This is a genomic window from Aeromicrobium sp. Leaf245 (assembly GCF_942548115.1).
Classification (GTDB): Bacteria; Actinomycetota; Actinomycetes; order Propionibacteriales; family Nocardioidaceae; genus Aeromicrobium.
Genome location: NZ_OW824151.1, coordinates 336364 through 392571, shown reverse-complemented (window position 1 = coordinate 392571; position 56208 = coordinate 336364). Strand labels below are relative to the sequence as shown.

At 71.8% G+C, this 56208-nt stretch carries 55 protein-coding genes and 2 pseudogenes (2 of these 57 cut by a window edge); 36 read left to right on the top strand and 21 right to left on the bottom strand.

Annotated features, from left to right (window positions below):
• The 6 genes in view from NBW76_RS01905 to NBW76_RS01880 are tightly spaced (at most 17 nt apart) and all read left to right on the top strand, a layout consistent with a single transcriptional unit that may run on beyond the window.
• A protein-coding gene (locus NBW76_RS01905; protein ID WP_235493082.1) for an ABC transporter substrate-binding protein crosses the window boundary here: on the top strand, positions 1-230 show its 3' portion. Its footprint begins 1033 nt before the window's first position; 230 of the gene's 1263 nt are visible here — the last part of the coding sequence; the start codon falls outside the window, past its left edge; its stop codon occupies positions 228-230.
• Complete coding sequence (locus tag NBW76_RS01900; RefSeq protein WP_200914473.1) at positions 227-1183, top strand: carbohydrate ABC transporter permease; 957 nt, start codon at positions 227-229, stop codon at positions 1181-1183. Before NBW76_RS01905 ends, NBW76_RS01900 begins: the two co-directional genes overlap by 4 nt.
• Positions 1180-2004 (top strand): carbohydrate ABC transporter permease, encoded by an 825-nt coding sequence (locus tag NBW76_RS01895; protein ID WP_082480638.1) that lies wholly within the window; start codon positions 1180-1182, stop codon positions 2002-2004. Before NBW76_RS01900 ends, NBW76_RS01895 begins: the two co-directional genes overlap by 4 nt.
• Positions 2001-3431: a GH1 family beta-glucosidase gene (locus tag NBW76_RS01890; protein ID WP_056556993.1), complete on the top strand. Its 1431-nt coding sequence runs from the start codon at positions 2001-2003 to the stop codon at positions 3429-3431. The genes NBW76_RS01895 and NBW76_RS01890 overlap by 4 nt, the downstream gene beginning before the upstream one ends.
• A 10-nt stretch (positions 3432-3441) precedes the next feature.
• On the top strand, positions 3442-4470 hold the full coding sequence (locus tag NBW76_RS01885; protein ID WP_235493084.1) for a LacI family DNA-binding transcriptional regulator: 1029 nt from the start codon (positions 3442-3444) through the stop codon (positions 4468-4470).
• A gap of 17 nt (positions 4471-4487) precedes the next feature.
• Positions 4488-5471 (top strand): adenylate/guanylate cyclase domain-containing protein, encoded by a 984-nt coding sequence (locus tag NBW76_RS01880; protein ID WP_235493086.1) that lies wholly within the window; start codon positions 4488-4490, stop codon positions 5469-5471.
• Here NBW76_RS01880 and NBW76_RS01875 read toward each other — a convergent pair.
• Together NBW76_RS01875 and NBW76_RS01870 are read right to left on the bottom strand one after the other, a co-directional pair.
• Complete coding sequence (locus tag NBW76_RS01875; protein ID WP_056556996.1) at positions 5449-6549, bottom strand: FAD-dependent oxidoreductase; 1101 nt, start codon at positions 6547-6549, stop codon at positions 5449-5451. The genes NBW76_RS01880 and NBW76_RS01875 overlap by 23 nt on opposite strands.
• A gap of 37 nt (positions 6550-6586) precedes the next feature.
• The gene (locus NBW76_RS01870; RefSeq protein WP_055962221.1) at positions 6587-7003 is read right to left on the bottom strand and encodes a DUF2000 family protein; all 417 of its coding nucleotides are present in this window, start codon (positions 7001-7003) and stop codon (positions 6587-6589) included.
• 50 nt (positions 7004-7053) lie between these two features.
• Here NBW76_RS01870 and NBW76_RS01865 point away from each other — a divergent pair, with 50 nt between their 5' ends.
• Entirely contained in the window at positions 7054-7836 is a 783-nt protein-coding gene (locus NBW76_RS01865; RefSeq protein WP_055962218.1) for an AraC family transcriptional regulator, read from the top strand.
• Here the strand turns inward: NBW76_RS01865 and NBW76_RS01860 are convergent.
• Complete coding sequence (locus NBW76_RS01860; protein ID WP_200914472.1) at positions 7833-8621, bottom strand: alpha/beta fold hydrolase; 789 nt, start codon at positions 8619-8621, stop codon at positions 7833-7835. The genes NBW76_RS01865 and NBW76_RS01860 overlap by 4 nt on opposite strands.
• Positions 8622-8698: 77 nt before the next feature.
• Here NBW76_RS01860 and NBW76_RS01855 point away from each other — a divergent pair, with 77 nt between their 5' ends.
• Positions 8699-9850, top strand: a complete 1152-nt coding sequence (locus NBW76_RS01855; RefSeq protein ID WP_055962212.1) for a CaiB/BaiF CoA-transferase family protein — start codon at positions 8699-8701, stop codon at positions 9848-9850.
• 33 nt (positions 9851-9883) lie between these two features.
• The gene (locus tag NBW76_RS01850) at positions 9884-11026 is read left to right on the top strand and encodes an acyl-CoA dehydrogenase family protein (protein WP_056556999.1); all 1143 of its coding nucleotides are present in this window, start codon (positions 9884-9886) and stop codon (positions 11024-11026) included.
• Between the two features lie 60 nt (positions 11027-11086).
• On the opposite strand, the gene NBW76_RS01845 is transcribed toward NBW76_RS01850, so the two are convergent.
• Both NBW76_RS01845 and NBW76_RS01840 read right to left on the bottom strand, forming a co-directional pair.
• Positions 11087-12031 (bottom strand): TerC/Alx family metal homeostasis membrane protein, encoded by a 945-nt coding sequence (locus NBW76_RS01845; protein WP_055962206.1) that lies wholly within the window; start codon positions 12029-12031, stop codon positions 11087-11089.
• A gap of 192 nt (positions 12032-12223) precedes the next feature.
• The gene (locus NBW76_RS01840; protein WP_164468786.1) at positions 12224-12952 is read right to left on the bottom strand and encodes a MerR family transcriptional regulator; all 729 of its coding nucleotides are present in this window, start codon (positions 12950-12952) and stop codon (positions 12224-12226) included.
• A 74-nt stretch (positions 12953-13026) separates the two neighbouring features.
• Here NBW76_RS01840 and NBW76_RS01835 point away from each other — a divergent pair, with 74 nt between their 5' ends.
• The 11 genes from NBW76_RS01835 to NBW76_RS01785 all read left to right on the top strand — a co-directional run bounded on the left by NBW76_RS01835 (position 13027) and on the right by NBW76_RS01785 (position 23407).
• On the top strand, positions 13027-13623 hold the full coding sequence (locus NBW76_RS01835; RefSeq protein ID WP_056557003.1) for a thermonuclease family protein: 597 nt from the start codon (positions 13027-13029) through the stop codon (positions 13621-13623).
• The gene (locus NBW76_RS01830; RefSeq protein ID WP_156364907.1) at positions 13611-14237 is read left to right on the top strand and encodes a hypothetical protein; all 627 of its coding nucleotides are present in this window, start codon (positions 13611-13613) and stop codon (positions 14235-14237) included. The genes NBW76_RS01835 and NBW76_RS01830 overlap by 13 nt, the downstream gene beginning before the upstream one ends.
• A gap of 108 nt (positions 14238-14345) precedes the next feature.
• Complete coding sequence (locus tag NBW76_RS01825) at positions 14346-15560, top strand: acetyl-CoA C-acetyltransferase (RefSeq protein WP_056557009.1); 1215 nt, start codon at positions 14346-14348, stop codon at positions 15558-15560.
• 19 nt (positions 15561-15579) lie between these two features.
• Positions 15580-17766, top strand: a complete 2187-nt coding sequence (locus tag NBW76_RS01820; RefSeq protein WP_055962188.1) for a 3-hydroxyacyl-CoA dehydrogenase NAD-binding domain-containing protein — start codon at positions 15580-15582, stop codon at positions 17764-17766.
• Between the two features lie 74 nt (positions 17767-17840).
• Positions 17841-18077: an alanine:cation symporter family protein gene (locus NBW76_RS01815; RefSeq protein WP_235493088.1), complete on the top strand. Its 237-nt coding sequence runs from the start codon at positions 17841-17843 to the stop codon at positions 18075-18077.
• 112 nt (positions 18078-18189) lie between these two features.
• Positions 18190-19182 carry an ABC transporter substrate-binding protein gene (locus tag NBW76_RS01810; RefSeq protein ID WP_056557015.1) on the top strand — a complete coding sequence of 331 codons (993 nt, stop codon included), beginning with the start codon at positions 18190-18192 and terminating at the stop codon, positions 19180-19182.
• Positions 19179-20234: an iron ABC transporter permease gene (locus NBW76_RS01805; protein ID WP_056557018.1), complete on the top strand. Its 1056-nt coding sequence runs from the start codon at positions 19179-19181 to the stop codon at positions 20232-20234. The genes NBW76_RS01810 and NBW76_RS01805 overlap by 4 nt, the downstream gene beginning before the upstream one ends.
• On the top strand, positions 20231-21274 hold the full coding sequence (locus tag NBW76_RS01800) for an iron chelate uptake ABC transporter family permease subunit (RefSeq protein WP_235493091.1): 1044 nt from the start codon (positions 20231-20233) through the stop codon (positions 21272-21274). The genes NBW76_RS01805 and NBW76_RS01800 overlap by 4 nt, the downstream gene beginning before the upstream one ends.
• Positions 21271-22137, top strand: coding sequence for an ABC transporter ATP-binding protein (locus NBW76_RS01795; protein WP_056557021.1), 867 nt, complete (start codon positions 21271-21273; stop codon positions 22135-22137). The genes NBW76_RS01800 and NBW76_RS01795 overlap by 4 nt, the downstream gene beginning before the upstream one ends.
• A gap of 61 nt (positions 22138-22198) precedes the next feature.
• Positions 22199-22888, top strand: a complete 690-nt coding sequence (locus tag NBW76_RS01790; protein WP_055962173.1) for a class I SAM-dependent methyltransferase — start codon at positions 22199-22201, stop codon at positions 22886-22888.
• A 63-nt stretch (positions 22889-22951) separates the two neighbouring features.
• Complete coding sequence (locus tag NBW76_RS01785; RefSeq protein WP_056557025.1) at positions 22952-23407, top strand: VOC family protein; 456 nt, start codon at positions 22952-22954, stop codon at positions 23405-23407.
• Positions 23408-23450: 43 nt separating this feature from the next.
• On the opposite strand, the gene NBW76_RS01780 is transcribed toward NBW76_RS01785, so the two are convergent.
• The 4 genes from NBW76_RS01780 to NBW76_RS01765 form a co-directional block, all read right to left on the bottom strand.
• Positions 23451-24917, bottom strand: coding sequence for an amino acid permease (locus tag NBW76_RS01780; protein ID WP_082482077.1), 1467 nt, complete (start codon positions 24915-24917; stop codon positions 23451-23453).
• A 49-nt stretch (positions 24918-24966) separates the two neighbouring features.
• Complete coding sequence (locus NBW76_RS01775; protein ID WP_056557028.1) at positions 24967-26445, bottom strand: SDR family oxidoreductase; 1479 nt, start codon at positions 26443-26445, stop codon at positions 24967-24969.
• 76 nt (positions 26446-26521) lie between these two features.
• Complete coding sequence (locus NBW76_RS01770) at positions 26522-26845, bottom strand: 4-fold beta flower protein (RefSeq protein WP_055962160.1); 324 nt, start codon at positions 26843-26845, stop codon at positions 26522-26524.
• 100 nt (positions 26846-26945) lie between these two features.
• Positions 26946-27644, bottom strand: a complete 699-nt coding sequence (locus tag NBW76_RS01765) for an aspartate/glutamate racemase family protein (protein WP_056557031.1) — start codon at positions 27642-27644, stop codon at positions 26946-26948.
• Between the two features lie 46 nt (positions 27645-27690).
• On the opposite strand from NBW76_RS01765, the gene NBW76_RS01760 reads away from it, so the two are divergent.
• Positions 27691-28119 carry an OsmC family protein gene (locus tag NBW76_RS01760; protein ID WP_056557034.1) on the top strand — a complete coding sequence of 143 codons (429 nt, stop codon included), beginning with the start codon at positions 27691-27693 and terminating at the stop codon, positions 28117-28119.
• A 1-nt stretch (position 28120) separates the two neighbouring features.
• Here NBW76_RS01760 and NBW76_RS01755 read toward each other — a convergent pair whose 3' ends face one another.
• Complete coding sequence (locus tag NBW76_RS01755; protein ID WP_055962150.1) at positions 28121-29044, bottom strand: serine/threonine-protein kinase; 924 nt, start codon at positions 29042-29044, stop codon at positions 28121-28123.
• An 89-nt stretch (positions 29045-29133) separates the two neighbouring features.
• Between NBW76_RS01755 and NBW76_RS01750 the strand changes: the two genes are divergently transcribed.
• Together NBW76_RS01750 and NBW76_RS01745 are read left to right on the top strand one after the other, a co-directional pair.
• Complete coding sequence (locus NBW76_RS01750; RefSeq protein WP_056557036.1) at positions 29134-29718, top strand: RNA polymerase sigma factor; 585 nt, start codon at positions 29134-29136, stop codon at positions 29716-29718.
• Positions 29719-29752: 34 nt separating this feature from the next.
• Positions 29753-30469, top strand: a complete 717-nt coding sequence (locus NBW76_RS01745) for a hypothetical protein (RefSeq protein ID WP_056557038.1) — start codon at positions 29753-29755, stop codon at positions 30467-30469.
• Between the two features lie 21 nt (positions 30470-30490).
• On the opposite strand, the gene NBW76_RS01740 is transcribed toward NBW76_RS01745, so the two are convergent.
• Positions 30491-31345: an NAD(P)-dependent oxidoreductase gene (locus tag NBW76_RS01740; RefSeq protein ID WP_056557041.1), complete on the bottom strand. Its 855-nt coding sequence runs from the start codon at positions 31343-31345 to the stop codon at positions 30491-30493.
• A 96-nt stretch (positions 31346-31441) separates the two neighbouring features.
• On the opposite strand from NBW76_RS01740, the gene NBW76_RS01735 reads away from it, so the two are divergent.
• The 3 genes from NBW76_RS01735 to NBW76_RS01725 are packed head-to-tail and all read left to right on the top strand — an operon-like array spanning position 31442 to position 33740.
• Entirely contained in the window at positions 31442-32320 is an 879-nt protein-coding gene (locus NBW76_RS01735; RefSeq protein ID WP_056557293.1) for an alpha/beta fold hydrolase, read from the top strand.
• Complete coding sequence (locus NBW76_RS01730) at positions 32305-33075, top strand: enoyl-CoA hydratase-related protein (RefSeq protein WP_082480635.1); 771 nt, start codon at positions 32305-32307, stop codon at positions 33073-33075. The genes NBW76_RS01735 and NBW76_RS01730 overlap by 16 nt, the downstream gene beginning before the upstream one ends.
• Entirely contained in the window at positions 33072-33740 is a 669-nt protein-coding gene (locus NBW76_RS01725; protein ID WP_056557044.1) for a nitroreductase, read from the top strand. Before NBW76_RS01730 ends, NBW76_RS01725 begins: the two co-directional genes overlap by 4 nt.
• Positions 33741-34550: 810 nt before the next feature.
• Here the strand turns inward: NBW76_RS01725 and NBW76_RS01720 are convergent.
• Positions 34551-35990 (bottom strand): hypothetical protein, encoded by a 1440-nt coding sequence (locus NBW76_RS01720; RefSeq protein ID WP_055962133.1) that lies wholly within the window; start codon positions 35988-35990, stop codon positions 34551-34553.
• Between the two features lie 149 nt (positions 35991-36139).
• On the opposite strand from NBW76_RS01720, the gene NBW76_RS01715 reads away from it, so the two are divergent.
• The 7 genes and pseudogenes from NBW76_RS01715 to NBW76_RS16915 all read left to right on the top strand — a co-directional run.
• Complete coding sequence (locus NBW76_RS01715) at positions 36140-37708, top strand: molybdopterin-dependent oxidoreductase (protein WP_055962130.1); 1569 nt, start codon at positions 36140-36142, stop codon at positions 37706-37708.
• 29 nt (positions 37709-37737) lie between these two features.
• A complete protein-coding gene (locus tag NBW76_RS01710; protein WP_055962128.1) occupies positions 37738-38394 on the top strand; it encodes a fasciclin domain-containing protein in 657 nt (218 codons plus the stop codon).
• 194 nt (positions 38395-38588) lie between these two features.
• On the top strand, positions 38589-39560 hold the full coding sequence (locus NBW76_RS01705; RefSeq protein WP_056557047.1) for an ATP-binding cassette domain-containing protein: 972 nt from the start codon (positions 38589-38591) through the stop codon (positions 39558-39560).
• Complete coding sequence (locus tag NBW76_RS01700) at positions 39557-40375, top strand: ABC transporter permease (protein WP_055962123.1); 819 nt, start codon at positions 39557-39559, stop codon at positions 40373-40375. Before NBW76_RS01705 ends, NBW76_RS01700 begins: the two co-directional genes overlap by 4 nt.
• 26 nt (positions 40376-40401) lie before the next feature.
• Positions 40402-41139, top strand: coding sequence for a methyltransferase domain-containing protein (locus NBW76_RS01695; protein WP_056557050.1), 738 nt, complete (start codon positions 40402-40404; stop codon positions 41137-41139).
• Positions 41140-41149: 10 nt separating this feature from the next.
• Positions 41150-42748 (top strand): FAD-dependent oxidoreductase, encoded by a 1599-nt coding sequence (locus NBW76_RS01690; RefSeq protein ID WP_056557053.1) that lies wholly within the window; start codon positions 41150-41152, stop codon positions 42746-42748.
• Positions 42745-43872 (top strand): annotated as a pseudogene (locus NBW76_RS16915) (cytochrome P450); the annotation flags it as partial. The gene NBW76_RS01690 and the pseudogene NBW76_RS16915, both read left to right, overlap by 4 nt.
• 71 nt (positions 43873-43943) lie before the next feature.
• On the opposite strand, the gene NBW76_RS01680 reads toward NBW76_RS16915, so the two are convergent.
• Complete coding sequence (locus tag NBW76_RS01680; RefSeq protein ID WP_082482078.1) at positions 43944-44888, bottom strand: phytoene/squalene synthase family protein; 945 nt, start codon at positions 44886-44888, stop codon at positions 43944-43946.
• A 40-nt stretch (positions 44889-44928) separates the two neighbouring features.
• Here NBW76_RS01680 and NBW76_RS01675 point away from each other — a divergent pair, with 40 nt between their 5' ends.
• The gene (locus tag NBW76_RS01675) at positions 44929-46059 is read left to right on the top strand and encodes a lycopene cyclase family protein (protein ID WP_056557061.1); all 1131 of its coding nucleotides are present in this window, start codon (positions 44929-44931) and stop codon (positions 46057-46059) included.
• 124 nt (positions 46060-46183) lie between these two features.
• Here NBW76_RS01675 and crtI read toward each other — a convergent pair whose 3' ends face one another.
• From crtI to idi, 3 genes and pseudogenes are all read right to left on the bottom strand, one after another.
• Positions 46184-47668, bottom strand: a complete 1485-nt coding sequence (crtI, locus tag NBW76_RS01670) for a phytoene desaturase family protein (RefSeq protein WP_056557063.1) — start codon at positions 47666-47668, stop codon at positions 46184-46186.
• The gene (locus NBW76_RS01665; RefSeq protein WP_369815042.1) at positions 47665-48819 is read right to left on the bottom strand and encodes a polyprenyl synthetase family protein; all 1155 of its coding nucleotides are present in this window, start codon (positions 48817-48819) and stop codon (positions 47665-47667) included. Before NBW76_RS01665 ends, crtI begins: the two co-directional genes overlap by 4 nt.
• Positions 48799-49461 (bottom strand): annotated as a pseudogene (idi, locus tag NBW76_RS16910) (isopentenyl-diphosphate Delta-isomerase); the annotation flags it as partial. The gene NBW76_RS01665 and the pseudogene idi, both read right to left, overlap by 21 nt.
• Between idi and NBW76_RS01660 the strand changes: the two are divergent.
• A complete protein-coding gene (locus NBW76_RS01660) occupies positions 49447-50079 on the top strand; it encodes a histidine phosphatase family protein (RefSeq protein ID WP_055962107.1) in 633 nt (210 codons plus the stop codon). The pseudogene idi and the gene NBW76_RS01660 sit on opposite strands and share 15 nt — an antisense overlap.
• A 15-nt stretch (positions 50080-50094) precedes the next feature.
• Here NBW76_RS01660 and NBW76_RS01655 read toward each other — a convergent pair whose 3' ends face one another.
• A complete protein-coding gene (locus NBW76_RS01655; RefSeq protein ID WP_082480632.1) occupies positions 50095-50580 on the bottom strand; it encodes a cell division protein CrgA in 486 nt (161 codons plus the stop codon).
• A gap of 56 nt (positions 50581-50636) precedes the next feature.
• On the opposite strand from NBW76_RS01655, the gene NBW76_RS01650 reads away from it, so the two are divergent.
• Positions 50637-51380 (top strand): DUF881 domain-containing protein, encoded by a 744-nt coding sequence (locus tag NBW76_RS01650; RefSeq protein WP_056557064.1) that lies wholly within the window; start codon positions 50637-50639, stop codon positions 51378-51380.
• 7 nt (positions 51381-51387) lie between these two features.
• Here NBW76_RS01650 and pknB read toward each other — a convergent pair whose 3' ends face one another.
• The 4 genes in view from pknB to NBW76_RS01630 are tightly spaced (at most 27 nt apart) and all read right to left on the bottom strand, a layout consistent with a single transcriptional unit that may run on beyond the window.
• Complete coding sequence (gene pknB / locus NBW76_RS01645; protein WP_056557067.1) at positions 51388-53160, bottom strand: Stk1 family PASTA domain-containing Ser/Thr kinase; 1773 nt, start codon at positions 53158-53160, stop codon at positions 51388-51390.
• A 27-nt stretch (positions 53161-53187) separates the two neighbouring features.
• Positions 53188-54657 carry a penicillin-binding protein 2 gene (locus tag NBW76_RS01640; RefSeq protein ID WP_055962097.1) on the bottom strand — a complete coding sequence of 490 codons (1470 nt, stop codon included), beginning with the start codon at positions 54655-54657 and terminating at the stop codon, positions 53188-53190.
• A complete protein-coding gene (locus NBW76_RS01635) occupies positions 54654-56033 on the bottom strand; it encodes an FtsW/RodA/SpoVE family cell cycle protein (RefSeq protein WP_055962094.1) in 1380 nt (459 codons plus the stop codon). Before NBW76_RS01635 ends, NBW76_RS01640 begins: the two co-directional genes overlap by 4 nt.
• A 3-nt stretch (positions 56034-56036) precedes the next feature.
• Positions 56037-56208: the end of a PP2C family serine/threonine-protein phosphatase gene (locus NBW76_RS01630; protein WP_082482080.1), read on the bottom strand. 1130 nt of this gene lie beyond the right edge of the window; only the last 172 of its 1302 coding nucleotides appear in the window; the start codon falls outside the window, past its right edge; its stop codon occupies positions 56037-56039.

Sequence of the window (56208 nt, the reverse complement as noted above, 5' to 3'; positions counted from 1 at the left end):
CGCTCGAGAGCCCCGACCTGCTGTCGGTGACCGACGAGTACTTCAACGACGCGCCGGTCGGTGAGATCTTCTCCTCGCGCGCCGACGCGATCGACGTGCAGCCGTTCCACGGACCGCTCTACTCCGACATCCTGACCAAGTTCCAGGACGCCATCAACCGGGTCGACCAGGGCACCGACCCCGACGAGTCGTGGGCCTCGTTCGTCTCGGAGGTGAAGGCGCTCCAGTGACCACGACCCTCGAGCGCCCGGTGGAGGAGCGACGTCTCCTCCGCCGGGCGCGGCGGTCCCAGTGGGACGTGCGCCTGGCGCCGTACCTCTACGTCTCGCCCTTCTTCGTCCTGTTCGGCCTCGTCGGCCTCTTCCCCCTCGTCTACACCGGCTTCCTCGCCGTGCACGACTGGGACCGGCTCGCGTACTCGCGCGGTGAGTTCGTCGGCCTCGACAACTTCCGGTTCGTCCTCGCCGACCCGGTGTTCCGCAAGTCCATGGTCAACACCTTCAGCATCTTCGTGCTGTCGACGATCCCGCAGGTCGTCATCGCGGTGCTGGTGGCCGCCCTGCTGAGCACCCGGCTGCGGGCGAGCGGGCTGTGGCGCATGAGCGTGCTGCTGCCCTTCGTGGTGGCCCCGACCGCGGCGGTCCTGATCTTCGGCAGCCTGTTCGCCGACCGCTACGGCCTCGTGAACGCCGCCCTCACCGAGCTGGGCCTCGAGCCGATCCGCTGGCACGTCGAGCGGCTGTGGAGCCACGTGGCCATCGCCGGCATGGTCAACTGGCGCTGGACCGGGTACAACGCGCTCATCTTCCTGGCCGCCATGCAGGCCATCCCGCGCGACCTCTACGAGGCGGCCGCTCTCGACGGCGCCGGTCGGGTCCGCCAGTTCTTCTCCGTCACGCTTCCGCTGCTGCGCCCGACGATGATCTTCGTCATCGTCACCAGCACGATCGGCGGGCTGCAGATCTTCACCGAGCCGCGGCTCTTCGACGACACCCCGGCACGCGAGGGCGGCCCGAGCCAGCAGTACATGACGACGACGCTCTACGTGTACGCCCGCGGGATCGAGGACCAGTTCTACGGACGTGCCTCCGCGGCCGCCTGGGTGCTGTTCCTCGTGATCGTCGCGATCGCGCTGGTCAACTTCCTCGTCGTCCGAGCAGCCACCCGAAGGAGCGAGCGATGAGCAGGCGTCCGGGCTTCGTCACCTACGGCCTGCTGGCCGCGTTCGTCATCGGCTCCGCCCTGCCGCTCTACTGGTCCGTCGTCATCGGCTCCCACACGCGGGAGCGCGCCACCTCGTTCCCGCCGCCCCTGCTGCCCGGCGGGCACTTCCTCGAGAACGCCGCACGCGTGCTCGACACCGTCGAGTTCTGGCAGGCCATGGTGAACAGCCTCGTCGTGTCCACGGCGTGCGCGACGTCCGTGGTGTTCTTCTCCACGCTCGCCGGCTACGCCTTCGCCAAGCTGCGGTTCCGCGGCAGCAACGCGCTCATGGGCTTCGTGGTGCTGACGATGGCCGTGCCGACGCAGCTGGCCATGGTCCCGCTGTTCATCCTGATGCGCGACTACGCGCTGCTCGACACGCTCGTCGCGGTGGCGCTGCCCACCTTGGTGACGGCCTTCGGCGTGTTCTTCATGCGTCAGTACCTGGTGGACGCCGTGCCCGACGAGCTGCTCGAGGCCGCCCGCATGGACGGCTGCTCGATGCTGCGCACCTTCTGGACGGTGGCGGTCCCGGCGGGGCGGCCCGCGATGGCGATCCTGTTCGTCTTCACGTTCATGACGGTCTGGACCGACTACCTGTGGCCGCTCGTCGCGCTGCAGCGCACCGAGACCCTGCAGCTGGCGCTCGACCGGCTGGCCCTGACCGGGCAGGGGCAGTCGACCGACTACGCCCTGGTGCTCGCGGGGTCGGCCATGTCGACGGTGCCCCTCCTGATCCTGTTCGTCCTCGCCGGCCGACAGCTCGTCGCCGGCATCATGCAAGGAGCCGTCAAGGGATGACCGAGACATCTTTCCCCTCCAGCTTCCTCTGGGGCGCGGCCACCGCCGCCTTCCAGATCGAGGGAGCCCACGACCAGGACGGCCGGACGCCGTCGATCTGGGACACCTTCGCGCGGGTCCCGGGAGCCGTGCTCGACGGCGACACCGGTGACGCCGCGTGCGACCACTACCACCGGGTCGAGGAGGACGTCGACATCATGGCGTCGCTCAACCTCGACGCCTACCGCTTCTCCACGTCGTGGGCACGCGTCCGGCCCGACGGCAGGGAGCCGAACCAGCGCGGTGTCGAATTCTACGCCCGGCTCGTGGACACGCTGCTCGACCGGGGCATCACCCCGTGGGTGACGCTCTACCACTGGGACCTGCCGCAGGTGCTCGAGGACGCCGGCGGCTGGACGAACCGCGACACCGCGCACCGGTTCGCCGAGTACGCCCTCACGCTGCACGACGCCCTCGGCGACCGCGTGCCCTACTGGACCACGCTGAACGAGCCGTGGTGCTCGGCCTTCCTCGGCTACACCGGCGGCCAGCACGCGCCCGGACGACAGGAGGGCGTGGCGGGCCTCGTGGCCGCGCACCACCTGATGCTCGGCCACGGCCTGGTCGTCGACGAGCTGCGCCGCCGCGGGGTCGACGGGCGCGAGGGCGGGCAGGTGGGCATCACGCTCAACCTCACCGTGCCGGAGCCCTTCGACCCGACCGAGCCGGCCGACGTGGCCGCGTCGCACCGGGTCGAGCACCTGTTCAACCGGGTGTTCCTCGACCCGATCCTGCGCGGGTCCTACGCCGAGGAGATCCACCAGCTCACCGACGGGCTGTGCTGGCGCGGTCACCCGTGGCAGTCGGCGATCCGTGACGGCGACCTCGCGCTCATCGGTGCACCGATCGACGTGCTCGGCGTGAACTACTACCACGGCGACGCGGCGTCCGGCCGTCCTCACCGCGAGGCCGACCTCCTCGGCTCCCGCATCCGCCACCCCTCCCGGGAGACCACGTCGCCCTACCCCGGTGGCGAGGCGATCACCTTCCCGCGGCGGGGACTGCCCGTGACCGGTCTGGACTGGGAGGTCCAGCCCGAGGGACTCACCGACCTCCTCGTCGCGCTGAACGACGACTACGACCTGCCGGCCGTGTACGTGACCGAGAACGGCGCCGCCTACCCCGACGTTGTGGCCGACGACGGCACGGTCGACGACCCCGAGCGCCTGGCGTTCGTGGCCGGACACCTGCGGGCGGTCCACGCGGCGATCGAGAAGGGGGTCGACGTGCGCGGCTACTTCGTGTGGTCGCTGCTCGACAACTTCGAGTGGGCCTACGGCTACGACCAGCGGTTCGGCATCGTCCACGTCGACTACGAGACCCAGCAGCGCACGCCCAAGTCGAGCGCTCTCTGGTACTCCCGCGTGGCGGCGCAGGGGATCCTCTAACGTGCGACGGGTGAGCGAGGACCTGACGGCACCCGGTGGTGCCCCGACGCTCGACGAGGTCGCCCGGCTCGCGGGCGTCTCTCGCGCCACCGCGTCGCGCGCCATCAACGGCGGTCATCGGGTGTCGCCACGGGCGCTGACCGCCGTCGAGGAGGCGGTCCGCACCCTGGGCTACCGGCCCAACCCGGCCGCGCGCAGCCTCGTGACGCGTCGCACGGACTCGGTCGCGCTCGTGGTGCCGGAGCCCGACGAGCGCGTGTTCGCGGACCCGTTCTTCGGCCACACGCTGCGCAGCGTGAACCGCGTGCTCGACGAGCGCGACCTGCAGCTCGTGCTGCTGCTCGCCCGCCCCGGTGAGGAGGGCCGCCTCCTGCGGTACCTGAGCCGACGCAACATCGACGGCGCCCTCGTCGTCTCGCACCACCGGCACGACCGGCTGGCCGAGCACCTCAGCGGCCTCGGCCTCCCGGCGGTCTTCGTGGGCCGGCCCTGGGCCGCGGTGCAGACCCTGTCGTGGGTCGACACCGACAACGTCGCGGGTGGACGGCTCGCGGCGCAGCGACTGCTCGACGGCGGTCGGCGCCGGCTCGCGACGATCGCCGGACCGGCGGACATGGCCGCGGGCGCCGACCGGCTTGCCGGGTGGTGCGAGGTCGTGGAGGGCGCCGGTCTGTCGGCCTCGGCCGTGCGGCGCGGCGACTTCACCGAGTCCGGGGGTCTTGCCGCGGGTCGCGCGCTGCTCGCCGAGCACCCCGACCTCGACGGCCTGTTCGCCGCCTCGGACCTGATGGCGGCGGGCGCCCTGCGCGCCCTCGCCGAGGCGGGTCGCAGCGTCCCCGGCGACGTCGCCGTGGTCGGCTACGACGACCTCGAGGTGGCCGAGCGGACCTCGCCGACCCTCACCACGGTGCGCAACCCGGTCGGCGAGATGGTGGAACGGGCCACCCGGCTGCTGCTCGACCAGCTCGCCGACGTCGGGGAGCGCGAGGCCGAGCAGGTCGTCTTCCCTCCCGCGTTGGTCTCCCGCGACAGCGCCTGAGCCCCTACGATGCGGGCGTGAGCACGTCCGACCAGCCAGCGTTCGACCCGAGCCTGCTCATCGACGTCGCGGCCGACTTCCTGTTCGACGGCGGACCGACCCTCACGCAGCGCGAGGTGGCGGAGCGTTCCGGCATGGACCTCGACCTCGCGAACGACCTGTGGCGCTACCTCGGCTTCCCGGAGGTCGAGGACGACAAGGTCGCGTTCACCGAGGCCGACGTCGCGGCGCTGAAGGTCACGAAGCGGCTGATCGACCTCGGGGTGCTCGAGGAGGACCGGCTGCCGCAGTTCGTCCGGTCGCTCGGGCGGACCTTCGCCCGGCTCGCCGACTGGCAGACGCGCCTCCTGCTCGGGGTCCTGCAGACCGAGGACGGGGGCCAGCCGCCGCTCGACGTGCTCGCCGAGGTGATCCCGATGGTCGAGGAGGTGCAGGGCTACGTGTGGCGGCGGCACCTGCTGGCCACTGCCTCGCGGATCGCGCTGCGCGACGTGCGGTCGGAGTCCGAGCGCCATCTCGTCGTCGGGTTCGTCGACATCGTCGGGTACACCTCGCGCAGCCGGCAGATGAGTCCGCGCGCGCTCGGTGCGATGGTCGAGTGGTTCGAGCGCGTCGTCACCGAGCTGGTCGTTCAGCACGGCGGACAGGTGATCAAGACCATCGGTGACGAGGCCCTGTTCACGGTCGACGACCCGACCGAGGCCGCGCTGCTCGCGCTCGAGCTGGTCGAGCGTGCCGAGGCCGACGAGCAGTTCCCCGACGTCCGCGTCGGGCTCGCCCACGGTCCCGTGCTCGCCCGCCTGGGCGACGTGTTCGGCTCGACGGTCAACATCGCTGCGCGGCTCACCTCGGTGGCGCGCCCGGCGCGCGTCCTCGTCGACCACGACCTCGCCGAGCTGCTCGACCACGACGACTTCCGGCTGCGCCGCACACGGCGGGTCTCGGTGAAGGGCTACGAGCACCTCGAGCCGTGGGCGCTCAAGCGTCCACGCGAGAGCTGAGCGTCCGCGCCACCGCGTTGGCGGCAGCGCGCCCGGCCCGGTTCGCCCCGATCGTCGAGGCCGACGGTCCGTAGCCGACGAGCTGCACCCGCGGGTCGGCGGTGGCCGTCGTGGACGTGGCGAGCGTGGCGCCCAGCTGGATGCCACCCCTCGGTGAGCGCAGGTGCAGCGGCGCCAGGTGGTCGACGTCGGGGCGGAAGCCGGTGGCCCAGAGGATCACGTCGACCTGTTCCGTCCGCCGCCCACGGCCCGGCACCCCCGCCGGGTCGTCGCCCCACACGGCGCCGTCCGGCTCGAGCCGGTCGAACACCGGCAGCCGCTCGTAGGCGCCGAGCCGCTCGGCCTCGGCCTCCTGCTCGCGCAGCATCAGCCCGGTCACGCTCACGACGCTGCGCGGCGGGAGCCCGGCCCGGACCCGCTCCTCGACCATCGCCACGGCCTCGCGGCCCGCCTCGGGGTCGAAGGGCTCGGTGCGCCACACGGGCTCGCGGCGGGTCACCCACAGGGTGTCCGTGACCGGCCGCAGCGCGCCGAGGAACTGGACGGCCGAGGCGCCGCCGCCGACCACCATGACGCGCCGGCCGCGGAAGTGCTCCGGGCCGGGGTAGTCGACGGTGTGCAGCTGCTCGCCTGCGAAGACCTCCTGGCCGGGGTAGCGCGGCACGAACGGCCGCCGCCAGGTCCCGGTGGCGTTCACCAGGGTCCGGGTGCGCCAGGTGCGGTCACCGGCGTGGACGACGAGGAGGTCGTCCCCCGTTCCTGGCACCGACTCGACCCGGTCGACCGCCACCGGTCGTTCGACCGGCAGGTCGTGCGCCCGCTCGTACGCGGCGAAGTAGGCGGGCACGAAGACGTTGGCCCGCTCGTGACCCTCGGCCGGGGGCACGGGCGCGTCGGGCAGGTCGGCCACGCCGTGCACGTCGGACATGGTGAGCGCGTCCCAGCGGTGCTGCCACGCACCGCCCGGCGCGTCGTCGGCGTCGAGCACGACGTGCCGCACCCCACGTCGGGCCAGGTGGTACGACGCGGAGAGGCCGGCCTGGCCTGCACCGATCACCACGCTCTCGAGGACCTCCACGTCCACGGGAACGCCTGGAGGCCCGGGTCTATGCCCGTCAGCCGTGCAGCCGGGAACCCTTGAGCGACTTGTCGACCGCGTTCTTCGGCCCGTGCACCGCGATCCCCACGAGGTCGAGCGCGTCGGTCGGCACCGCCGCGACGGCCGCGCGGTTGGCGGCGTCGTGGCCGGTCGAGAACATCTCGTGGGTGTAGACCGCGAGGGGCAGCGCTCGGGACACGACCTTCGCGTGGGCTCGAGAGAGGGTCGCGGCATCAGCGGTCAGGACGACGACGGGCTGGCGCAGCAGTGGCAGGTAGCGCTGCCCGTCGGCGTCCTCGTACGGCTCGCCGAGGAGCTCGGGGTTCGCGGCGACCCCGCTCACGAGGAAGGCGGTCACGTTGAGCTCCTGCCAGGGGAGCAGGTCGTCGCGCAGGACGACGGCGATCTTGGTGTCGAAGCGGATGTCCTCCATGGCCACCACGATCCGCCCCCGGCCCGGGCGCGGTCTTGTACGTTCCTGACATGGCCGAGCAGGTGCGGGCCTGGGCGCCGCAGGCACCCCTGGTCCGCGAGGTGTTCCACGCGACGATGACCTCGCACGCGTACCCGGCGCACACCCATGACACCTGGACGGTGCTGCTGATCGACGAGGGGTGCGTGGCGTACGACCTCGACCGGCACGCGCGCACGGCGCCCGAGCGGCACGTCAGCCTGCTGCCGCCGCACGTCACCCACGACGGTCGGTCGGCCTCGCAGGACCACGGCTTCCGCAAGCGCGTCCTCTACCTCGACGCCACCTGGTTGCCGGCGTCGGTGACCGGCCACGCCGTCGACCGTCCGGTGCTGCCCGGTGCTGCGGCCCGGGCACTCACCGAGGAGCTCCACGAGGTGCTCGCCCGACCCGAGGACACCTGGCAGGCGGAGTCGCTGCTGCTGGGCCTGCGCGACGTCGTGCTCGGCTCGGGCCGGCAGGTGATCCCCCCTGCTGCCGACGTCCCGGCCGCGCGGGCGCTGCGCGACGTGCTCGACGACCACGTCGTCGACGGGATCACGCTCGAGGAGGCCGCCGGTCTGCTCGGCCGCTCACCGGCGCACCTGGCGCGGTCGTTCCAGCGGGCCTACGGGCTGCCGCCGCACCGCTACGTCGTGGGTCGACGGGTCGACCGGGCTCGCGCGCTGCTGTTGCACGGCGTCCCCGCCGCGGACGCCGCCACCGCAGCCGGGTTCTGGGACCAGGCGCACCTCACCCGGCACTTCCGTCGGACCGTCGGCACCACGCCCGCCCGCTTCGCCAGGTCGGTCTAGACCGCGGTCTGGCGGATCAGCCTCAGGACGAGCTCGGGGTCGTCGGCCATCGGCACGTGACCGCAGCCGGGCAGGGGCTCGTGGCGGGCCTGCGGCAGGCGGGACTTCGCGACGGCTGCCTGGGCGTAGGGCAGGAGGCGGTCCTTCGTGCCCCATGCGACGGTGGTGGGGACCGGCACCTGGCTCGCGAAGCGGTACGTGACGCCTTCCCGAGCGGTGCGCTCGAAGGCCGTCGCGTGCTTGAGGGCCAGCGAGTCGCCGTAGGTGTGGTCGGCGTCGTGGCGCTCGGGTCGGGCGTAGAGGATCGCGCCGATGGCCCGCCGTCCGCGCAGGTCGGCGGCCAGGCGCTGGAGCAGTCGCGCCGGGGTGAGCAGCGCCGACAGCCGCATGAGCAGCAGCGGCACGAGCGCCTGGAACCGGTTGACGGGTCCGAAGAACCCGGCGGGGCTGAGCGCCGTCACCGACGAGACGAGGCCGCGGGAGCCGAGCTCGAGCGCGATGGCGCCGCCGAGGGAGTTGCCCACGACGTGCGGCTTCGCGACGCCCCAGCGCTCGAACTGGTCGAGCATGTGCTCGCACGCGTTCTCCATCGAGTACCGGACGCCGCCGGCGAAGGCGGGGGACTCGCCGAACCCGGACAGGTCGGGGGCGATCACGTCGTAGTCGCGGGCGAGGTCGTCCAGGAGCGGGTCCCAGGCCTGGCGACGGTGGCCGATGCCGTGCAGGAGGACGAGCGGGGGAGCGCCGGGCGTGCCGCGTCGGGTGTAGGCGAGATCAGGATGCACGGCAGCATGGTGCCACATACCGACGGTATCTCGACACCCTCTCGACATCGTGACAGTAGGACTGTCACAATGGTGCTGTGACGATCAACTCCGGTTCAGGGCCCCTGCAGGGCGTGCGCGTCGTCGAGATCGTGGGCATCGGCCCCGGTCCCTTCGCGGCCATGATGCTCGCCGACCTCGGCGCCGACGTCGTCCGGGTGCACCGCCCCGGCGGCGGTGGCCTCCAGCTCACGACCCCCGAGCAGGACCTGCTCGGCCGCGGTCGCCCCTCCGTCGCGCTGGACCTCAAGGACCCCCGTGGCGTCGAGACCGTGCTGCGGCTCGTCGAGTCCGCCGACGTGCTGCTCGAGGGCTTCCGTCCCGGCGTCACCGAGCGCCTCGGCATCGGCCCCGACGCCTGCCTGGCCCGCAACCCCGCGCTCGTCTACGGCCGCATGACCGGGTGGGGCCAGGACGGACCGCTCAGCCAGACCGCGGGCCACGACATGAACTACATCGCCGTCGCCGGTGCGCTCGACCCGATCGGCCGCCGACCCGGCGACGCCCCCACGTTCCCGATGAACCTGCTCGGCGACTTCGGCGGCGGGTCCCTCTACCTGGTCGCCGGCGTGCTGGCCGCGGTGCTGCACGCGCGCAGCACGGGCGAGGGCCAGGTCGTCGACGCCGCCATCACCGACGGCACCGCCCACCTCATGACCATGGCCGTCACGATGCAGCAGTCGGGCAGCTGGGACGGGCGTCGCGGCACCAACCTGCTCGGTGGGGCCGCGCCCTTCTACGACGTCTTCGAGACCTCCGACGGGCGCTGGATGTCCGTCGGCCCCCTGGAGCCGCAGTTCTTCGCCGCGTTCACCGACCTCCTGGGAGGCGACCTGCCCGGCCAGTACGAGCTCGAGCGCTGGCCCGAGCTGCGCGACCGGATCGAGGATCGGTTCGCCGCCCGCAGCCAGGCCGAGTGGGTGGAGGTCTTCGAGGGCAGCGACGCCTGCGTGCACCCGGTGCTCCCGCTGGCCGAGGCCTACGAGCACCCGCACAACGTCGCGCGGGGCACCTACGTGGAGCACCACGGCACCACCCAGCCCGCGCCGGCCCCACGCTTCTCGCGCACCGAGGCCCGCCTCGGCTCCGCGCCCGAGGCGCCCGGCGCCAGCACACGTGACGCACTGACCGCCTGGGGCATCGACGACGTCGAGTCCCTCATCGCCGACGGCGTCGCCGTCCAGGCCTGACCGACCATCTCGCAAGCACCGAAAGAGGACCCCATGAAGCGCACCATCTTCGACGCCGACCACGAATCCTTCCGCGACACCGTCCGCACGTTCTGCGAGAAGGAGATCGCGCCGCACCACGACCAGTGGGAGAAGGACGGCATCGTCCCCCGCGAGGTCTGGGAGAAGGCCGGCGAGCTGGGCCTGCTCGGCTTCATGATGCCGGAGGAGCACGGCGGAGGCGGCATCGACGACTTCCGCTACAACGCGATCCTGTCCGAGGAGATCACCCGGGTCGGGGCGAGCGGCATCGGCTTCGTCATCCAGACCGACCTCGTGTCCGGCTACCTGCTCTCCTACGCCACCGACGAGCAGAAGGCGCGCTGGTTCCCGAAGTTCTGCAGCGGCGAGATGATCACGGCCATCGCCATGACCGAGCCGGGCACCGGCTCGGACCTGCAGGGCATCAAGACCCGCGCGGTGCTGGAGGGCGACGAGTACGTCATCAACGGCTCCAAGACCTTCATCACCAACGGCATCAACGCCGACCTCGTGCTGGTCGTCTGCCAGACCGACCCCGAGGCCGGCGCGATGGGCTTCTCGCTCATCGCGGTGGAGCGGGGCACGCCCGGCTTCGAGCGTGGTCGCAACCTCGACAAGATCGGCCTGAAGGCCCAGGACACCGCCGAGCTCTACTTCGAGAACGTGCGCGTGCCCAAGGAGAACCTCATCGGCGAGCCCGGCCAGGGCTTCATCTACCTGATGGAGAAGCTGCCCCAGGAGCGTCTCTCGATCTCCGTGGTCGCAGCCGCCGCGTGCCGCGCCGCGATCGACATGACGCTCGACTACGTCAAGGAGCGCAAGGCGTTCGGCAAGCCCGTCGGCTCCTTCCAGAACAGCCGCTTCGTGCTGGCCGAGCTGGAGACCGAGGCGAGGATCGCGCAGGTGTTCGTCGACGAGTCGATCACGCAGCACAACCGCGGCGACCTCACCGTCTCCGACGCCGCCATGGGCAAGTGGTGGACCACCGAGCTGCAGAAGAAGACCGTCGACAAGTGCCTCCAGCTGCACGGCGGCTACGGGTACATGAGCGAGTACCCGATCTCCAAGGCGTACCTCGACACCCGCATCCAGACGATCTACGGCGGCACCACCGAGATCATGAAGGAGATCATCGGGCGTTCCATGGGCCTGTGACCCTCGGCGTGCCGACGGGCACCACGCGGCCTCGGCCGCGTGGTGCCCGTCCGTCCTAGGTCACGCCTGGCGCTCGGACTCCTGCTCCTTCGCCTTCTCCCGACGGTAGGAGGGGAGGGAGGCCAGCACGCCGGCGCCGAGGATCAGCACCACGCCGCCGAGCGACCACTCGGGCCCGACCTTGCCGAAGATCTCCCCGTAGGTCATCTTCGCGGCGATGAACACGAGCAGCGCGGCGAGTGCGGCCTTGAGGTGGCGCAGTCGCGCCACGAGCTCGGCCACGAGGAAGAACAGCGGCCGCAGGCCCAGCAGCGCGAACGCGTTGGCGGCGAACACGACGTAGGTGTCGGTGGTGATGCCGAGGATCGCGGGAACCGAGTCGACGGCGAAGATGATGTCGACGACGGCGATGGCCACCAGCGCGGCGCCCGCCGTGGTCAGCATGCGCTTGCCGTCGACCTTCGCGAGGAGCTTGTCGCCGTGGTCGCCCTCGGCGATCGTCATGCGGTTCTTGACGCCCTCGATCAGCTTCTCGTCACCGTCGTGGTCGTTGCGGTGACGCCACAGCCGCAGGCCCGTCCAGGCGAGCAGCGCGGCGAACGGGTACGTCAGCCAGGAGGCGGCGTCGAGCGCGGCGGCACCGACCAGGATGAAGATCAGCCGCAGCACCAGGGCGAGCACGATGCCGTACGTCAGCAGGCGCACCCGCTTCGGTGTCGGGATGGCGAAGGCGCCGAAGACGACGAGGAAGACGAACACGTTGTCCAGCGACAACGACTTCTCCACGAGGTAGCCGGCGAGGTAGGTCGTGGACTGCTCGGTGGTGCCGAACAGGTAGAGAACGCCGCCGAAGGCCAGGGCGATCGCGATCCAGACGATGCTCCAGATAGCGGCGACGCGCGGCGGCATGTCGTCGCGGGCCCGCACCAGGATCAGGTCGACGACGAGCAGGATCGCCAGGGCGGCGAACAGCAGGGTCCAGTCCAGAGGAGTGCCGAGAGGCATGAGGGAACGTCCTTCGCGGTGCAGTGTCAGGTCTGACAGGGATCGCGAAGGTTTCTCCACCCGGGAGGGCCACCTGGTGCGGATCCGGATGGCCGGACCGTGCTGACGCACCCAGGTCGACGGGATACTTCCCTTCGATGTGCACGAGTTTACCGAGTGCCGCGAAACGTCGCAGCACGAGCGGACGTGACGTCAGTCGCGGTCGTTGGCCTTGCGCCGCACGGTCCGCCGCTTCTCGTCGTCGACGGCCTCCTCGTACGCGGTGACGAGGGCCTGCACCGTCAGGGGCTTGAACCGCTCGATCATCGCGGTCATCAGCTCGGGCGGCTGGCCCGACGCCACCAGCTGCGGCCACACGGACGTGCGGAACAGCTCGGTCAGCTCGATCGCGAGCGCGCGCCCGTGCTCGGTGACCATGCGCCGCGCGGCGAGCGCGGCGTCGACGGGAAGGCCTGCGTCGAGGAACCCCATGCCGACGGCCAGGTGGGCCGGCGCGAGGCGGAACACGTCCTCGGTCGGGGTGGGCTCGACCACGCCGATGGCCACCAGGACCTCGAGGTCGTCGTCGCTCAGCTGGCGTCCGGCGCGCTTCTCGAGCATCGTCCGGTCGAGCGTCTCGGGCATCTCGGGCGTCCAGGGCGCGAGCAGCGTGCGGTGCAGCGCCACCTGCTCGGGCGTCGCGTCGGCCGGGATCTGCTCGAGGTAGCCCTCGATCGCCGCGAGCGTGAAGCCGTGCGCCTGCAGCTCCTTCACGAGCTCGAGGCGGGCCAGGTGGTCGGGGCCGTAGTAGCCGTTGCGACCCTCCCGGCGCGGCGGCGGGATCAGCCCGCGCCCGGCGTAGAACCGGACCGTGCGGACCGTCATGTCGACGCGCGTGGCAAGCTGCTCCACGCTCATCGTCTCCGTTGCCTGAGGACTCACCCGGCAGAGCGTAGTACCCGGTGTGCGAGATCGACGGATGCGAATGAGGCGTTCGTTCCACTACGGTCCCTGACATGGACAAGCTCTCGGGGAAGAACTCGGCACTGCTCATGGTGGTCGTCCTGGTGCTGGGAGGTGTGCTCTGGGCAACCGGGCTCACCGACAAGATCACCGGGGCGACGAAGGGATCGTCGTCCGAGTCGTCCTCGGGCGCGGACCGTCCGTACGACGCGATCGAGATGCGCGTCCGGAACGTGGCCGACAGCGGCACGTTCACCGCCACGGTCGTCACCACGTCCCGCTACGCGGACAAGGGGCTCGCCGCGTACGGCGACGGCCGCGTCACGGTGCGGCTCTACGGGGTCGACACGCCGGGCGCCAGCTACCGCCAGGAGTGCTACGCCGAGGAGGCCAAGGAGTCCCTCGAGAAGCGACTCTCCGAGTCCTCGCAGCGCATCTGGGTCAAGCCCGGTCGTGACGACCGCCGAGGCCGCGCCCTGGCCTGGGTGTGGACGAAGGACGGCGAGCTCCTGCAGGAGAGCCAGCTGGCCGACGGTGCCGCGACCCTGCGCGACGACGCCACCTTCGCCCCGTACGAGAAGCAGGTCACCGCAGCGGAGGCCAAGGCCGAGAAGGCGAAGACGGGACTGTGGGGCGCGTGCGGGTCCTGAGCGCGGTCCTCGCGCTGCTCCTCCTCGCGGGGTGCAGCGACCCGGCGCCGACCCCGCCGACGCCCGAGCAGCGCGCCGACGCCGAGGCCGAGGTCGAGGAGCTGGCGCCGGACGCCTGGGGCCTCGGCGCGCCGATCGCCGAGGCACGTCAGGACATCTGCCAGGAGGGGCAGCAGAGCTCCAAGGTGAGTGAGGTCGACTCGGCCTGCACGCTGGGCCGGTCCTGGATCGTGCCTGCTGCCGCGTCCCGCTCCGACGTCGCCGGGGCGATCGACGACCTGAGCGACCGCCTCGCCGACGCCGGCTGCGAGAGCGCCATGCGCGGCGGTCTCGGCGTGGCCGCGCGCTACTGGCGGGAGGGCGTGCAGTCGGAGCCGGGATCGCTCCCGGGGTCGAGCTTCCGCTGCGGGTCGCGCGGCGTCGACGTCGCGACCGTGAGCCCCGAGCAGTCGAGGCCGAGATCGATCGTCTCGGTGGGCGACCTGACCGGCGGCACCGTGGGGGAGAAGGACACGGACGACTTCGGGTCCGACGTGCGCCGCGAGGTCGAGGCCAGTGGGCAGGCGCTCCTGTGGCAGATCACGGTCACGCAGACCTACGCCGTGCGACGCTGAGCACAGCGTGACCCGCGTCACGATCCGGCAGGCCCCTAGCAACTCTGACAGTTGTGGTGTCACAATCGGCACCGAAGGTTCTACACGAAGGACACTGAGGACACTGACATGACCGAGGCATTCATCTACGACGCGATCCGCACCCCGCGCGGACGCGGCAAGAAGACCGGCTCCCTGCACGAGGTCAAGCCGATCTCGCTGCTCAACGGGCTGCTCGACGAGATCAAGACCCGCAACCCCGCCCTCGACGCCAACCAGGTCGACGACGTCGTCCTGGGCGTCGTCTCGCCCGTGGGCGACCAGGGCGCCGACATCTCCCGCACCGCGGTCCTGGCGGCCGGCTTCGGCGAGCAGGTCGCCGGCGTCCAGCTGAACCGCTTCTGCGGCTCCGGCCTCGAGTCGGTCAACCAGGCCTCGGCCCGGGTCAAGTCCGGCTGGGAGGACCTCATCGTCGCCGGCGGCGTCGAGTCCATGAGCCGCGTGCCCATGGCCTCCGACGGTGGCGCCTGGGCGATGGACCCCCGGACCGCGCTCGACACCGACTTCGTGCCCCAGGGCATCGGCGCCGACCTCATCGCGACCCTCGAGGGCTTCAGCCGCGACGACGTGGACCAGTTCGCCGCCGAGTCGCAGGCGCGCGCCGCCAAGGCGATCGCCAACGGCTACTTCGCGAACTCCGTCATCCCCGTCAAGGACGTCAACGGCATGACGATCCTCGACCACGACGAGTTCGTGCGCGAGGGAACGACGGCCGAGTCCCTCTCGGGCCTCAAGCCGTCGTTCAAGGACCTCGGCGACTTCGCCGGGTTCGACGCGGTCGCGCTCGAGAAGTACACGACGGTCGAGAAGATCAACCACGTCCACCACGCCGGCAACAGCTCCGGCATCGTCGACGGCGCCTCGCTCGTGCTCATCGGCAACGAGAACGCCGGCGAGCGTCACGGGCTCACGCCCCGCGCCCGCATCGTCTCGACCGCCGTCATCGGCTCGGAGCCGACGATCATGCTGACGGGCCCCGGCCCCGCCTGCCGCAAGGCGCTCGACAAGGCCGGCCTGTCCATCGAGGACATCGACCTGATCGAGATCAACGAGGCCTTCGCCGCGGTCGCGATGAAGCTCATGCGCGACCTCGGCGACTACCCCCACGAGCAGACCAACGTCAACGGCGGCGCGATCGCCATGGGCCACCCCCTCGGCGCCACCGGCGCGATGATCCTCGGCACGCTCGTCGACGAGCTGCACCGCCGCGAGAAGCGCTACGGCATGGCCACGCTGTGCATCGGCGGCGGCATGGGCATCGCCACCATCGTCGAGCGCGTCTGACCCCCAGGAGAGACAGATCATGACTGAAGCAGTGCGTTACGAGGTCGAGGGCGGCATCGTCAACCTCGTCATCGACGACCCCGACCAGAGCGCCAACACGATGAACGACGCCTACGCGTCGTCCATGGCCAAGGCCGTCGACCGTCTGGTCGACGACATCGCCAAGGACGCCGACGCCGTCAAGGGCGTCATCATCTCCTCGGCGAAGAAGACCTTCTTCGCCGGTGGCGACCTCAAGCTGATGACGCAGGCCACCCCGGCCGACGCGCAGAAGCTGTTCGACAACGTGGAGGGCATCAAGGCCACGCTCCGCAAGCTCGAGACCTCCGGCAAGCCCGTCGTCGCCGCCATCAACGGCGCCGCGCTCGGCGGTGGCCTGGAGATCGCGCTCGCGGCCCACCACCGCATCGCGGCCGACGTCCGGCTCGAGGTCGGCCTGCCCGAGGTGACCCTCGGCCTGCTGCCCGGCGGCGGAGGCGTGACCCGCACCGTGCGCATGTTCGGCCTGCAGGACGCGCTCATGAACATCCTGCTCCAGGGTCCGCGCATGCAGCCGGCCAAGGCCAAGGAGATCGGCCTCATCGACGAGATCGTCCCCGCCGACGAGCTGCTCTCCGCAGCGAAGGCGTGGATCGAGTCGGTCCAGGGCGACGCCGACGCGGCCACGCAGCCGTGGGACCGCCAGGGCTACCGCATGCCCGGTGGGACCCCGTCGAACCCGAAGCTGGCCGCCAACCTGCCCGCGTTCCCGGCCATGCTGCGCAAGCAGACCAAGGGCGCGCCCTACAAGGCGCCGCGCAACATCCTCGCGGCTGCCGTCGAGGGTGCGCAGGTCGACTTCGAGACCGCGAGCCGCATCGAGTCCCGCTACCTGGTGGAGCTCCTCGTCGGCCAGCAGTTCAAGAACATGACGCAGGCGTTCTTCTTCGACCTCGGCTCGATCAACGCCGGTGGCTCGCGTCCGGCGGGCGTGGAGCCCAAGAAGTTCACCAAGGTCGCCGTCATCGGCGCCGGCATGATGGGCGCGGGCATCGCCTACGTCTCGGCGCAGGCGGGCATGGAGGTCGTGCTCAAGGACGTCTCGCGCGAGGCGGCCGAGAAGGGCAAGGCCTACAGCGAGAAGCTGCTGGCCAAGAAGCTCGAGCGCGGTCGCACCACGCAGGAGAAGGTCGACGCCTTCCTCGCGCGCATCACGCCCACCGACGACTACGCCGACCTGGAGGGCTGCGACCTCGTCGTCGAGGCCGTCTTCGAGTCGGTCAAGCTCAAGCACGAGGTCTTCGGCGAGATCCAGAAGGTCGTCAAGCCCGACGCCCTGCTCGGCTCGAACACGTCGACGCTGCCCATCACCGGCCTGGCCGAGGGGGTGGAGCGTCCGCAGGACTTCATCGGCATCCACTTCTTCTCCCCGGTCGACAAGATGCCGCTCGTGGAGATCATCGCCGGTGAGCAGACCGACGACGCCGCGATCGCCGGCGCGCTGGACTACGTGCAGCAGATCCGCAAGACGCCGATCGTCGTCAACGACAGCCGCGGCTTCTTCACCAGCCGCGTCATCGGCACCTTCGTCAACGAGGGCATCGGCATGCTGTCCGAGGGCGTCGACCCGGTCTCCATCGAGCGGGCCACCACCATCGCGGGCTTCCCCGCGCCGGTGCTCCAGCTCAGCGACGAGCTCAACCTCGAGCTGATGACGAAGATCCGCAACGAGTCCAAGGCGGCCGTCGAGGCCGAGGGCGGCACGTGGGTCTCCGACCCGGGCGAGCAGATCATCGACACGATGATCGAGCTGGGCCGGCCGGGCCGCCTGAAGGGTGCGGGCTTCTACGACTACGAGGACGGCAAGCGCGTCGGCCTCTGGTCGGGCCTGCGGGAGCAGTTCCCGACGGCCGAGACGCAGCCCGACTTCGAGGACCTCAAGGAGCGTCTGACGTTCCGCATGAGCCTCGAGACGATCAAGTGCCTCGAGGAGGGCGTGCTGCGCACGGTGCCCGACGCGAACATCGGCTCCATCTTCGGCATCGGCTTCCCGGCCCTGCAGGGTGGCGCGATCCAGTACGTCAACGGCTACGAGGCTGCCGACGGATCGATCGGCGTCGAGGCGTTCACGCGTCGCGCGCAGGAGCTGGCCGCCACCTACGGCGACCGCTTCGAGCCCCCGGCGCTGCTGCTGGAGAAGGCGAAGAACGGCGAGAAGTTCGCCTGACCACACCTCGACGAGGCCCCCACGACCCTGCGGTCGTGGGGGCCTCGTCATGAGGTGACGATCCGATGTGGGACGTGCGTCACCGAGCCCAGCTCACCGAGCGCCTCCTCCAGATGATCTCCTGCGTGGTCACCGTGCTCGGCTCCGTCGTCACGCTCAGGGACGTGATCACGCTCGCGGACTCGATGCTGTTCCTCTGTGCACTCGTCAACATCTTCGGCCTCTACCTGCTCCTGCCGGTGGTGCGCCGGGAGGTGCGCGAGTACTGGGCGGACAAGAAGGCCGACCGGCTGGTGCGCGCCGACTCCTGAGTCGACGCGTTCCGGGACGGGGCCCGGGACGTGACGGCTCTCACGTCGCTTGCAGAGATGAGGCTTGCCTAAGTTAGTGTGTCCTTCGGAATCGTCCCCGAAAGGACTCCCGATGACCCTGCGCCCCCCCATCGTCCTGGCCGCCGCGGCCGCCCTCGTGCTCGCCGGCTGCGGCATGACCACCGAGAGCGGGGAGGCGTCGGGCGAGAACGCCTGGACCTACACCTCCGGCGACGGCAAGACCTACACCGCGGAGAAGATGCCCGAGCGGATCATCGCGCAGGGTGAGGCCGCCGCCGCGCTCATCGCACACGGCATCGAGCCGGTCGGCATCTTCATCAACCAGCCGCTCGAGGACACGAAGGCGCTCGAGGGCGTCGACGTGTCGGGCATCCCGATCCTCGGCGAGACCTGGGGCACGATCGACGCCGAGAAGGCCGCGGCGCTGAAGCCCGACCTCATCGTCACCACCTACTGGAGCACCGAGAAGGCATACGGCGGCTTCGAGGACGGGGTCAAGGAGAGCAGCAAGAAGGTCGGCAAGCTCGCCCAGGTCGTCGGGCCCACCGCCGACCAGTCGGTCGAGGAGATGCTCGACGGCTTCGAGGAGCTCTCCGAGTCCCTCGGCGCCGACCTGGAGTCCGAGCAGATCGCCGCCGACAAGGCGGCGTTCGAGACGGCGCGCGACCGGTTCAAGGACACGGTGGCGAAGGCCGAGGGGCTGTCCGTCCTCGGGGTCTCGCCCGCCGACGACCTGCTGTACGTCGCGGTGCCGAAGCACTCCGCCGAGCTGGCCGACTTCAGCCGCTACGGGCTCGACATCACCGTGCCGGACTCCCCGGACCCGGACTTCCCGTACTGGGAGAACCTGTCGTGGGAGAACGCCGACAAGTACCAGCCCGACCTCATCCTCATGGACGACCGCACCTACGACCAGGCCATGAAGATCGTCGCGAAGCAGCCCACGTGGACGAAGGTCAAGGCTGCCGAGGCCGGCGCGGTCACCCCGTGGCCCGCCTTCTGGATCAGCACGTACCGCGCCTACGCCGAGCAGCTCGACATCCTCAGCGACGTGGTCGAGAAGGCCGACCCGGACCTCACGTGAGCACCACGCTCCAGCGCTCGACGTCGACCGAGGCGCCCGCGCCCCGGCACCGGTCGGCGGCGGGCCTCGGCGTGGGCGTGCTCGTGCTGCTCGGGGTGCTCGCGGTCGTCACGTTCGTCAGCATCACCATCGGGGCACGCGGCGTGGGTCTGGGCACGATCTGGACGGCCTTCACCGACTACGACCGGGCGTCGGCCGAGCAGACGGTCATCCGGGAGCTGCGGGTTCCGCGCACCCTGCTCGGCCTGCTCGTCGGGGCGGCCCTCGGCCTCGCGGGTGCGCTGCTGCAGGGCGTCACGCGCAACCCCCTCGCCGACCCCGGGATCATGGGCATCAACATGGGTGCGGCCACCGGCATCGTCGTGGCCGTCATGGTCCTCGACGGCATCAGCCAGTCCGCGTCGGTGTGGGTGGGCTTCGCGGGGGCCGGCATCGCCACCGTGGTGGTCTACGGCGTCGCGTCGTTCGGCCGCGAGGGAGCCACGCCGGTGAAGCTCGCGCTCTCCGGCGCCGCCGTGAGTGCCGCGCTCTACTCCGTCACCACCGGCATCACCATGACCGACGTCGGCGCGCTCAACGAGCTGCGCTTCTGGCAGGTCGGCTCGCTCAGCGGCCGGTACCTTCCGGTGCTCGAGCAGACCTACCCGTTCCTGGTGGCCGGCATCGTCGTGGCGATGCTGCTGGGTCGCGCCCTCAACGGACTGGCGCTCGGCGACGACCTGGCCGTGGCCCTCGGCCAGCGGGTGCGCCTGACCCGGGTGGTCATCTTCGTCACGGTCGCCCTGCTGGGCGGCGCCGCCACCGCCGCGTGCGGACCGATCGTGTTCGTCGGGCTGATCGTCCCGCACGTGGCCCGCGCGATCTGCGGACCCGACTACCGCTGGATCCTGCCCTACACCCTGCTGCTGAGCCCGGTGATCCTGCTGTCGGCCGACGTGCTCGGACGGGTGCTGGTGAGCCCCAGCGAGCTCCAGGTCGGCGTGGTGCTCGGGGTGCTCGGTGCGCCTGCGTTCATCGCGCTCGTCCGCTACAAGAACCTGGCCCAGCTGTGAGCGCCGCGACCACGCCCCTGCGCGACGCGGTCCGCGCGCAGCGCCGCGGCCACCGAGCCCGGACGACGGCCATCACCGCAGGTCTCGCGGCGCTGGCGTTCGCGCTGTTCGTGGCGACCATGATGATCGGCACCTTCCGGCTCACCGCCTGGGAGGTGGTCGGGAGCGTCTTCCGGCTCACGGACGACCCGAGCGTCGACTTCATCGTGCTCGACCTGCGCCTGCCCACGGCCGCCACGGCGGTGGGCGTGGGCCTCGCGCTCGGTGTCGCGGGCCTCGTCTTCCAGCGGCTGCTCGCCAACCCGCTGGCCTCGCCCGACTTCGTGGGCATCTCCGGTGGCGCCAGCCTGTTCGCCGTCTCGACGATCCTGTTCTCCACGTGGGGTGCGGTCGCGACGTCGGGCATGGCACTGCTCGGGGCCGTGCTCGCCGCCGTCGCGGTGTACCTGCTGGCCTGGCGCGACGGCATCACCGGCTACCGGTTCATCCTCATCGGCATCGGCCTGTCCGAGCTGTTCGTGGCGCTCACCGGCTACGTGATCGCGAAGGCCGAGCTGAGCGACGCGCGCGAGGCGATGACCTGGCTCGTGGGCTCGGTCGGCTCGGCCGGCCCGTTCGAGCTGCGCGCGCTGCTGATCGGCGTCGCGGTGCTGCTGCCGGTCGTGCTCGTGCTGTCGCGGCGGCTCGGCGCGCTCGAGCTCGGCGACGACGCGGCGTCCGCGCTCGGCGTGAGCGTGGAGCGATCGAGGCTCGTCCTCCTCGCGCTGTCGGTCGTGCTCGTGGCGCTCGCCACCGCCGCGGCCGGCCCCGTCGCCTTCGTGGCGCTCATCTCCGGACCGATCGCGATCCGGCTCGTCGGCAACGCCGCCAGCCTGCCGGCGGCCGCCTTCGTCGGTGCCGTCATCGTGCTCCTGGCCGACCTCGTCGCGCAGCACGCCCTGCCCGTCGCCCTGCCCACCGGGGTGATCACCGGCGCCGTCGGCGCCCCCTACCTCATCTGGCTGCTCGCCACCGTCAACCGGGAAGGACGCGGAGGATGACCACCACCAGCACCGGCCGCACCCATGACCCCCGCACCCATGAGCTGAGAGCGCAGGACCTCACGCTCGGGTACGCCGAGACCGACGTCGTGTCCCGCCTGGACGTGGAGATCCCGCCCGGCCGGATCACCGTCATCGTCGGCGCCAACGCGTGCGGCAAGTCGACGCTGCTGCGGGGCCTCGCCCGGCTGCTCAAGCCGCGCCACGGCACCGTCCTGCTCGACGGGACGTCGGTGCACGAGCAGCGCTCCGCCGACGTCGCCCGCATCGTCGGCCTGCTGCCGCAGACGCCCGTCGCTCCCGACGGCATCACGGTGGCCGACCTGGTGGGTCGTGGCCGCTACCCGCACCAGGGATGGTTCCGCCGCTGGAGCCCGGAGGACGACAAAGCCGTCGCCGAGGCGCTGGAGGCCACCGGCACCGCCGACCTCGCCGACCGCCCGATCACGGGGCTGTCGGGCGGACAGCGCCAGCGCGTCTGGGTGGCCATGGCACTCGCGCAGGACACCGACCTGCTGCTCCTCGACGAGCCCACCACCTACCTCGACATCAACCACCAGGTGGAGCTGCTCGACCTGCTCACCGACCTCAACCGCGAGCACGGCAAGACCATCGCGATGGTGCTGCACGACCTCAACCTCGCGTTCCGCTACGCCGACCACATCATCGCCATGAAGCACGGCGAGATCGTCGTGGAGGGCAGCCCGTCCGACGTCATCGACGCGGCCGTGGTGGAGGACGTGTTCGGGCTCGCCTGCCAGGTGGTGCCCGACCCCGTGAGCGGCACGCCGCTCGTCGTGCCGCGCAGCCGTCACCACGTCGGCGGGCTCACGTCCGAGGCGGAGTCACCGGCCGCCGTCTGAGTCGGTCGACGTTCGTCCAGGGCTCATGGCACGTTCACGACCGCGCCCTAGCGTGCGAGCCATGGCCGGACTACGCGAACGCCTCGCCCGTCGGATCTGGACGCCACCGCCCCCACCGAAGCCGCCGCGCGACCCCGAGCTGGTCGCGCTCGACCGGCTGCGCGACGCGTGGAAGGACGGGCCCGTCCGTGACGACCGGATCAACGAGCACCTCGCGCTCGTGCTCGACAAGTCCGGCGTCCCCGGCGGGCGCGTGCTCGAGATCGGCGGCCGAGGGCACCCGCGTCACCGGGTGTTCGACGCCGACCGCTTCGAGTACCTCAACCTCGACCTCGCCGAGACCGGCCCGGGCGTCATCATCGGCGACATCACGCACTGCCCCGAGATCCCCGACGCCACCTTCGACGTGGTGCTCAGCGTCGACGTCTTCGAGCACATCGACCGGCCGTGGCTCGCGGGCGAGGAGATCGTGCGGATCCTCCGGCCCGGGGGCCTCGTGTACACCTCGACGCTGTTCAGCTGGCGCTACCACCCGTGCCCGATCGACTACTGGCGCTACACGCCCGAGGCGCTCGCGTTCCTGATGCGCGGCACCGACACGATCGACCAGGGCTTCGACGCGACCGAGCGACGTCGCGACGTGCGCAAGAAGGCCGCGGAGGACCCGATGCCCTTCGACGCGCTCGGCGGCTGGCGCGAGAACGTGCGCGTCTTCCACGCCGGGGTGAAGCCGAGGCCCCGGCCGGCCTAGTGGTCACCGGTCAGCACGTTGACCACTGCCGGCGCCTCGAGCCCTGACGAGGACACTTGCACCATGACCACCGTGGTGAGTGTCGCCCACACCGGAATCACTGTTCGCTCGCTCGAGACGGCTGCGGCGTTCTGGGTGGGGGCCCTGGGCGCCGAGGTGGAGCGCCGGTTCGTCCTGGACGGTGCCTTCGCCGCCGACGTGACCGGTGTGGCTGGAGCTCGAATCAGCGCAGCGGTGCTCGTGCTGGGCGGTCACCGGATCGAGCTGCTGGAGTACCTCGAGCCGGCGGGCCGACAGCACCTGGAGCCGAGGCCCAACGATCTCGGTTCCTGGCACCTCGCGCTCGATGTCACTGATCTCGACCGCACCGTCGCGCGGTGTGGTGAGCACGGGTGGCGACTGGCGGGAGCCATCGGGACGATGACGACGGGTCCTCGAGCCGGAACACGGTTCGCCTACCTGCACGACCGCGACGGCGCGACATTGGAGCTGATCCAGGGGCTCGCACGCACGCCCTGAGCGTGGTTCGACCCGCTGCCTCCAGACGTGTCGACCGGTGAGACTAGTCGGCCTTGCCGGCTGCCTCGTCACGACCCAGGCGTGAGTGCGTGCGGCCGTACACGAAGTAGAGGACGACGCCCAGCACCATCCACACGAGGAACCGCAGCCAGGTCTCGACCGACAGGTTCACCATGAGCCAGACGCACGCGGCGATCGCGAGGATCGGCACGAGCGGGACGCCCGGGACGCGGAAGGAGCGGTCGAGGTCGGGCCGGGTGCGGCGCAGCACGATGACGCCCGCCGAGACCACCACGAACGCGAACAGCGTGCCGATGCTCACCAGCTTGCTCAGCTCCGACAGCGGGACGAAGCCGGCCAGCACGGCCACGAACGCGCCGGTGATGATCGTGATCTTGTAGGGGGTGCCGAAGCGCGGGTGCACCTTCGCGAGGCCCTGGGGCAGGAGACCGTCGCGCGACATGGCGAACAGCACGCGGGCCTGGCCGAGCATGAGCACCAGCACCACGGTCGTGAGCCCGGCCACCGCGCCGACGGAGATGATCTTGCTCGCCCACTCCAGGCCGTTGGCCGAGAACGCCTCGGCCAGCGGTGCGGCGGTGTTCATCCGGTCGTCGCTGTACTTGAGCATGCCGGTGACGACGAACGCGACGGCCGCGTAGAGCACGGTGACGATCGCGAGCGAGCCCAGGATGCCGCGCGGCATGTCGCGCTGCGGGTTGCGGGTCTCCTCGGCCGACGTCGCGACGATGTCGAAGCCGATGAACGCGAAGAACACCACGGAGGCGGCGGCGATGATGCCGTAGATGCCGAACACGGTCGGCTCGACGCCGAAGATCGTCTGCAGGAGCGTGGAGTCCAGCCCCGACTCGCCCGAGCTGGGCTTCGACGGCGGCACGAACGGCGTGAGGTTGGAGGCCTTGATGAAGAACAGGCCGGCGACGACCACGAACAGCACCACGGCGACCTTCACCACGACGAGCACGCTCGTGAACCGACCGGAGAGCTTGGTGCCGAGCACGCCCAGCGCGGTGAGGGCGACGACGATGGCGATGGCACCGAAGTCGGGACGGGCCGCGTCACCGGCGAGCCACGTCGGCAGGTCGAGGAGCGACTGGAGGTAGGCCGACCAGCCGCGGGCCACGACCGCCGCGCCCAGCGCCAGCTCGAGCACGAGGTCCCACCCGATGATCCAGGCGATCAGCTCGCCCAGCGTCGCGTAGGAGAACGTGTACGCGCTGCCCGCGACGGGCACGGTCGACGCGAACTCGGCGTAGCAGACCGCCGCGAGAGCGCAGGCGATGCCGGCGAGGACGAAGGAGATGACGATCGCGGGACCGGCACTCCGGTAGGCCTCCTGGCCGGTCAGCACGAAGATGCCGGTGCCGATCATGACCCCGACGCCGAAGACCGTGAGGTCCCAGGCGGAGAGGTCCTTCCTCAGCCGATGGTCGGGCTCGTCGGTCTCGGCGATGGACCGCTCGACGGACTTGGTGCGGAAGAGGCTCACCGGGTGATCCTGCACCCGACGATTGCGGCGCGCAACCGTGCCGGTGGGGTCAGGCGGTCCTCGCCGCGTCGAGCTGCTCCGCGGCCTTCGCGATGTTGCGCTGCATGGAGCCGAAGATGATGCCGTGGAAGGGCAGGATCGCCCACCAGTAGGCGTGCCCGAGCAGACCACGGGGGTGGAAGAGCGCGCGGTGGTGGAACGTCGTGCTCCCACCCTCGGTCGAGCCCACCTGCAGCTCCAGCCAGGCCAGCCCCGGCACCCTCATCTCCGCCCGTAGGCGCAGGAAGGCGTGGTCGTCGGTGGCCTCGACGCGCCAGAAGTCGAGGGCGTCGCCGACCACGAGGTCCTTGTCGTTGCGCCGGCCGCGACGCAGCCCGGGCCCGCCGACGAGACGGTCCAGGATGCCGCGCACCCACCAGGCGAGCGCCCAGGAGTACCAGCCGTTGCGTCCGCCGATGCCCTCGATGATCGTCCAGAGCGACTGGGGGGAGGCGTCGACCTCGCGCGTGCGCTCGTCCTTGTACAGGGAGCCGCCCGCCCAGTCCGGGTCGGACGGCAACGGCTCCGACGGCGCACCGGCGGTCGCCGCCGATGACCAGCGGGTGGGGACGTCGAGGTTCTGGATCTTGGTGAGCGCGAGCTCGACGGCACGGTCGAAGCCGATGAGACCCTCGGGCGGGTCGGGCACGTACTGCTCGATGTCCTTCTCGCTCGCGACGACGGTGTTCTTGAGCGACTCGACGAGCGGACGGGCGATGCTCGCGGGCACGGGGGTGATGATGCCGACCCAGTGGCTCGACAGGCCGGGCGACAGGATCGGGACGGGGAGCACCCGCCGCTTCGGCAGCCCCGCGACGGCGGCGTAGCGCTGCATCATCTCGAAGTAGGTGAGGACGTCGGGTCCACCGATGTCGAAGGCGCGGTTCACGTCGGCGGGCATGTCGGCGCTGCCGACGAGGTAGCGGAGCACGTCGCGGATGGCGATGGGCTGGATGCGGGTGTGCACCCACTTCGGCGTCACCATCACGGGCAGCCGCTCGGTGAGGTAGCGGAGCATCTCGAACGACGCCGAGCCCGAGCCGATGACGATGCCGGCCTGCAGCACGGTCGTCGGCACGCCCGACGCGAGCAGCACCTCGCCCACCTTCTTGCGCGACGCCAGGTGCTCGGACAGCTGCTCGTCCTCGGGGTCCATGCCGCCCAGGTAGACGATGCGGCTCACGCCCGCGGCGGCGGCCTCGTCGGCGAAGCTCTGGGCGATGCGGCGCTCGGTCTCGGCGAAGTCGTCGCCCGAGCCGATGGAGTGCAGCAGGTAGTAGAGGACGTCCACGCCGTCGAGGGCGCGGCGCACGTCCTCGGGCTCCGTGGCGTCGCCCTGGGCGACGTCGACCCGCTCGGACCACGCGTGGGCGCGCGCCTTGGTCTCGTCGCGGACGAGGACGCGCACGTCGTGCCCGGCGTCGAGGAGCTGGGGGACGAGGCGGCCGCCGACGTAGCCGGTGGCACCGGTGACCAGGGAGAGCGTCATGTCCCCATCGTCGGGGACCCCGAGCGCCGGGGCATCCCGAGCGGGTCGAGGTCACACACCGGTCTATCCGGTGGTGTCAGCCGGCCCGGTGCAGCTGCTCCACGTCGTCGTAGGCGAACCGGTTGGGGAACTCCAGCGGCGTGGTGGGCCGCCCGGAGGGCTCGGCACGCTCGGGGTGCTCGACGTCGGCGCTGCACACCCGGTTGCCGCAGTCGTTGCGGCGCACGAGCCGGTCGCCCACGACCGACCCGAGGTAGTGACCGCGCGCGTCGACGACGTCGGTGCCCTCCCAGGGCATCCAGCCGATCCAGCGTCCGGCCGTGTCGAACACGTGCTCGTCGTCCCAGGCGCGTCGGAACGCGATGACGTCTCCGTCGAGGTCGTACAGGTACACGCTCATGTGGTCAGGCTCCCGAGATGGTGCTGGTCTTCTCCCCTCCTTGACGGTATGACGACACGATGATGACGCGGTGAGAACGCACCAAGATGATCCCGATGGACTAGTCAGTCCTGGCCAGCGCACGCTCGACGGCCGTCTCGACGTGGATCCGGGTGGTCGCGAAGACCGGCACCGGACTGTCGTCGGCCGAGACGAGCAGCTCGATCTCGGTGCAGCCGAGGACGATCCCCTCCGCGCCGTCGGCCACCAGTCGGCCGATCACGTCGGCGTACGCGGCACGTGAGGTCTCGCTGACGATCCCGCGCACGAGCTCGTCGTAGATCACCCGGTGCACGGTCGCGCGGTCGTCGGCGCCGGGCACCAGGACCTCGATGCCGTGCCGGGCGAGGCGCTCGCGGTAGAAGTCCTGCTCCATCGTGAAGGCGGTGCCGAGCAGGCCGACCCGGCCCAGTCCGGCGTGCCGCACCCGTTCGGCGGCCGCGTCGGCGATGTGCAGCACGGGCACCGTCACGGCGGCCTCGACGACGTCGACGACCTTGTGCATCGTGTTGGTGCAGAGCAGCAGCAGCTCTGCACCCGCCTGCTCCAGCCGCTGCGCTCGGTCGGCGAGGAGCGCGCCGGCCTCCTCCCAGCGGTCCGTGGACTGGAGGGTCTCGACGTCGGCGAAGTCGAGCGAGTCGAGCAGGACGCGAGCGGAGTGCACGCCCCCGAGCCGCTCGCGGACGAGCACGTTGGCGAGCCGGTAGTACTCCGCCGTCGACTCCCAGCTCATCCCGCCGAGCATCCCGATCGTGCGCATCACGTCCTCGTTCCCGGGGCTCCCACCCCTGTTGCAGGATGGTCCCATGAGTGATGCGTCCGCGACCGAACAGCACCGTCAGGTGGGCCTGGAACGACTCGACCGCGGCCGCTACCGCGTCACCAACGCCCGGGGCGGGCAGATGGTGATCGGCGACGGCTCCGGCGACGACTTCACGCCCGTCGAGCTGCTGCTGGCCGCGATCGCGGGCTGCACGGCCATCGACGTCGACCTCATCACCACCAAGCGGACCGAGCCGGAGCGGTTCGCGGTGACGGCCTCGGGCGAGAAGGTCCGCGACGACGACGGCAACCGGATGGACGATCTACAGGTGCGCTTCGACGTGGCGTTCGGCGAGGACGAGGAGGGCGCGAAGGCGGCCGGCCGGCTCTCCGACGCGATCGCCAAGTCCCACGACCGGCTCTGCACGGTGAGCCGCACGGTCGAGCTGGGCACGCCCGTCGACACGCAGTAGGTCAGCGCAGGCCGTACCAGGTGGCGGTGGCAGCAGCGGCGAACAGCAGCAGCGCGGCCGGCACCACCACCCACGTCGGCCAGCCCGGCCGACGACGCGGGCGGTGCCCCGACGTCACCCGCTCCAGCTCGACGGCGAGCGCCTCGGCCGACGCGTGCCGGTGGTCCGGGTCGCGTGACAGGGCGCGGTCCAGCACGGCGTCGAGCCGCGACAGCAAGGGGGAGGCGGCCGCGCCGCGGGTCCGGGCGAGACCACGGGGCCGTTCGCCCTCGGAGCGTCGCAGGACGGCGGCGGCGTCGGGCACGTCGAAGGGGAGCGCACCCGTGACGAGGACGAAGGTCACGACCGCGAGCGCGTACACGTCGGTGCGGGCGTCGATGCGTCCGCCCGACGCCTGCTCCGGCGCCATGTACGCCGGCGTCCCGGTGGTCACGGTGAACCCGGTGGCCTCCGCCAGCCGCTTCACGCTGCCGAGGTCGGCCACCAGCACGCGGCCGTCGTCGGCGACCAGGAGGTTGCCCGGCTTCACGTCCCGATGCACCACACCCGCCGCGTGCAGCACGTGCACCGCCCGGCAACCCTCGACGGCCAGGCGCACCGCTTCAGCCGGCGCGAGCGACCCGTCGGCCACCGCGTCGAGCGAGCCGCCCCCGGCGAAGTCCATGACGAAGTAGGGCCGGTCGGTCCCGTCGAACGTCTCGGTGCCGATGTCGTGCACCCGCACGACGCGGGAGCTCTCGAGCCGTCGCAGCAGACGCGCCTCGGCCAGGAAGCGTTCGCGCACGTCGGCGTGGTGGGCCCAGTTCTCCGCCAGCACCTTCACCGCCACCGGCACCTCGAGCTCGGTGTCGTAGCCCCGCCACACCGTGGCGAACGCGCCCGACCCCTGGACCGCGTCGAGCCGGTACCTCCCGATCTGCCTCATCACGGGACAGTATGGTCGCTGGCGTGGCCCCCGGCGGTGAGCCCGGCGGGGGTGCCGGGCCGTGGACGGCAGACGAGCAAGGGGGATCCATGGAGGACGACCAGCTGCTCGAGCTCGTGGCGCGGGCCCAGGCCGGCGACGCCGACGCCATGGAGGACCTGCTCGCGCACCTGCGTCCGCTCGTGCTCCGGCGCTGCTCGAAGTTCCTGCCGTACTCCGGCGACGCCGAGGAGGCCGCGCAGGAGGCGCTCCTCGTGGTGGCGCAGAAGCTCCACACCTTCGCCGGCCGCGGCTCGTTCGTCGGGTGGGTCACCGTCGTCGCGTCCAACACGGCGCGCCAGGCCTACCGCTCCATGCGGCGTCGCTTCGACGAGGGCTCCACCGACCTCGTGCCCGACGCGCCCGACCCTCGCACGACGAGCGTCATCGCAGGCACGCGGCTCGACCTGCTCGACGCCCTGGAGCACCTCGAGCGCGAGCACCCGTCCGCCGTCGATGCGTTCGTGCTGCGCGACCTCGGGACGCTCCCCTACGACGAGGTCGCCGCCCTCACCGACGCGCCGCTCGGCACGGTCAAGGCACGCATCCACACCGCCCGCCGCTACCTGCGCGAGCGGCTCGGCCAGGACCCACCGCCCGGTCCGGACAACCTTTCGGGTCCGGACGGCATCTGATGGTGCAGATCCCCTCACCGAAGGACGCACGCTCATGATGCAGACCAAGCTCGCTCTCTCGCTGCTCGCCGGAGCCGTGGTGCTGGGTGTCGCCACCGGGGCGGTCGCCGCGGCCGTCGGTGGCGACGACACCGCCGGCCGCGACACGCCACGCGCGTCGGCCTCCCCGACTCCGTTGCCGACGGCGGAGGAGAAGAAGGAGGAGACCGAGCCTGCCGCGGCAGCGCCGACCGTCGAGTCAGGCGGGGGCGATCAGGGGGTGCCCGAGGCAGGTGCGGGTCTGCTGCCGCCGTCGGACCTCCTCATCACCCCCGGTGCGGTCGGTCCGGTGAGGGCGGGCATGACGAAGGCGCAGGCGCTCGCCACCGGCTACTTCGTGGCCGACGTCCCCGCGCCCGTCGACGGCTGTCCCGTGCGCCCCCTCACGTGGCGCGACGAGTACGTGAACACCGTCGACCTGCAGACCGCCGAGAACGGCGACGTCCTGTCGGTCGGCGTCCGCCAGCCCGGCCCCCACACGCGGTCCGGCTTCGGTGTCGGCACCACGTGGGCCCAGCTGAGGTCCGTCGCGAGCGACCCGCAGGATGCCGGCTACGGCCAGACCGGGGTGTTCGTGCGCGAGAGCAACGACGCGAGCTGGATCGGCTTCCTGTTCGACACGACGCCCGACCAGCTGGCCGACGACGACCGCGTGACGTTCGTCGAGGTCACCAAGGGCGGGCAGCCCGGCCTCGTGCGCGACGGCTGCTGAACCGGATCGTCCGCCGACGGGCTACAGACGCTTGGCGGGGTCGTGCGGGCCCTTCGGCTCCACCCAGAAGTCGAGCGCCAGGTCCTCCTCGCGACCGCCGTTCAGGTAGATCGACAGGTCGGTGACGCCCTCGGCCTCGAGGACCTCGTCGTCGATGAAGAAGTTCCCCGTGCACTCCCGGCTGGGTCGCGTGAGGATCGCGTGGGCGGCGTCGGCCATGATCGCCGGCGTGCGGGAGCTGGTCTCCAGCCCGGCGCCCACCACGTTGCGCACCGCGGCGGTGTCGATCGCCGTGCGTGGCCACAGCGAGTTGCACGCGACGCCGTCCTCGCGCAGCTCCTCGGCCAGGCCCAGGGTCACGAGGCTCATGGCGTACTTGGCGATCGCGTAGGCGGTGAACGTGCCGAACCACTTCGGGTCGAGGCTGATCGGCGGGCTGAGCGTGAGCACGTGGGGGTTCGCCGACGCACGCAGGTGGGGGATGCACAGCTTGGACAGCAGGAACGAGCCGCGTGCGTTGATCTGCGTCATGAGGTCGTACTTCTTCATCGAGATGTCCTCGGTGCGGGACAGGTCGATCGCGCTGGCGTTGTTGACGACCAGGTCGATGCCGCCGAACGTCTCCACGGCCCGGGCCACGGCTTCCTCGACGAAGGCGTCGTCGCGGATGTCACCCACGAGCGGCAGCGCACGGCCGCCGGCCTCCTCGATGGCGGCGGCAGCGGTGTGGATCGTCCCGGGCAGCTTGGGGTGCGGCTCGGACGTCTTCGCGAGCAGCACCACGTTCGCGCCGTCGCGGGCGGCGCGCACCGCGATGGCCTCCCCGATGCCTCGGCTGCCTCCGGACATGATCATCGTCGTTCCGGCCAGGCTCATCGGGGGTCCTCTCGTCGTGGACGTGCGTCCTCGCTATCGTGCTGGGGACGACAAGAACAGTCAAGGTTGATTGTTTCTCTGGAGGTGGCGGCACCGATGGCGCAGGACGTACCGGCCTGGTTCACGGCCGCCCTGGCGGAGCAGCCCGAGCACGCCACGGTCGACGTCGACGGCGTGCGCATCACCTACCGGGCGTGGGGCCCGGTCGACGAGCCCGTCACGGTGCTCGTGCACGGCGGCGCCGCGCACGCGGGCTGGTGGGACCACGTCGGGCCGCTGCTCGACGGACGCGTCGTCGCCCTGGACCTGAGCGGGCACGGGGACAGCGACCACCGCGACGTCTACGCGCTCGAGACCTGGGCGGCCGAGGTCATGGCCGTCGCGCGGGCGCAGGGCAGCACCCGTCCCCCTGCCGTCGTCGGCCACAGCATGGGCGGGTTCGTGGCCCTCACCACCGCCCGGGACCACGGCGCCGCACTGGCCGGGGCCGTCGCGATCGACTCGCCGGTCCGCGAGATGTCGAGCGAGGCGCGAGCGTGGATCGCCTCGCACGGCGTCATCCCCGCCCCCAAGCTGCACCCCGATCGTGAGGCGATCCTCGCCCGGTTCCGCACGCTCCCGGCCGACGACGCCACGCTCGACTTCGTGCACCGCCACATCGCCGAGGGATCCGTGCGCGAGGTCCCGGCGTCCGACGGGGAGCCCGGGGGGTGGCGCTGGAAGTTCGACCCACGCATCTTCCTGCGGTCGCGCATGGAGCCCGAGGAGCTCGCCGAGGCGGCCTGCCCGGTGGCGCTCCTGCGCGGAGACCGCGGGATGGCCACGTCGGACATCACCGACGCCGTCGCCGAACGGCTCGGCGGGCACGTGCCGGTGACGGTCGTGCGAGACTCCGGGCACCACGTGATGCTCGACCAGCCGCTGGCGCTCACCGCCGCCGTGCAGGCCATCATCGGAGAATGGAGACGCCCGTGACGAGCGACCCGACCAGCACCGAGCTGCTGCTCGACACCACCGAGGGCATCCTCTCGATCACCTTCAACCGTCCCGACGTCATGAACGCGCTCGACGGGGCCATGCTCGAGAGGGCCGCCGAGGCCGTCGAGACCACCGACGCCCGCGTCGTCGTGGTGACCGGCGCGGGCCGTGCCTTCAGCGCCGGCGCGGACCTGCGTCGGCTCGAGCGGGGCGGCACGCACGAGAACGGCAACCGGCTCGTGCGCGCACTGGTCTCGACGGACCGCCCGGTCGTGGCCGCGGTGAACGGCCCCGCCGCCGGCATCGCGATGTCAGTGGCGCTGGCCGCCGACGTGACCGTCGCCCACGAGTCGGCCTACTTCCTGCAGGCGTTCGTCAACATCGGCCTCATGCCCGACGGCGGGGCGACCGAGCTGCTCGCCGCGTCGGTGGGTCGGGCCCGGGCCAACCGCCTCTCGCTGCTGGGCGAGCGGCTCCCGGCCGCCGAGGCGGCGCAGATGGGACTCATCGACCGGTGCTGCGGCGACGACTACGCCGAGCAGGTGGCCGAGCTGGTCGCGAAGCTGGCCAACGGCCCCACGGCCGCGTACGCCGCCACCAAGCAGGCCATCGCCGCCAACACGCTGCGCCACCTCGACGAGACGTTGGACCGCGAGCTGCGCCTGCAGCGGGAGCTCGCCGACACGGCGGACTCGAAGGAAGGCATCCAGGCGTTCCTGGACAAGCGCGCCGCCGGGTTCGTGGGCCGATGAGCGAGAGCCGGATCGAGGCCCTCGAGGCGCTCCTGGAGGAGCGCTGGAGCTGCCGCGGATACACCGACGAACCGGTCGAGGCGGCCACCATCGAGCGGCTGCTGACCGCCGCGCAGCGCACCCCGTCGTGGTGCAACACGCAGCCGTGGCACGTGGTGGTGACCGCCGGAGGCGAGACCGAGCGGCTCAAGCAGGCCATGGCCGACGACGAGCGCTTCGGCCCCGACCTGACCTTCCCGGAGTCCTACGAGGGCGTGTACGCCGAGCGTCGGCGCGAGTCGGGCTGGCAGCTGTACGAGGCGGTCGGCGTGGTGAAGGGCGACCGGGCCGGGTCCGCCGCCCAGACGATGCGCAACTTCGAGTTCTTCGGCGCCCCGCACGTCGCGATCGTCACCACGACCCGCTCGCTCGGCGTGTACGGCGCGATCGACTGCGGTCTGTACGTGCAGTCCTTCCTGCTCGCGGCCCAGGCCCTCGGTCTCGGCGCCTGCGCGCAGGCGGCCCTGGCCATGCGCTCGGAGCTGCTGCGGGAGTGGTTCGACCTCGACGACGACCGTCAGGTGGTGTGCGGCATCTCCTTCGGCCACCCCGACCTCGACCACCCCACCGCCTCCTACCGCACCTCCCGCGCGTCGCTGGACGAGGCGGCCGAGCTGCGGCTCTGACTCCGCCCTGCGGCTGCGCCTCGGCGGGTGGGTCTGGTCCTGCGGCGCCACTGCTCGGGTGGGTCTCGTCGTGCGGCTGCGCTGCTCGGGCGGGTCTCGTCGTGCGGCTGCGACTGCTCGGCTGGGTCGTGTCCTGCGGCTGCGCTGCCTCGGCTCCTCGTCGACCTGCGCTCCGAAAGGGGCCTCGACCGGCGGTGGGGTGCGTGCTCGGCCTGGGTTCTCGGGGCGCGGGGACGTCGATGGTGCGTTCGGGGCGTCCTGACCGTCTCGTTGCCTCGTCGTGTGTCGGTTGGGGCCGTCAGAGGTAGGTGGCGCGCGTTATCCGCCGGGCGCGGGCCGTGAGAGGTAGGTGGCACGCGTTATCCGCCGGGCGGAGGTGGGTGGCGCGCGGATACAGACCTCCATACCGCGGGCCCTCTACCTCTGACGCTCCGATTCCGCGCGCTACCTACCTCTCACCCGTCTTGGGCAGTGGGAGGTAGGAGACGCACCGCATGCGGGCGGTTTGAGGTGCGAGACCTACCTCTGACGGCCCGATGAGGTGCGAGACCTATCTCTGACGGCCTGGTTCGGTGCGAGACCTACCTCCGACGGCCCAGGACCGGCCCGCGGCACCGGGGCTCGGCCGAGCGGGAGCCCGTCCGCCGGTCAAGGCCCCTTTCGGAGACCGAGCCGAGACCCGGGCGGAGCAGCGCGGCCGCAAGTCCAGACCCAGCCGAGGAGGCGCAGCCGCAGGACGAGACCCAGCCGAGCCAGCGCACCCCAGGTCGAGCCCCACCCAGCGAGCCCAGCCGCAGGTCGACCCCAGGCTCACCCCCGCAGCGCCCCCACGCCCAGCACCGCGGCGAGGCCGAGGGCGGAGCGGGGGTGGTAGGCCGCCGTCCAGAGTCCGCCGTGGGCGGCGCCGCGAGCCTCGTCCTGCCACGGCTCGGCCTCGGCGGGCAGGCCGGCGCGGAGGTCGTGGACCAGGAGCGCGGCCATCAGGGTGTTCGACGTGGCGGGGTCGAAGATCTCGACGCCGAAGCGGTGCGCGCCGGCGTAGGCCGCCGCCAGGGCCTTGTTCTTCACGACCGACCGCGTGCGGGTGGCCGGTGCCACGTTGAGCGACACCGTGGTGCCGGCGGCGCGAGCGGTCGTGGCACGCCAGCGCTGCAGCCGCTTGGCGAACGCGTAGTTGGGACCCTGCTGCGGGACGAGGGCGTCGCAGATGCCCGGGTCGGCGCCGGGCGGGTAGTTCCGCTGCAGGAGCCGTCCGCCGCTCGCCACGCGTGTGGCGTGGCGAGCCATCCGACCGAACCGGCCGGCGCGGTACGCCGCCTCCGACCTCGCCACGTCGTCGGCACCGACGGCGAACACGTCGGTGGGTGTGGCCAGGAAGGCCAGCGCGGTGTCGGGGCGCTCTCGCACCAGGTGGTCCGCGAGCGCGTCCGCGGCCATCGAGACCCGGACGTGCTGCCCGCCGTCGGCGTAGCAGTAGTTGCCCAGCACGACGCGGGACTCGAAGGAGCCCAGCCAGTGGGCGAGGGCCGGCAGCTCGCGCACCAGGTCCGCGCCGACGTCGCTCCCACCGTCGGGTCGACCGTGGGTCACGATCCGACTGGGCACGTGCACGCGGCCCGCCCCGCCCGTCGCGACCTCGGCGATGCGGCCCTGCACGTCGGCGCGGGGCAGGTCGACGGCGGCCACCTCGGCACCCCACCGCTGCAGCGCGCGGTACGGACCCATCTCGGCCCCCGCCCCGAGCACGACGACGAGGTCGCCCTCGAGCCGCAGCCAGTCGGGGTTCGCCTGCACGGTGCGCACCGCGTCCGCGCACGACGGCGTGACCACACCACGGTCCAGCCAGTCGTCCAGCTGGCGAAGGAGGGCGTCGCCCCCCAGCCTCTCGCCGCGGTAGGGCACGGTCAGCTCGGTCTCCGGCTCCGCCTCGCCCTGGACGGTGGTCGTGCTGAGCACCTGGTCCAGCGGCGTCACCGCCAGGGCCTCGTCGAGGGCGACGTCGTCGAACCGCATGGCCGCATGCGCGCTGCGCAGCCCCTCGGCCGCGATCGATCGCGCAGCCGCCGCATCCCCGACGCCGGCCTCCACGGCCCGGCGGAAGTGCTGGAGGTACTGCCGCCGCCAGGCCGTCTCGTGCTCGACGGCGCGCGCACCGACCGGATCGGCGGGCCGCAGCGCATCGGCCAGGACCTCCCTCGCCGTGGCGGACGTGCTCTCGGACCGGAACTGCACTCCCTCGCGCGTGGTCATGACGACAGCCTAGGAACCCTGGGAGCGCAGGGGAAACCGGCGGCCGAAGGTAACTGCGAGTGACACGCGATCTTGTTCACGACACGCCGACGTGAACACTTTCTTGTATCTGGACCCATCCAGGCCCGTCACGGTCCCGAATCACGTGCATGAGCCACTCGATCGCCACCCAGACCACGCGGGCCACCGCTCCGTGGTGGACCGGTGCCGTGTCGGGCCTGCTCGCTGCGGTCGCAGGCGTCGCAGCCGGATCGGGCGTCGCCACTCTGCTGGGCGTCCCGACGCCGATCGAGTCGGTCGGCAACCGGGTGATCGACCTGGTGCCCCGTCCGCTCAAGGAATTCGCCATCGAGCAGTTCGGGACGAACGACAAGCCCGTGCTCATCGGCGGCGTCGCCGTGACCCTCCTGGTCGCCGCGGCCGTCGCCGGCTGGTTGGGCCTGCGTCGGCCGCGGCTCGCCCTCGGCATCACGGCGCTGCTGGGGATCGTCGCTCTCCTGACCGCGGTCCTCGACCGCACCTCGACGGCCAACGTCGTCGTCACCGCCATCCCCTCCGCCGTCACCCTCGTCGTGAGCGTGTTCCTCCTGATGCGCTTCCTCAGCGCACTCGAGCTCGCGCCGAAGGTCGGTGACGAGACGCCCGCCGGCTTCGACCGCCGCGCCTTCCTGCAGGTCGTCCTGGCCGCCAGCGCCGTCATGGCGATCGGCGGCGGCGTCACCCGCTTCCTCGGCTCCAGTGCCGGTCGTGAGTCCCGTGCCTCGGTCAAGCTCCCGAAGGCTGCCGTACCGGCCAGCGCGGTGCCGGCCGGCGCCCAGGTGGAGCTGAAGGGGATCAGCCCCTACGTGACGCCGAACAAGGACTTCTACCGCATCGACACCGCCCTGCGCGTGCCGCAGGTCGACGCGAGCACGTTCAACCTCCGCATCCACGGCATGGTCGACCAGGAGCTCAACCTCTCCTTCGAGGACCTGCTCAAGGAGCGCCTCGTGGAGCGCCGCATCACCCTGACCTGCGTCTCCAACGAGGTCGGCGGCCCCTACGTGGGCAACGCGGCCTGGCTGGGCATCCCCGTGGCCGAGCTCCTGGCCCGCGCCGGGGTCAAGGACGGCGCCGACGCCGTCAAGACCACCAGCGCCGACGACATGACCATCGGCACCCCGCTCGAGGCGCTCACCGACACCGACCGTGGTGCGCTGATCGCGGTCGGCATGAACGGCGAGCCGCTGCCGCTCGAGCACGGCTTCCCCGTCCGCATGGTCGTCCCCGGCCTCTACGGCTACGTCTCCGCCACGAAGTGGCTCGTCGACATCGAGGTCACGAAGTTCTCGGACTTCAAGGCCTACTGGTCGACGCGCGGCTACTCCGAGGAGGCGCCGATCAAGCTGTCGTCCCGCATCGACGTCCCCAAGGCCTTCCAGGCGCTGCCCCGCGACAACGTCCGCATCGGCGGCGTGGCCTGGGCGCAGACCGTGGGCATCGAGCGCGTCGAGGTCAAGATCGACGACGGCGACTGGCAGGACGTCGAGCTCGCGGACCGCGACGGCGTCGACACGTGGCGACAGTGGTCCTGGACGTGGGAGGACGCCACCGAGGGGACCCACCAGGTGACCGTGCGTGCGACCGACGCCGACGGCACCACACAGACTTCCGACCGGGTGCCCATCGCACCGGACGGATCGACCGGCTGGCACAACGTCAGGTTCCGCGTCGAGTAGCAGGAAACACCCAACCAAGGAGAAGAAACATGCGCACGACGACCAAGAGCAAGACCCTCGCGATCACCGCCGTGGCCTCGCTGTCCCTGTTCACTGCGGCCTGCGGCTCGAGCGATGACGACGCCGCTTCCTCGTCCGACAACGAGACCTCGGCGCCCGCGTCCGAGGACGCGTCCGACGCCGGTTCCGACCTCGTCGGCCCGGGCTGCGCCGACTACGCCGCGCAGGTGCCGGACGGCGCCGGCTCGGTCGAGGGCATGGCCCAGGACCCGGTGGCCACCGCCGCCAGCAACAACCCGCTGCTGAAGACGCTCGTCGCGGCCGTCTCCGGTGAGCTCAACCCCGACGTGAACCTGGTCGACACCCTCAACGGTGGCGAGTTCACCGTGTTCGCGCCGGTCGACGACGCCTTCGGCAAGCTGCCCGAGGAGACCGTCAAGACGCTCGGCACCCCCGAGGGCGCCAAGACGCTCGAGTCGGTCCTGACCTACCACGTCATCCCCAACCAGATCGCTCCCGCCGACATCGACGGCACCTTCAAGACCGTCAACGGCGCCGAGCTGACCATCACCGGCGAGGGCGACAACATCCGCGTCGGCGACCAGGCCGGTGTGATCTGTGGTGGCGTCAAGACCGCCAACGCCACGGTGTACCTCATCGACACGGTGCTCATGCCCCCGGCCTGATCATCGAGTCCCGATCACCCGAGGTGATCGAGGCGCGGTCGTGAGCCCGACGTGAGCGACCACGCCGACGACTGATCGACGCGAGGCCCGGACCCTCCTCCAGGGGGTCCGGGCCTCGTGCTGTCCCCTGGCCGTCGGGCACCTCACGAGTCCAGGTCTGTATTCCTGTCAGTAACACGTGGCACGATGTCGCCATGACCACAGCGATCCGTACCGAGGGCCTCGTCAAGCTCTTCGGCGAGAACCGAGCGGTCGACGGTGTCGACCTGCAGATCCCGGCCGGAGGCGTCTACGGCGTGCTCGGGCCCAACGGAGCCGGCAAGACCACCACCATCCGCATGCTCGCCACGCTCATCAAGCCCGACGGCGGTCGGGCCGAGGTGCTCGGCCACGACGTCGTCGCCGAGTCGGCCGCGGTGCGATCGAAGGTGGCCATGACCGGTCAGTTCGCCTCGCTCGACGAGGACCTCACGGGTCTGGAGAACCTGGTCATGCTGGCCCGGTTGTACGGGTACCGCGGTGCTGCGGCCCGCGACCGCGCCCACCAGCTGCTCGACGCCTTCGACCTCACCGACGCCGCGGGGCGCCAGGTCAAGGCCTACTCCGGCGGCATGCGTCGACGCATCGACATCGCCGGCAGCATCGTGGTGCGACCCGAGCTGATGTTCCTCGACGAGCCCACCACCGGTCTCGACCCGCGCAGCCGCAACCAGGTGTGGGACATCGTGCGGGCCCTCGTGTCCGCCGGCACCACGGTGCTCCTCACCACCCAGTACCTCGACGAGGCCGACCAGCTGGCCGACAGGATCGCCGTGATCGACCGCGGCACGGTGATCGCCGAGGGCACGACCGGTGAGCTCAAGGCGTCCGTGGGAGCGGGGGCGCTCAAGGTGCGGGTGGCCGACCAGGCCGACCGCGAGCGTGCCGCGTCGGTCCTGGCCGCGACCCTCGACGCCGAGGCCGTGCTCGAGAAGGACCCCTACGCCCTGTCGTTCTCGGTGCCGTCGCCGCAGGGCGTCCCCGATGCCCTCGTGCGCGTCGCCAAGCAGGGCATCGCGGTCTCGGAGTTCTCGCTCGGCCAGCCCAGCCTCGACGAGGTGTTCCTCGCCCTCACCGGCGAGCACGTCACCGACGTCGAGCCCGACACGACGGAGGTCCCGGCATGAGCACCACCATGGACGCCAAGGTCCGCGAGGCGGTCGGCAGCAGCGAGCGCCCCGAGCCGGTGGGCCCGCTGGGCTCGTCGCTGATCTTCACGCACCGGGCCCTGCTCAAGATCAAGCACGTGCCCGAGCAGCTGTTCGACGTGACGATGTTCCCGATCCTGTTCACGCTGATGTTCACCTACATCTTCGGCGGCGCGATCGCCGGGTCCACCGGTGAGTACCTGGAGTACCTGGCGCCGGGCATCCTCGTGCAGACCGTCGTCATGATCACCATGTACACGGCCATGACCATCAACAACGACATCAAGAAGGGCGTCTTCGACCGCATCCGGTCCCTCCCGGTCTGGCGTCCGTCGCTCATGGTCGGGGCCCTGCTCGGCGACACCCTGCGCTACACGATGGCCTCGGTCGTGATCCTGGTGGTCACGATGCTCATCGGGTACCGGCCGCCCGGCGGTCTCGTGGGCGTGGTGGCGGCCGTCCTGCTCCTGCTGGTGTTCTGCTTCAGCGTCAGCTGGATCTGGACGCTGCTCGGCATGAAGCTGCGCAGCCCGGAGTCGGTGATGGGGGTCTCGATGATGGTCCTGTTCCCGCTGACGTTCCTGTCGAACGTGTTCGTGCCCATCGAGACGATGCCCGACTGGCTGCAGCCGGCGGTCGAGAACAACCCGGTCTCGATCCTCGTCGACGCGGTCCGCAGCCTCATGGTCGGCGATCCGCACGGCGGGTCCATCGTCACGGTCCTCGTGATCTCGGGCGTGTTCGTGGCCGTGTTCGGGCCGCTCACCATGCGGGCGTACTCCCGCCGGTCCTGAGGGGCGAACCCCCGTAGGCTGGGCGGGTGGAGCCGACCTCTGGGACCTTGCTCGCGGACGAGTTCGACCGCGCCGCGCCCCGCTACGACCTGCTCACCTCGCTCAACCCCGGCTACGTCGACGCGTTGCGCGACGCCGCGCGCCGACTGGTGCTGAGCCTGCCGGTCACGGGCACGGCGCCGACGCTGTGGGACCTCGGCTGTGGCTCGGGCCTCTCCACCCGGGCCCTGGTCGACGCCGCCGGACCGGGCGCCCGCATCGTGGGCCTCGACGCGTCGGCCGGGATGCTCGCCCAGGCGCAGGAGAAGGACTGGCCCGACCACGTCAGCTTCGTGCAGGCGCGGGCCCAGGACCTGCCCGGTGTGGCCGCGGTCCAGCTCGACGGCCCGGCCGACGGTGCGTTCGCGGCCTACCTGCTGCGCAACGTGCCGCAGGAGCAGCGTGACGACGTGGTCGCGGCCATCGCCGACCAGGTGCGCCCCGGCGGCTGGATCGCGCTGCAGGACTACCACGTGAAGGGCTCGCGGACGGCCGAGGCCGTCTGGAGCGCCGTCTGCTGGGGCGTCGTCACGCCGCTGTCCGTGGCGGTGCGCGGCAACCCCGCGATCTACCGGTACCTGTGGCGAAGCGTGCTGCGCAACGACTCCACCGCAGAGCTGCAGGCGCGGCTCGAGCGTGCCGGTCTCACCGACATCACCTGGACGACGGCCGGCGGCTGGCAGCGGGGCATCCTGCACACCGTCCTCGCCCGACGTCCGCTCTGACCCGCGCGTGATGGCCTCACGTCCTGTCCCGCCCGGTCGCGACCGGAACGCCGTGCTCCACCGCGCTGCCCCCGGCTCCTCGCGGCTGGGCGACGACCGACACGTCGTGGTGGTCGGGGGCGGCATCGCCGGCCTCGGCGCCGCAGTGGTGCTGGCCGAGCGCGGCGCCCGGGTGACCCTGCTCGAGGCGTGCGACCAGCTGGGTGGCCGGGTGCGCGCCTGGCCGCTGGCCGACGACGGCGACACCGGATCCGGCGGAACCGACGGCTCGCGCACGATGAGCCGCGGGTTCCACGCGTTCTTCCGCCAGTACTACACGCTGCGCTCGCTGCTGCGCCGCGTCGATCCCACGTTGTCGCACCTGGTGCCGGTGCCCGACTACCCGCTGCGCCGCGGCGACGGGCTCACCGACTCCTTCGCGGCCCTGCCGGCCACACCGCCGTTCAACCTGCTGACCTTCGTGCTGCGCAGCCCCACGTTCCCCGTCTCGGCCCTGCCGTCGGTCCACGTGCCGAGCGCCCTCGAGCTGGTCGACGCCTCCTACCCGGCCAGCCACGAGCGCTACGACGGCGAGTCCGCCCAGGACTTCCTCGACCGGCTGCGCTTCCCCGAGGGGGCGCGGCACCTCGCGCTGGAGGTCTTCGCCCGATCGTTCTTCGCCCACCCCACCGAGTTCGGGGCCGGTGAGCTGGTCGGCATGTTCCACACCTACTTCACCGGCAGCTCCGAGGGCCTGCTCTTCGACGTGCCCGACGACGACTACGACGCCGTGCTCTGGGCGCCGCTCGGCCGCTACCTCGAGGGACTGGGCGCGCGAGTGCGCACCGCCGCGCGGGCCGACCGGGTCGCACCCGACGGGAGCGGCTGGCTCGTGCACACAGGGGAGGAGGCCCTGCGGGCCGACGCCGTGGTGCTGGCGACCGACCCCCGCACCACGCGCACGCTCGTGGCCCCCCTGCCCGCCGACGACGACGAACGTCGCGACTGGCACCGCCGCGCTGCCGCCGGCCGCAACGCCCCGCCCTTCGCGGTGCTGCGGCTGTGGCTCGACGGCACGGTCGCGGCGGAGCGGGAGGCGTTCCTCGGCACGAGCGGGTACGACCTGCTCGACAACGTCACGGTGCTGGAGCGCTTCGAGCGCGGGGCCGCCGAGTGGTCCGCCCGGCACGGCGGCTCGGTGGTGGAGCTGCACGCCTACGCCACCGACCCCGTGCGTGACGCAGACCTGGCCGGCGACGGCCCCGGAGGTCTCGACGTCGCCCTGGTGCGGCAGCGGCTCCTGACCGCCCTGCACGACGTCTACCCCGAGACCCGCACGCTCGGGATCGTGCACGAGGAGCTGCTCGTGGAGGACGACTGCGGACTGGTGGGCACAGGACCGTGGCGCGACCGCCTGACCGTCGACACCCCCTACGCCGGGCTCGTGCTCGCCGGCGACGGGCTGCGGGTCGACTGGCCGATCGCGCTCATGGAGCGGGCCGCCACCACCGGCGTGCTCGCGGCCAACCAGCTGCTCGCGGGGTGGGGCGTGCGGGGCGAGGACGTGTGGACCGTCCCGCTCGACGGCCTGCTGCGCCGACGCCCACGGCTGCCCTCGCTCTCGCGATGAGCGACGCCACCCGGTCGCGACGTCGCGCCGTCCTGCCCGACGAGGCGGGGCACGAGACGGGCGACCTGCGCGTGGAGCGGGTCGACGCCGGCGGCCGCCCCGGCGTCAGCACCGTCTGGCGGATCCGGTCGCTCGAGGCCGCGCGTCAGGTGCTGCGCGCCCGGCACGCCACGACCCAGGCGGGCTTCACGGCCGAGGCGATCCCGCAGGGCTACCTCGAGCACCACCCGATCCTGGTCTCCGACGGCCCGAAGCACGACGAGCAGCGCCGCAAGGTGGCGCGCTTCCTCGCACCGACCGTCGTGGCGGAGCGGTACACCGACCTCATGCACTCCGTGGCCGACCGGCTGCTCGCCGAGGCCGTCGCCGACGGCGGGTGCACCCTCGACGAGCTGGCGCTGCTGTACACGGTCGAGGTCACGGCCGAGGTCGTCGGGCTCACCGAGTCGTCCGTGCCGCGCATGGCGCGACGGCTGGAGGCGATGTTCAGCCAGCCGCCGTTCGACATCACCCGCCGAGACCTCGGCAGGTCCCGCCGGCAGTGGATGCAGGCCGCCTACCGCGGGCTGCTCCCGGTGGGTCGGCTGTTCCTGGCCGACGTGCGCCCCGCCGTCCGGGCGAGGCGACGCGAGCCGCGCGAGGACATCATCAGCCACCTGCTGGCCGAGGAGTACTCGACGGCGAGCATCCTCGTCGAGTGCGTCACGTACGGCACGGCGGGCATGGTCACCACGCGCGAGTTCATCGTCATGGCCGCGCTGCACCTGCTCGACGACGACGCCCTGCGCGCCCGCTACCTGGTGGCGCCCGAGTCCGAGCGGCTGGCGATCCTGGGCGAGATCATCCGGCTCGAGCCCGTCGTCGGGCACCTGTACCGGCGGGCCCAGCAGGAGATCGCGGTGACCGACGGCGACGACGCGTGGACGATCGAGCCCGGTGACCTCGTCGACGTGTGCGTGCGCCCCGGCAACGCCGACCCCCGCGCGGTGGGCGACGCCCCGCTCGACCTGTGCTCCGGCCGCTCCCTGCCCGCAGGCGTGGGTGACCCGGTGCTGGCGTTCGGCGACGGCGAGCACAAGTGTCCCGGGCAGCCGCTGGCCCTGCTGGAGTCCGACGCCCTGCTGCTGCGGCTGCTGGCGCTCGAGCCGCGGCTGGAGGCCGAGCCCGAGCTGGGCTGGGACCACCTGATCGCCGGCTACTGGCTCCGGGGGGCGAGGCTGGCCCTCGGGGAGGGCGGCAGACCGCGGCCCGGACCGCGCACCAGCACGTCGGCCAGGATCGCGACCTTGGTGCGTGGCCTCACCCGGAGGCGGCCCGAGAAGACGTCGTAGTCGGCTTCCTCGACCAGGTCGAGGATGCGCGAGTACATGCGCAGCGCGGTGGCCACGCAGCGTGCCCCGGGCCTCGGCAGCATGGCCACGCCGGGAGCCGCCTCGCGGTACAGCGCGCGGTTGCGCTCCACCTGCTCGGCCATCATCGAGCGCCACGCGGGGGTGACCCGGCGCGTCCACGGGTCGGCGCCGTGTCGCCTCAGGTCCTCCTGGGGGAGGTAGACCCGCCCGCGGTCGAGGTCCTCGCCGACGTCGCGCAGGAAGTTCGTCAGCTGGAACGCGTGCCCGAGCGCGCGGGCCGGTTCCTTCGCCGCCGGGGTGAGGGGCTGCAGCACGGGCAGCATCATCTCGCCGATGACAGCGGCCGAGCCCTCCATGTAGCCGTCGCGCAGGTCCTCCCACGTCTCCCACGTGGTGCGGGTCAGGTCCAGCTCCATGGCGCGGAAGAATCGGTCGAAGCACTCGGGGTCGGTGCCACGGCGCTGCAGGCTGTCGACGACGGCGGCCATGACGGGCTCGTCGGACCGGCCGGCGGCCACGCAGTCCCAGAAGTGCTGCTCGAACATCCGCAGCCGCACCCCGGGGTCGACCTCGCCGTGGCCAGGGACGGCCGGGTCGACGCGCTCGGGCTCGTCGACGATGTCGTCGGCGAGCCGGCACAGCGCGTAGACGGTGTAGACGTCGATCCGCTGCTCGCGGGGGAGCAGCCGCGCACCCCAGTAGTAGGTGGTGCCGTGGCGCCTCGTCAGCTCGGCGCACCGCGCGTAGCCCTCGGCCAGCCGCGGGTCGGGGTGCAGGGGGCGTGCCATGGTGCAGCCCAGCCTACTGAGGTGCGGGAGGATGGGCCGCATGACAACCGGTCCCGCTGACGTCGCGGTCGTCGGGCTCGGTCCGGCCGGCCGCACGCTCGCGTCGCGCTGCGCGGCGCTCGGTCTGCGCGTGCTGGCCGTCGATTCGCGGCCCGACGCGGTCTGGACGCCCACGTACGGCGTGTGGGAGGACGAGCTGTCCGGGTTGCCGCCGACGGTCGTGCGGGCCCGGTCGGCGGCGCCACAGGTGCGGGCCACCGCCGTCCACCGGCTGCCGCGCACGTACGTGGTGCTCGACAACGCGGCGGTGCAGGCCGCGCTGCCGCTCGACGGGGTCGACGTGCGCCGCGACCGGCTCGACGACGCCGGGGTCGCGGCGCTGGCGGGGCAGGCCAGGGTCGTCGTCGACGCCCGCGGCGCGCGTCCCGACGGGCGGGTGGCCCACGACCCGGCGCCGGCGCAGACCGCGTTCGGCGTCGTCGTCCCCGCCGACGTCGCGGCTCCGGCGCTGCAGGGTGCGGAGTCGCTGCTGATGGACTGGCGCACCGACTGGGCGCCGGGCGGGGCGCCGCCCGCGGGTGCGATCCCCACGTTCCTGTACGCCTTCGACCTGGGCGACGGGACCGTGCTGCTGGAGGAGACCTGCCTGGCCGCCGCGCCCGGCATGGCCGTCGAGGAGCTGCAGGACCGGCTGCGGCGTCGGCTGGTGGCCCGCGGTGTGGACCCCTCCGTGGTCGACGCTCCGCTGGCCCGCGAGGTCGTGCGGATCCCGATGCGGGGCCGCGGTCGACCACCGGTGCCGGGCACGCTCGCGCTCGGCGTCGCCGGCCGCGGCGGGCACCTCGTCACCGGCTACTCGGTGGCGCACGCGCTGCTGCGAGGTCGCTCCCTCGCCGACGACCTGGCGGCCGGGCGCGTGCCGGACCAGGTCGATCCGGTGCGTCCGGTCGACGGGCTCCGCGAGGCAGGTCTGCGGGCCCTGCTGCGCCTCGACGTGGACGGCACCCTCGCCCTCTTCGACGGCTTCGGCCGCCTCCCGGCCCACCAGCAGCGTGCCTTCATGTCGCGCGACGCGCCACCGTCGGCCGTGGCCGGCGCCATGTGGACCATGTTCCGCCACATGCCGTGGTCGGGCCGGCGCGAGCTGGCCCGCGCCACCCTCGGCCGCTGACCGACCACCCCTCCTTCCGCCCGCCCGCCCTCACGTCCCTCCGTTTCGGACAGTTCCGGGGCAGTCCGACCGCTCGAAGTGCCCCGGACGTGTCCGAAACGGAAGGACGCGCTGGCGGGCAGGGTCAGCGCAGGAGCTGGTTGACCCGCTCCGCGGCGAGGCGGCCTGACGGGAGCACCATCGGCACGCCGACGCCGGGGACCGTGCCGGAGCCGGCGAACACCAGGCCGGGGACCCGCTTGTCGACGTTGGCGGCGCGGAACGGGCCGGTCTGGGCGAACGTGTGGGCCAGCGCGAACGGGGTCCCTGCGGCCATGCCCTGCTCGTGCCAGTCCAGGGGCGTCACCAACTCGTCGACGACGACGTCGGTCGGGTAGCCGGCACCCTCGAGGAACTCCATGAGGCGCTCCTTCATCGGTTCGCGCTCGGCCTTCCAGTCGATGTGGCCGACGTCGAGGTTGGGCGTCGGCTCCAGCACGTAGAGCGTGCTGTCGCCCTCGGGCGCGGCCTCGTCGTCGTCGAGGGAGTGGATGGTGACGAGACGCGACGGGTCTCGCATCAGGGTGCCGCGCTTCATGAGGTCCTCGAACGCCCCCGCCCACTCGTGGCCGAAGTGGATGTTGTGGTGGGCCTTGCCCTGCGGCAGACCCTTGACGCCCACGTGCCACACGACGCACGACGGCGAGTAGTCCCCACCGAGGCGTCCGCCGATGCCACGGACGGCGCGGGGGAGCTTGAGCTCGGGCAGCAGCCACTCGTAGGCCGTCGGCAGGTCGATGGTGCACACGACGGCGTCGGCCGCGATGGTCCCCTCGCCCGTGGCCACGCCACGCACGCGGCCCCCGGAGTCGCGCACGAGAGCGGTGACGGTGGTGCCGTAGCGGAAGTCCGCACCGGCGTCGGAGGCGGCGTCGGCCAGGGCCTGCGGCACGGCGCGCATGCCGCCCTTCGGGAAGTAGACGCCCTCGATCGAGTCCATGTACGTGATGACGGCGTAGAGCGAGAGTGCGTCGTCCGGCGCGAGGCCCGCGTACATGGCCTGGAACGAGAACAACCGGTGCAGACGCTCGTCGGCGAAGCGTCGCCGGATCATCGGCCCGAGCCGGGTGAACCCACCCATCGCCAGCAGACGTGCGGCGGCCATGGGCCGGGAGAGCAGGTCGGTCGGACGGTCGAAGTTGCGGTCGATGAAGTGCGGCATCTCGGTCAGGTACAGCTTGCGGAGCCACACCACGAACTCGTCGAACGCTGCGGCGTCGACGCTGCCGCACTCGCGGTGGATCTCGGCGCGCATCGCCTCGTGTCCGTGCCGGACCTCCAGCGTGGAGCCGTCGGCGAAGAAGGCCCGGTACGCCGGGTCGAGCAGGCTCAGCTCGAGCCGCTCGGCCAGGCTCGAGCCGGCTGCGCGCAGCGGCCGGTCGATGAGGTCGGGCATCGTCAGCACCGTCGGGCCGGTGTCGAACGTGAAGCCCTCGCGGGTCAGTCGACCGGCGCGACCACCGGGCACGTCCTCGCGCTCGAGCACCGTGACGCGGTGCCCGTCGCCCACCAGGTGGCAGGCGGCGGCGAGGCCCGCCAGCCCCGCTCCGACGACGACGACGTGGCTCATGCAGACCTCCAGGAGATGGTGCGGGCGATGTCGCGCAGACCGACGACACCCTCCGCGGTGAACGGGGAGCCGAGCAGGACCTGCTCGGCTCGGTCGGTCTCGGCCCGGATGCGGTCCTCGACCTCCTGCCGCACGCCCGCGTCGGCGAGGGCCTGCTGCAGCAGCGCGACGTCGCCGTCGCGGGCGTCGGTGGTGCCGACGCGTGCCATGGCGGCGGCGGCCTCACCCGTCAGCCGGTCGGCGCCGAGCACCCAGATGAGCGTGGTCTTGCCCTCGCGCAGGTCGTCGCCCGACGGCTTGCCCGTGACGGCGGGGTCGCCCCACACGCCGAGCACGTCGTCACGCCAGGCGAACGCGCGCCCGAGGTGCGAGCCGAACCGTTCGAGCGCGTCACGCTGCGCCGCGGTGGCGCCGGCCGCGAGCGCGCCGAGCTGGAGCGGGCGGCCGATCGTGTAGGCGCCGGACTTGAGCGCGGCCACGGCCTCGGCGTGGGCCAGGTCGGTGCGGCGCCCTGCGGCCCCCGTGAGGTCGGCCCGCTGGCCGACGATCAGCTCGAGGTTGAGCTCGTACCAGTAGTCGCGCAGCGCCAGGGGCAGCGTGTGGACGAGCCGGTCGGCCTCGCTGTGCGCGAGGTCGCCCAGCAGGATCGCGATGTTCTGGCCGAAGCGGTCGGGGTCGCCGTGGCCGTCGACCTCGCGGTGACGGCGCGCGGCGACCACGTGGGCGGCCGCCGCACCCCGGCGCTCGACGGACTGGTCCATGACGTCGTCGTGCACGAGGGCGAACAGGTGCAGCGTCTCGAGGGCGGCCGCGGCGCGCACCACGTCCTCGTGGGCGGGCGTGCCCATCTCGCCACCCGCCGCCACGAAGCCCCAGTGGCACATCCGCGGGCGCAGCCGCTTCCCGCCGCCGAGCACGAGGGAGCGCAGCCAGGCGGGAAGGTCGCCGGGACCTCCCGCGAGCGGGCCCGCGCCGCCCGGAGGGACCAGCGCGTCCCACACCGACTCCACCCACGTCAGCTCGGCGGAGAGCAGATCGGCGACGGCCGTGACCGTGCCGGCCTCCGTGCCCGTCGTCGAGCCGACCGCGGGTGCGCTGCCACGCAGGGGGAGGCGGGAGCGGCGGGCGTCGAGCTGCGGCACCTGCAGCACCGACCACGGGCTGTAGACGCCTGGGGTGGCGTTCGCGGCGGCCACGAGGTCGGACCAGGGCACCCAGAGGTGCTCGCCCACCTCCGCCGGGTCGGGTGCGAGGCTGCCGCGGACCCGGCCCACGAGGACGGGGCAGATCTCGTTCTCGACCACGCCGCTGGCGTCGACGGCGCGGTACCGGAAGTCCGGCAGCACGATCCGCAGGTCGTCCACCTCGACCCCCAGCTCCTCGCGCAGACGTCGGCGCACGGCGTCCTCCAGGGCCTCGCCCGGTCGGGGATGCCCGCAGCACGAGTTGGTCCAGACCCCCGGCCAGGTGAGCTTGCCCAGGGCACGACGGGTGAGCAGCACCCGGCCCTGGTCGTCGAACAGGTGCAGCGAGAAGGCCTGGTGCAGCGGGGTCTCGGTGCCGTGGACCGAGAGCCGGGGTGCCGTGCCGGTCGGCGTGCCGTCGTCGTCGAGCAGGACCACCAGGTCCTGCCCCGACTCGACGTGTGCAGTCTCCAGGGCGGTCACCGGCGTGTCGTCCAGACGTTCATGATCCCTCCATCTTCGACGCACCGGGCCCACTTCGCAGCGCAAGTCACCCGGGCGGCTCCCGGCCCGCCGACCCGCTAGCCTTCCGAGGTGGGCGCCCTCCATCTGATCCGGCACGGCCAGGCCTCCTTCGGCAGCGACGACTACGACCAGCTGTCCGAGCGCGGCACCCGACAGGGCTCCTGGCTCGGCATGGCGTGGGAGGCGTCGGGCTTCCGCCCCGACTGGTCGGTGGCGGGGTCCATGAAGCGGCACGCCCAGACCGCGGTGGCCGCGCTCGACGCGATCGACGGCGACCTGTACGACGTCGACGCCGGCTGGAACGAGTACGACCACCTGGCGCTCGCCGGCATGGACGTGACCCCGACGACGGACCTGCGCGCCTTCCAGCAGCAGCTCGACGCTGCCCTGGGTGCATGGGTGAGCGGGGCGCCGTCGTCGGTGGAGACGTTCGCCGAGTTCTCCGAGCGCGTGCTGCGTGCCCTCGACGCCGCCGTGGCCGAGGCCGGGACGGGACGACGGGTGGCGGTGTTCACGTCCGGAGGACCGATCGCGCTCGTCGCCTCGCACCTGCTGGCCGGCGACGCGTCATTGTTCATCACGCTCAACCGGGTGATCGTGAACGCGTCGGTCACGACCCTGATCGTGGGGCGTGGAGGCACCCGGCTGCTCACCTACAACGAGCACGGGCACGTGCCCGCGGACCAGGTGACCTTCCGGTAGCGATCCTGGGGGAGGTCACTCCCACTTCATCGCGAACCCGAAGGCCGCGACGATGAACCCCATGCCGATGACGATGTTCCAGTCGCCGAGGTCGGAGTAGACCGGGATCTGGATGTCGGTGCCGGAGATGACGTAGAAGACCACGATCCAGAGCAGGCCGACCAGGGCCGAGGCGATCATCAGCGGCGCGGCGTACCGGTTTCCGGTGGGCGCGCCCGGCTCGGGCTCCGGGCGGGTGCGGGCGGCCACGGACGACGCGGCGAAGGCGAGGACGGCGGCGACGGCGAAGTTCCAGCCGCCCAGGCGGAAGAGGCCGGGGATCGCTCCGACGTTGGGGAAGGAGCGGTCCGAGACCGTGAAGAAGGCGCCGACCGCCCACGCGATCGCCACCACGAGCAGCAGCAGGGCGAGCGGGTGCAGCCAGCCACCTCGGGGGGTGCGGACCTTGCTCGGGTTGCTGTTCTTGGCCACGGGGATCTCTTTCGGCTGCCTACGGGACATTCTGGGCTAGCGTAGTCGCCGACGTGGTCGTCGTCGGACTGGGGAGAGGGACACGCATGTCAGGGTCGCGTGCGCGGTCGCAGGTCCGGTCCCGCCGGGGCTGGTCGGTGGCGGTGCTGCTGGTGTGCTCGGTGGCCGGCCTGACCGCAGCCGCCGCCCACGCGACGTCGGACGGCGAGGACCTGCGCCCGGCCGGTGGCGACATCGCCTCGCTCGTCTCCGACCGCACGCTCCGGGTGGAGCAGCGCCAGCAGCAGGCCGACGACCTGCAGCGCGAGATCGACGACGTCCTCGACGCCGCCGACCGCAGCAGCGGCATCGACGCGGTGACCCGACAGCTGCGGTCGCTGCGCGACGTCGCAGGACTCAGCACGGCCCGCGGGCCGGGCATCAGGGTCACGCTCGACGACGCACCGCGCAGCGCCGCCACCTCGGGGGTCGACCCCAACTACCTCGTGGTCCACCAGCAGGACCTCCAGGCGTTCGTGAACGCGCTGTGGGCCGGTGGGGCCGAGGCGGTGAGCCTGCAGGGTCAGCGGCTGGTGTCCACCACGGCGATCGTGTGCGTCGGCAGCACGGTCATCATCGACGGCCGGCCCTACTCCCCGCCCTACGTCGTCGAGGCGATCGGCGACCGTCCGGGCATGACGTACTCGCTCGGCACGTCGCCCGAGGTCGTCAACTACGAGCGCTACGTGACCAAGTACCGACTGGGCATGAAGGTCGAGTCGAGCGACGACCTCGTGATCGGTCCCTACACCGGCACGACCGCGCTGCAGCACGCGCGCCCGCTGGCCTGACCCCGGGCTACTGGCCCAGCCCGTCGGCCACGCCGTCGGCCCCGGCATCGGCGTCGGCCTCGCCGTTCGCGTCGGCGTCACCGTTGCCCGGGCCCCCGTCGTCGCCGGGGTTGCTCGACACGGTGATCTCGATCGACGACCCCGGCGGCACGGTCTGCCCGGCCGGTGTGGACTGGCCGGTCACCTCGTCCTCGGGGGCGCTCGACGACGGGTCCTCGGTGACCGAGACCTCGAGGTCGAGGTCCTCGAGCGCCTTCTGTGCCTCGTCGCGCGACATGCCGATGACGTTGGGCACGGTGACCTCGCCCTCGGACACGATCACGGTGACGGTGGCCCCGACGTCGACGCTCTGGCCGGCCGGGGGGTTGGTGTTGATGACGGTGTCCTTGGACTCGTCGGAGGCCCGTTCCTCCTTCTTGACCTTCAGGCCCTCGCCCTCCAGGGCGTCCTTGGCCTCGTCGTAGTTCAGCCCGACGACGTTGGGCACCTGGACCTGCTCGGGTCCGGACGACACGATCAGCTCGATCTCCGAGCCGTCGGGGGCCATGGAGTCGCCCTCGGGGGTCTGGGAGACGACGTTGCCGCTCTCGACGTCGGCGTCGGGACGTTCCTCGGTCGTGACGGTGAACCCCTCGCCCTCGAGGGTGCGCTGGGCGGCCACGGCGTCCTGGCCGACCACGTCGGGCACGCGCACCTGGGCCGGGTCCTCGGTGTCGTTGCCGGCGAGCAGGAAGTACGCGAGGCCGGCGATGATCAGCGCGGCGAGGATGCCGAGCGCCCACCACAGGGCCTTGTTCTTCTTCTCCTCCTCCTCGTCGTCGGCCACGGCGGGCTGGGTGCCCGTGGCGGCTGCGGCGGCGACGGCAGGGGCCACGGCGGTGGCCGCCGGGATGGCCGAGGTGGCCTGCGTGGGAGCGTCGACGTGCTGGCCGGCGATGGCGCGCTCGAGGTCCTTGCGCATGTCGGCGGCCGACTGGTAGCGGTCGTCGGTGCGCTTGGCGAGGGCCTTGGCGACGATGTGGTCGACCGGCTGCGACACGTCGGGGTTCAGCTGCGACGGAGGACGGGCCTCCTCGCGGACGTGCTGGTACGCCACCGACACGGGGCTGTCGCCGACGAACGGCGGGCGCCCGGTGAGCAGCTCGTAGAGCAGGCAGCCGGTGGAGTAGATGTCGGAGCGGGCGTCGACGGTCTCGCCGCGCGCCTGCTCGGGGGAGAGGTACTGCGCGGTGCCGATGACGGCCGCGGTCTGCGTCATGGCGCTGGAGGAGTCGGCGATCGCGCGGGCGATGCCGAAGTCCATGACCTTGACCTGGCCCGACGGCGTCAGCATGACGTTGGCCGGCTTGATGTCACGGTGGATGATGCCGGACCGGTGCGAGTAGTCGAGCGCGCTGAGCACGTCGGCGGTGATCGACAGCGCCCGCTCGGGCAGGATCTTGCGGTCGTCGCGCAGGATCTCGCGCAGCGTCTGGCCCTCCACGTACTCCATGACGATGTACGGGATGTGGTTGCCGTGCTTGTCGGTGGAGTCGCCGGTGTCGTAGACGGCGACGACGGCCGGGTGGTTCAGGGCGGCCGCGGACTGGGCCTCGCGCCGGAAGCGGGCCTGGAAGGTGTCGTCGGAGGACAGGTCGGCCCGCAGCTGCTTGATCGCCACGGTGCGGCCGAGACGCAGGTCGCGGGCCACGCGGACGTCGGCCATGCCGCCGCGCCCCAGCAGTCCGCCGAGCTCGTAGCGCTCGCCGAGCAGGATGGGCTCGTCGGGGGTACCGGTCATGGTGTCACTCTCCCTGAGGGGTCGAAGTCACTCACCGAGCACCGCCTCGATGACGGAGCGTGCGATGGGGCCGGCGAGACGTCCGCCGGCGATCTCGTTGCGGGCGGTGTCCGAGGACTCCACGACCACGGCGACGGCGACCTTGGGGTCGTCGGCCGGGGCGAGGGCCACGAACCAGGCGTAGGGGGGACGGTCCGCGGTGGACTGCGCCGTCCCGGTCTTGGCGCCGACGTCGACGCCGGGGATCTGGGCCGAGGTGGCCGTCCCGGACTCGACCGTCGCGACCATCATGTCGCGCAGCTTGGCGGCGTTGTCGGAGGTCATGGCCTCGCTGAGCTCCTCGGGCTCGAGGGACTCGATGACCCGGAGGCTGGGCGAGCGCACGGTCTTGACCACCTGCGGCTTCATGACGACACCGTCGTTGGCGATGCCGGCGCCGACCATGGCCATCTGCAGCGGAGTGGCCGCGACCTCGAACTGGCCGATGCCGCTCTGGGCGAGCTGCGGGGCCTCGAGGTCGGTGCCCTCGACCGTGAAGCGGCTGGCGTTGTTGCGCAGGCCCTCGATCGGGTCGGTGCCGAAGCCGAACTTGCGTGCCTGCTCCTCGAGCTTGTCCTGGCCGATCTTGCCGGCGAGGTCGCCGAAGGAGACGTTGCAGGAGACCTGGAGGGCGCGCTCGAAGGTGATCTCGTCGCCGCCGCAGTTGCCACCGTTCTCGTTGGGCAGCGTGTAGTCGATGCCGGGGAACGACAGGCGCGCGCCGCCCTTGACGTCGTCGTCGGGCTCCAGGCCCAGCTCGTCGAGCGCAGCCGCGGCGGTGACCAGCTTGAACGTGGAGCCGGGGGGCAGGATCTGCTCGGTGGCCCGGTTGGTGAGCGGGTCGTCGTCGTCGCCCTGCAGCTTCTCCATGGCGTCGGCGACCTCGCCGAAGTCGTGGCTGGCCAGGGCGTTGGGGTCGTAGGACGGCTGACTGACCATGGCGAGCACCTCGCCCGTCTTCGGGTCGAGCGCGGCGACGGCGCCCTTGGTGTCCTTGCCGAGGGCCTCGAGCCCGCTGGCGGCCACCTTCTGCGCCTGGGGGTCGATGGTCAGCTCGACGCTGCCGCCCTGGGGCTTCTTGTTGGCGAACAGGTCGATCACGCGGCTGACGAACAGCCGGTTGTCGTTGCCCGAGAGCACGCGGTTCTGCGACCGCTCGAGGTTCTCGCTGCCGTACAGGTAGGAGAAGTAGCCGGTGAGCGGTGCGTACAGCTCGGCCTGCGGGTAGGTGCGCTGGTACTTGTACTGGTCGTCGCTCGGCTCGCTCTCGGCGATCGCCTCGTCGCCGACGAGGATGGCGCCGCGGTCGCGCGAGAAGTCGGCGTCGATGACGCGCTTGTTGCCCTGGCGGTCGTTGAGGTCCGTGGCCTGCACGAACTGGACCACGTTGACGTTGATGAGCAGCGCCGCGAACAGCACGAGGCACGCCACGGCGAGGTTGCGGATGGGCTTGTTCATGACAGCTTCACCACCTGGGTCTCCTCGTCGTGGTCGAACTGCGACACCTCGGGCGCGGGGCGCCGGGTCTGGTCGCTGATGCGCAGGAGCAGCGCGATGATGGCCCAGTTCATGACGACCGAGGATCCGCCCTGGGCCATGAACGGCGTCGTGAGGCCGGTGAGCGGGATGAGCCGCGTGACGCCGCCGATGACGACGAAGATCTGCAGGGCCATCGAGACGGCGAGGCCGGCCGCGAGGAGCTTGCCGAACGCGTCGCGGCAGGTGAGGGCGATGCGCATGCCGCGCTCGACCACGAGCCCGTAGATCACCAGGATCGCCATGAGGCCGGTGAGGCCGAGCTCCTCACCCATGGCCGCCGCGATGAAGTCCGAGAACGAGAACGGCGTGAGCTGGGGACTTCCCTGGCCCCAGCCCGTGCCGAGGATGCCGCCGTAGGCCATGCCGAACAGGCCGTTGATGATCTGGCCGTTGCGGTCGGGGTCGGCGAACGGGTCGAGCCAGGCGTCGAAGCGCACCCGGACGTGACCGAACGCCAGGTAGCCGAAGTAGGCGCCGACCACGAACAGCCCGCCGCCGACCACGAGCCAGCCGGGGCGCTCGGTGGCGATGTAGAGCATGACCACGAAGAGGCCGAAGAAGAGCAGCGAGGAGCCGAGGTCGCGCTGGAAGACGAGGATGCCGATGCTGATGAGCCAGCCGACGCCGATGGGCCCGAGGTCGCGGCCGCGGGGCAGGTCGATGCCGGCGAAGCGGCGTCCCGCGAGGGCGAGCGCGTCGCGCTTCACGACCAGGTAGCCGGCGAAGAAGATGGCCAGGCAGATCTTGGCGGCCTCGCCGGGCTGGAAGCTGAACGGCCCGAGGTTGATCCAGATGCGGGCGCCGCGGATGTTCTGCCCGATCACCGGCAGCAGGGGCAGGACGAGCAGCGCCAGGGCGAGGAAGCCGAAGGTGTACGTGTAGGCCTGCAGACGTCGGTGGTCGCGCACCACGAGCAGCACCACGGCGAACGCGACGATCCCGAGGGCCGACCAGATGAGCTGGGAGTTCGCGAGCGGCGCGTAGTTGCCACCGAGGCACAAGTCCTCGCAGCCGAGGTCGATGCGGTAGATCATCGCCAGGCCGAGACCGTTGAGGCAGATGACCAGCGGCAGGAGCACGGGGTCGGCGTAGGGCGCGACCTTGCGGACGAACAGGTGGGTCGCGATGGCGGCGACCACGAGGCAGCCGGCCAGCTTGACGGCGCCCGCCGGGATGCGTCCCTCCGAGCCGAGGCCGACCGCGCAGTAGGCAGCCACGCCGATGCAGATGGCGAGCAGCGTGAGCGTCAGCTCGGCCCCGCGGCGCTTGCGCGGGACGAGGGTGGGGGTGGTCATGACCTAGGCCCCCTGCTCGTCGTCGGCCGAGGCGCTCGCGCTGGGCGTGGGGGACGGCGACGGAGTGGGCTCGGGCACGACGGCGAGGTCGCGCAGGTTCTCGACGATCTGCTCGGCGTTGGCCCGGCTGTCGGCCTCGAGCCCGCCCTCGACCTGCTCGGCGCGGAACGCCGGC

Coding starts and splice junctions, on each gene's coding strand:
- NBW76_RS01755 (WP_055962150.1), bottom strand. CDS start 29,044: ATGAGGCAGATCGGGAGGTACCGGCTCGACGCGGTCCAGGGGTCGGGC.
- NBW76_RS01720 (WP_055962133.1), bottom strand. CDS start 35,990: ATGACCACGCGCGAGGGAGTGCAGTTCCGGTCCGAGAGCACGTCCGCC.
- NBW76_RS01635 (WP_055962094.1), bottom strand. CDS start 56,033: ATGACCACCCCCACCCTCGTCCCGCGCAAGCGCCGCGGGGCCGAGCTG.
- NBW76_RS01710 (WP_055962128.1), top strand. CDS start 37,738: ATGCGCACGACGACCAAGAGCAAGACCCTCGCGATCACCGCCGTGGCC.
- crtI (WP_056557063.1), bottom strand. CDS start 47,668: ATGAGCCACGTCGTCGTCGTCGGAGCGGGGCTGGCGGGCCTCGCCGCC.
- NBW76_RS01650 (WP_056557064.1), top strand. CDS start 50,637: ATGTCAGGGTCGCGTGCGCGGTCGCAGGTCCGGTCCCGCCGGGGCTGG.
- NBW76_RS01820 (WP_055962188.1), top strand. CDS start 15,580: ATGACTGAAGCAGTGCGTTACGAGGTCGAGGGCGGCATCGTCAACCTC.
- NBW76_RS01845 (WP_055962206.1), bottom strand. CDS start 12,031: ATGCCTCTCGGCACTCCTCTGGACTGGACCCTGCTGTTCGCCGCCCTG.
- NBW76_RS01895 (WP_082480638.1), top strand. CDS start 1,180: ATGAGCAGGCGTCCGGGCTTCGTCACCTACGGCCTGCTGGCCGCGTTC.
- NBW76_RS01680 (WP_082482078.1), bottom strand. CDS start 44,888: ATGGCACGCCCCCTGCACCCCGACCCGCGGCTGGCCGAGGGCTACGCG.
- NBW76_RS01700 (WP_055962123.1), top strand. CDS start 39,557: ATGAGCACCACCATGGACGCCAAGGTCCGCGAGGCGGTCGGCAGCAGC.
- NBW76_RS01750 (WP_056557036.1), top strand. CDS start 29,134: ATGGAGGACGACCAGCTGCTCGAGCTCGTGGCGCGGGCCCAGGCCGGC.
- NBW76_RS01835 (WP_056557003.1), top strand. CDS start 13,027: ATGGACAAGCTCTCGGGGAAGAACTCGGCACTGCTCATGGTGGTCGTC.
- NBW76_RS01735 (WP_056557293.1), top strand. CDS start 31,442: ATGGCGCAGGACGTACCGGCCTGGTTCACGGCCGCCCTGGCGGAGCAG.
- NBW76_RS01790 (WP_055962173.1), top strand. CDS start 22,199: ATGGCCGGACTACGCGAACGCCTCGCCCGTCGGATCTGGACGCCACCG.
- NBW76_RS01785 (WP_056557025.1), top strand. CDS start 22,952: ATGACCACCGTGGTGAGTGTCGCCCACACCGGAATCACTGTTCGCTCG.
- NBW76_RS01870 (WP_055962221.1), bottom strand. CDS start 7,003: ATGGAGGACATCCGCTTCGACACCAAGATCGCCGTCGTCCTGCGCGAC.
- NBW76_RS01760 (WP_056557034.1), top strand. CDS start 27,691: ATGAGTGATGCGTCCGCGACCGAACAGCACCGTCAGGTGGGCCTGGAA.
- NBW76_RS01640 (WP_055962097.1), bottom strand. CDS start 54,657: ATGAACAAGCCCATCCGCAACCTCGCCGTGGCGTGCCTCGTGCTGTTC.
- NBW76_RS01825 (WP_056557009.1), top strand. CDS start 14,346: ATGACCGAGGCATTCATCTACGACGCGATCCGCACCCCGCGCGGACGC.
- NBW76_RS01765 (WP_056557031.1), bottom strand. CDS start 27,644: ATGCGCACGATCGGGATGCTCGGCGGGATGAGCTGGGAGTCGACGGCG.
- pknB (WP_056557067.1), bottom strand. CDS start 53,160: ATGACCGGTACCCCCGACGAGCCCATCCTGCTCGGCGAGCGCTACGAG.
- NBW76_RS01775 (WP_056557028.1), bottom strand. CDS start 26,445: ATGACGCTCTCCCTGGTCACCGGTGCCACCGGCTACGTCGGCGGCCGC.
- NBW76_RS01890 (WP_056556993.1), top strand. CDS start 2,001: ATGACCGAGACATCTTTCCCCTCCAGCTTCCTCTGGGGCGCGGCCACC.
- NBW76_RS01725 (WP_056557044.1), top strand. CDS start 33,072: ATGAGCGAGAGCCGGATCGAGGCCCTCGAGGCGCTCCTGGAGGAGCGC.
- NBW76_RS01715 (WP_055962130.1), top strand. CDS start 36,140: ATGAGCCACTCGATCGCCACCCAGACCACGCGGGCCACCGCTCCGTGG.
- NBW76_RS01730 (WP_082480635.1), top strand. CDS start 32,305: ATGGAGACGCCCGTGACGAGCGACCCGACCAGCACCGAGCTGCTGCTC.
- NBW76_RS01770 (WP_055962160.1), bottom strand. CDS start 26,845: ATGAGCGTGTACCTGTACGACCTCGACGGAGACGTCATCGCGTTCCGA.
- NBW76_RS01655 (WP_082480632.1), bottom strand. CDS start 50,580: ATGTCCCGTAGGCAGCCGAAAGAGATCCCCGTGGCCAAGAACAGCAAC.
- NBW76_RS01810 (WP_056557015.1), top strand. CDS start 18,190: ATGACCCTGCGCCCCCCCATCGTCCTGGCCGCCGCGGCCGCCCTCGTG.
- NBW76_RS01705 (WP_056557047.1), top strand. CDS start 38,589: ATGACCACAGCGATCCGTACCGAGGGCCTCGTCAAGCTCTTCGGCGAG.
- NBW76_RS01865 (WP_055962218.1), top strand. CDS start 7,054: ATGGCCGAGCAGGTGCGGGCCTGGGCGCCGCAGGCACCCCTGGTCCGC.
- NBW76_RS01795 (WP_056557021.1), top strand. CDS start 21,271: ATGACCACCACCAGCACCGGCCGCACCCATGACCCCCGCACCCATGAG.
- NBW76_RS01740 (WP_056557041.1), bottom strand. CDS start 31,345: ATGAGCCTGGCCGGAACGACGATGATCATGTCCGGAGGCAGCCGAGGC.
- NBW76_RS01850 (WP_056556999.1), top strand. CDS start 9,884: ATGAAGCGCACCATCTTCGACGCCGACCACGAATCCTTCCGCGACACC.
- NBW76_RS01690 (WP_056557053.1), top strand. CDS start 41,150: ATGGCCTCACGTCCTGTCCCGCCCGGTCGCGACCGGAACGCCGTGCTC.
- NBW76_RS01745 (WP_056557038.1), top strand. CDS start 29,753: ATGATGCAGACCAAGCTCGCTCTCTCGCTGCTCGCCGGAGCCGTGGTG.
- NBW76_RS01675 (WP_056557061.1), top strand. CDS start 44,929: ATGACAACCGGTCCCGCTGACGTCGCGGTCGTCGGGCTCGGTCCGGCC.